Here is a 57,671-nt window from a genome sequence, read left to right as displayed (position 1 = left end):
TGGAGACGCCGCCAATTGAAGGGAATCCCGATGCCGTCTCACGACGGCGTGTCAGGGAGTCTCGGCCTCCTTTGACGGCGGCCAGGGGTCGATGGGCATCTCGTAGACGAGGCGGTATCGGTCGCCGGGGAAGACGATGTCGGCGGTCTCGACTGCGGTCGGCCCGGCGTAGTAGGTGCGCTCAATCGCGATTACCCACCTGCCGCTGCGCGGGTCGAGTTCGAGGGCGGTAATCTCCTCGGGCATCGCCGGTCGAGTGGTGACCTCTTCGACGAACCGGTCGATGGCTACGCCGATGAAGTCCATCCGGGCGACAACGCCGATGACCGGCCCCTGCTCGGGATACTCGACCTGCGTACCTCCGGTGACGGCGAGCGGCTCGTACGAGTCCGCAAGTTGGATGGGATCGCCGTCCGCGAGGTACCGGTACTTGGTGTGCATCACCGAGTCGCCGGGCCGGATGCCGAGTCGTCCCGCGACGTGTGGCGTCGCAGGGATCTTCTTGCTCTCCGACTCCCAGCTCGGTTGCCTCCCGGCCGCTTCGCTGTCTCGCGCGAATGGCGATGTGCTGCCGAGGCGCTTACGCATGTCTCGGGAGTGGGCGCGACGCACGAGTTGGGTCCGGTCGCGCACGTAGTTGCCGGAGCCGCGTCGGCCCTCGATGAGCCCTTCACTGCGCAGCAGGGTGAGGGCGTGCTTGACGATGGTCGTGGAGAAGCCCCATCGCTGCTGTAGCTCCTTTTCGGTGGGGAGCTTGTGACCCGGAGCCAGTTCACCAGAGAGGATCCGCGAGCGCAGGTCGTCCACGATGCGCTGGTAGTTCGGCGGTTCCTTGTTGGTCATGGACAGCCCTTCCGGGTTGGCGCAGGTATCCGGGTCAAGTCGACCATGCACCCAAGGGTGTAGCAAACAAGGGCGCCATCCGACATGAGCATAGCTCGCGCACTTACCTACTTCACGCCGCGGAGTTAGTGCGCTAACTTGCGATGAGCGGAGACAAAGAGAGCCCTCACTCACGGTCATCAGACCAAGACCCCCGGCGTGAGGGCTTGCCAGCGCCCCGAAGGGATCTGCGATGCGCGCTACTTCCTATGCACAACGCCGAACCGGCCCTGCCCTCGCTACGGGTCACCTCCCTCCGATGTGTCCATGGCTGCGGACACGGTTTCGGCTCTCGGTCTCGCAGGAAGGCGAGCGGCCGTGGGTGTCGAGGTGATGATGATGCTGCTCAGTGGCGTGCTGCTGGGGTTCCTGGCTGGGTTGTTCGCGTTTCGGGTGAAGTCGCGGTGGTGCCCACGCTGCGGCGAGCCCACCCACGCCATGCCGCCCGTGGAGGGGAACCGATGAATCGCCCGCACCGACGCGACCACAACTCGATACCCCTCGGCCGACGGGTAGCCGAACTACGCGCCAACCGGGGCATGAGCCAGCAGACCTTCGCCGACCGGCTCGGCAAATCCAAAAGCTGGGTCGACAAAATCGAACGCGGCGTGCGCAAACTCGACCGCTACTCCGTCATCCGCGACATCGCCGACGTCCTACGCCTCGACCCCGACATCCTCCTCGGCCCCCGCCAACCACCACCGACCGCCCCCAAACTCGACGGAGTCGACGCCGTCCGCGCCGCCCTCGCCCACTACCACGATCGACCCCAGCGAACCGTCACCGCAGACCAGGCGCGCCGGCAGGTCGCCCACGCCTGGATGACCTACCACCACGCCCGCTACCCCCAACTACTCGACGCCCTGCCCGCCCTGCTCGACACCACCCACGGCACCCGAAGCCTGCTCGCCGCCACCTACCGCATCACCGCCAACGTCCTGATCAAACTCGACCACCCCCACCTCGCCTGGCTCGCCGCCGACCGGGCCGTCACCACCGCCGCCGACATCCCCACCCTCACCACCACCGCCACCATCGCCGTCACCCAAGCCCTGCGCGCCCTCGGCCACCACCACCTCGCGCTCACCGCCGCCCTCACCGCCACCGGCACCGCAGACGACGACACCGTACGCGGAGCCCTCTTCCTCCAAGCCGGCCTCGCCGCCGCCGGCACCGGCGACCGCCGCAACACCCACGACCTGCTCGACCACGCCACCGGCCTGGCTGATCAGCGTGCCAACCACACCGACCCCCACCACACCGGCTTCGCACCGACCGCCGTCCAGTTGGCGCGCTCCCTCGCCGCCCACCACCTCGGCGACACCACCGAAGCCATCCACCACCACCAACACGCCATCCGCAGCGACGGCTTCCGACGCCTACCACCCGAACACCGCGCCGCCCACCTCATCGACGCCACCCGGATGCACCTCGACACCGGCAACCCCACCCAAGCTGGCCAAGCCCTGCTCCACGCCGACACCATCGCCCCCGCCGAAGTCCGCAGCCGACCGGCCGCCCGTACCCTCCTCGCCGAGATCATCCAACGCGGACCGGCACCGGCCGACGTGGCGCGACTGGCCGCCATCCTCGGCCTGACCCGACAACCCTGACCCGCACGTTCGGTCCGGTCGCGCCCTGAGGGGGCCGTCACCGCCGCCAGTTGTAGGGCGTTGTTGTCGAGACCTTGACCAGACCGGAGCGTTCGAGGATTGGGCGCGAGTACTCGGTGGAGTCGCTGTTGATGAGCGTCTTGCCCATACCGGGTGCTGAGCGGGCTCGCGCGGCCGTCAAGGCGCGGTAGATCCCGCGGCCACGCCACTCCGCACGGGTCGCGCCATCCCAGATCCCGGCGAAGTTGGTCCCGGGCACCGGTTCCAGCCGCCCGGCACTGACGATCCGCCCGTCGGCCTCGGCAACCCACAACTCCATTCCGTCATCGCAAGCCAGGCGGCGCAGAATGGCGTTCGCCATGTCATCGCCGCCAGCGTCACCGAAGGCCTCGTACTGCGTATTGGGCGAGCGCTGCGGGGACGAGTCGCCGAATCGCATCGGCGTCCGCGCCGCCGAGATCGCGATAGGCGACAATCCGCGACCACCCGCGAAGGTCACGAGCCGTGGTGGTCCGTGCCGGGTGACCGAGACCGCGCTCGGCGTCTCGGCATCGTGGGCCAATCACCTCGATCCGTTCACGCTCTCAGCTCGACAGGGCCCAGATCCAACACGACGAGCTCCGGGGCAACCGACCGCGTGTACTCCGCTCGTGGTCCCCGCAATGCCCGGATTCTTCAAAGCTCGATTCCGATGCAACCCCGGCGCAAGTTCGCTCCGTCGTGCGAGTGGAAGCGATGGGAAGGAGCAGCGTGAAGAAGTCCGAGGAGGACGACTTCCGGGCGTTCGTCGGTGCTCGCATGGACCGCTGGCGACGCGCGGCGTACCTGCTGTGTCATGACTGGCACGCCGCGGACGACCTGGTATCGATCGTTGTGGGCAAGCTCTACCGGCACTGGCGCAGGGTGATCTCGTCCGACAACCCTGACGCGTACGCCCAGCGGATGTTGACGAGGTCCTGGCTCGACGAGCGCCGCCGGCCCTGGCGGCGGGAACAGCCGGTGGAGGATCCACCGGAGACCGGCTGGACGCACCCGGACCGGGTCGACGACCGGAATCAGCTGACGGGGTTGCTGGCGCATCTGGCGCCACGGCAGCGCGCAGTCGTTGTGCTGCGCTTCTACCTCGACCACTCGGTCGAGGAAACCGCGGGACTGCTGGGAATCTCCGCGGGAACGGTCAAAAGCCAGTCGGCGCGAGGGCTCGAGACGTTGCGCACCCTGGCGTACTCATCTGGGAGCGTTTCATGAATCAGCAGATTTTCGACGAGCACATCGGCACTCCACCGCCGTCGACGGTCGACGTCGACCGGATCATTCAACGCGAGCGGCGCGGGAGCCTGCTGCGCAGCATGGCGGGGGGCGGTTTCGCTCTGGCGGCGACCGGCCTCGCAATCTCGGTCGGCGTCGCCTTGAGCGGTGGCGCCGGGCCTCAGCCTGGGCCGCCGGTGGCGGCGCCCGCCGTTGCGGCGGCGTCCCCCTCCGCGCCGGCCTCCGGTCTACGGCTGGACACCAGCGACCCGGAGGCGATCCAGCAGACCCTCGATCGGCTGCGGGTGGCACTCGAGACGGCAGTCGCCGGGGCGGCACCCGACCTCCGATGGATCTACATGCCCGACGTCCCAGGTGAGAAGCGCCTCCCGGACGGTCACCCGGCGATGTACGCCGAGCGTGATCCGGTGGGATGGGCCGCCCGCTCCGGTGTGGCCCGCCACGGCAAGAAAGCCGGCTTCTACATGTGGGTTCGACCGGACACCTGCGACTCGCAGGGCGGCGCCGGCCTTGATTCGGGCTCCGGACCGCACGTCTGTGCGCCGGTGATCGAGTGCGATGACGGCATGAAAGCCGGTACCTGCCGAACGTCGACGACCGCCGAGGGCCTCGAGGTGGTGGAGACCACCGAGACCAGCCCGGCCAAGAACGGCAAGCAGTACCGCTTCTACCGAGTGCAGGTCGAGCTTCCGCAGGGCTACCACCTGCATTTGTTGGCGGTGAACTATTTCGGAGGCGACGGCAGCGGGGTCACCAGCAAGACACCACTGCTGACCAAGGCCGAACTGCGCACGGCCGCGACGGCCATCGCCGCCCAAGTCGTCGGCTGACAGCCACACACATGATCCCGGATGGTGCCCTTCGCCCTCACAGGCGTGCGGGCACCATCCGGGACCGCCCCGATCCGGCGGCGAGCACTGGCTGTGACAGTGTGCTCATAACGTCTTTGCCCCTCGGGTCACACGGCCGTCCGGATCTGGCCGCAGACCGGGGAGAGCCTGCGCCGGCTAAACACCGACGGGATCGACTGCCGGCTCGGTGGGCCCCGACGTGAAGAAGCGGGTGATGTCGTCGGCCGCAGTGGGGGACAGCATCATCGCCTGGACTCGTGCGGACATTTCGGCGATCGGGTGGATCCTGGTGAACATCGCCTCCTCGTACCTGCAAATCGCCAGGTCGGGGTCGGCGGGATTGTTGGCGAGTTCGGCGGCGAGTTCGGCGGCGTCGAGCATGGCTTGGTTGGCGCCCTCGCCGACCGGCGGCATGAGGTGCGCGGCGTCACCGATGAGGGTGACGCCCGGCTGGTGGGTCCAGCGTGTACCGGTGGGCATCGCCTCGATCCTGCGCGGCGTGGGCGGGCTGTCGCCGGCTTCGATCAGTGCGGTGAGGCTGGGGTCCCAGCCGTCGAACATGTCCAGCACGGCGCGTTTGCTGCGGTAGGTGTCCAGGTGGCGATCGACCGCGGGTAGGGAGATCCCGACTCGAATGCTGCCGTCGCCGAGGCGTTGCGCTGCGAGGATCTGGTTCACGCCGACGCACCACAGGTTGCCGGGGCCGACCAGCTCCGCGAGATCCGGGTGGCGCCGGTCGGCGTCGCTGATGCTGAGCTCCACCAAGGTCGCCACGTGGGACAGCGCCGCGTCGGTCAGCAGCGATCGGACGACCGAACGTGCGCCGTCGGCGCCGATGAGGACGTCGCAGTCGGCGCTGTGACCACCATCGAACGCCAGCCCGAAGCCTCCGCCGCGTCGTGGCGTCGCCGCGACGAGCCGGTGCTGCCACGCCACCGCGTCGCCGGGGAGCGAGTCAAGCAGAAGATCACGTAGTGCGGTGCGGTCGATCTCAGGGCGTCCGGAGAATGCGCCGGGTTGCGGCTTGTGATGCACGAGGGTTCGTCCGGTCGGGTCGAGGATGCGATGTTCCTCGCCCTCCGGTCGTGCCTCGGACCGGAACCGGGCGGCGAGGCCCGCCTCGGCCAGGGCCTGCTGCCCGGACTCCGGGTGCAGGTCGAGCGAGCCGCCCTGTGATCGCGCAGATCGGCCTGCCTCGCGTTCGTACACCACCGCGTCGATGCCGTGCCGGTGCAGGATTCGGGCCAGCGTCAGGCCGCCGAGCCCACCACCGGCGATCGCGATTCTCGTCTTCATCCCCGTTACCGTACACTGTATTTCGTGGATACACTGCACGGTAGCGATGTGTTGTCCGTCTGGGAGCGGCCCGAGCCTCAGCCGCGGGCAGCGCCGGTGCCGCTGAGCCGCGCGAAGATCGCGGCTACGGCGATCCGCCTGGCGGACGCGCACGGCCTCGACGGAGTGTCGGTTCGCAAGATCGCAAAAGAGCTCGGTGTCGGTCCGATGCGGCTCTACGACTACGTGCTCAACAAATCTGAACTGCTCGATCTGATGGTCGACGCCGTCTATGCCCAGATCGCCGAGGCCGGCCAGCAGTCCGAGTGGCGCGCCACAGTGCTGGCCATCGTTCACCGGACCCGCGACGCCGCCCTTGAGCATGAATGGTTCGCCGACCTGCTCGGCGCACGGCCACACCTGGGACCTCACGCGCTCGCCGTGGGCGAGTCGACCGCCGCGGCGCTCAGCCAGGCCCCTGGCGTACGCGGTATCGACGACCTCCAGCGGGCCCTGGGCGCCCTCAACGCGTTCATCATCGGCGCGCTCCGCAGAGAGGTCACCGAGCGCCGCACCGCCCGTTCCACCGGCACCGACATGTCCACCTGGCAGGCCGCGCTCGGGCCCTACCTGACCCGCATGCTCGAAACAGGCCGCTACCCCACCGTCGCCCGGCTCGTCATCGACGGCACCCACCTCAACGCCGAGGAAACCTTCCACCACAACCTGACCACCGTCCTGGACGGCATCACCAGCTTTCCCGACACGTGACCTGCTGCTCGCAGGCCGGCCGTCGGCTGAACGCGTCGTGAACCGTCGGGGCGGTCCCGTCCTATATCGATCACCGCGATCCGTTCACGCTCTCAGCTCGACAGGACCCGAACCCGACACGACGACATCCGGGTCACCACCCTCCGCGTGGAGGCCGCCAGCGGCGTCTCGCTGCTCCGCGACCAGCAAGCCGCCACAAGTAACTCGGCCAGATCCGAAAACCGCCAATTGATCCTCTATAAGACCTACGTTGATTTGGGAGGGCATGACCGAAAATTGATCGTGCGGAGGACGTCGTGGCCAACAGTTCGACTCAGCACCGTGGCTCCATCGGGACAGTGTCACAGCGCGGCATTCCCGAGGAGGTGGAGGTAGCAATCGTCGGCTCCGGCGGGGCCGGGCTGATGGCGGCGCTCAGCGCCGCGAAGCAAGGGGCACAGGTCCTCGTTGTGGAGTCCCAGCCGATGCCGGCGGGACGATCTCGCTGGGGCTGGTGTTCGGCTACCTGGCGGGACAGGAGGCGGCCCGGCGGCAGAATGCTTCTTGAGCCATCAGTTGCAGCGGGCGGGCGCCGGCTCGGCCGTACGCTCGGGTTGTTCGGCCTGAAGGCGGTAGGCGCCGGCGGCCGACGCGCAGACCACGAGTTCCTCGCCAACAAGGCCGGCATATGACATCGCGGGAGATCTGGACGATCGGGCACTGGACGTGCCCGGAACCGGCGTTCCTCACCCCACTGCACGAGTACGACATCAACCTGCTCGCCGACGTACGCGCACAGCCCGGATCGCGGCGCAACCCGCAGTTCGGGCGTGACACGATGCCACACTGGCTCGCCCGGGCCGGTATCGACTACGTCCACCTGCCCGAGCTGGGCGGTCGCCGCCGCAAGCAGGACGTCGACCCGGACATCAACGCCGGGTGGCGACAGCCGAGTTTCAAAAACTACGCCGACTACACACTCGGGCCGCAGTACCGCGACGGCATCCAGCAACTGACCGACCTCGCCAGCGACCGTCGCACCGCCATCATGTGCGGCGAACCGATGCCATGGCGCTGCCACCGACTACTCATCGCCAACACGCTCACCGCGCAGGGCTGGACGGTATGGCACCTGATCAGCAACGCCAAGCCACGACGGCACGAGCCGGGCATGTGGGGCGCGGCGCCATCGATCAGCGCAGACGGACAGGTGACCTACCCGGCAATGTCGCCCTCGGTGCCTGGACGCAACTGATCGACTCCCGCGACTCACCAGTCATAGATGTGAACCTGCGGCACCACGTAGTGCCTCAGTCGAGCGCTTACGGCACAGCGCGCTACTGGTCGTTCGCGTTGGCGAGGTCTGCTTGCGCGGAGACGCCGCGAAGCATGATGCCCGCGAAGATCGATACCGCGAGCAGGATCAGGGCGGCGATTCCGCCGGTCGATGCGAGTGCGGTCGTGAACGAGTCGGTTGCGGCTGTGGCCAGTGCTACTCCGATCTCGCCGGGCAGTTCCTGGGCGTACAGTAGCGCAGCGGCGAGGGTTTCTTTCGCGGCTTCGAGCACGCTTCGGGGGAGCCCTGCGGGGGCGGCGTCGGCGAGTCCGGTGCGGTAGAAGCCGAGCAGCACCGAGCCGAGGATCGCGGTGCCGAATACGGTGCCGAGTTCGTAGGCGGTCTCGCTGATCGCAGCAGCCTGGCCCGACTGTTCGGGCCGCGCCGAGCTCATGATGAGATCGTTCGTGAGCGTCATGCCCACCCCGGCACCGAGCCCGACGAGGCACAGCGCGATGGCGATCTGCCACGGCTGAGTGTCCGGGGTGAGGGTGAGCAGCGTCACGAAGCCGCCCGCGGTGATGAGCACGCCGACGGAAACGATGAGCGAGGTGGGGATTCGTTTGACGAGTGCTGCGGCGATGAATCCGGCGGTGGCGGATACTGCGGCCTGGGGCAGCATCCACAGCGCGGACTGGATGACGCTGAGGCCCGCGACGAGCTGTAGGAACTGGGTGAGGGCGAACATCGCACCGACCAGGGAGAACACCGAAAGCAGATCGGTGACTACCGCGCCCGTGAACGCTCGCACGCGGAAGAGACGGACGTTGATCATCGGTACCGGCATACGCAGTTGCCGGATGACGAACAGCACGAGCAGCACGAGGCCCGCGAGGAACGTGAGGAACGCGACGCCCGGTTCCTCGCTCTCGGCAAAGGTCTTCACCCCGTAGACGAACGAGATCATGCCCGCGAGCGACAGCACGATGCTGGGGAGGTCAATGCGACCGGGGTCCGGGTTCTTGCTCTCGGGCACGAGGAACGGCGCCAGGACAAGCAACAGCACCATGACCGGAATGTTCATGAGGAACGCAGCGTGCCAACTGAACATCTCAATGATCCCACCGCCGACGATGGGGCCCGCGGCGGCACCGAGCGCCCCAGACGCAGACCAGACCGCCATAGCGGTACGGCGCTGATTGCGGTCGAGGAACATATTGCGGATGAGGGAGAGCGTTCCCGGCATGATCGCCGCGCCCGCAACGCCGAGCAGGGCGCGGGCCGCGATCAGCATCCACGGCTCCGTCGAGAGCGCCCCCATGACAGATGCGATCGCGAAGAACACCGCGCCGATGAGCAGCACCTTACGTCGCCCGAAGCGATCCCCGAGCGACGACATCGTGATGAGCAGGCCCGCGAGCATCAGGGCGTAGATGTCGAGCATCCACAGTTGCTGGACGCCCGACGGTTCCAGATCCGCCGTGATGTCGGCCAGCGCGAAGATCAGCACCATGCCGTCGATCGCGATGAGCAGCATGGGCAGCACGAGCACGGCCAAGCCGACCCAGGTCCGGGCTGTTGCCCGTGGAGCAGTGTCGTTCACGGGTTCGTCTCCTGTCGGATTACTTCACCAGGTAGGGTACTACACCGGAAGGTGTACTAATGATGCCGATGGGAGAACCGATGGCACGACCGAGCTCACGACCCAGGCTGATCGAGGCCGCCCTCACAGTGGTTGAGGAGGGCGGCATCACGGCGCTCACGCTCGACGCCGTCGCCGAGGAGGCCGGGGTGACCAAGCGCGGCCTCCTCTACCACTTCCCCACCAAGCACGCCCTGCTCACCGGGATCCACGAGGATCTCGCCGCTCGAATCGAGCAAGAGCTCCTCGACGCCACAGGAAAGGAACCCGAGGCGGCGAGCCTCGTGGAGCGCACACGCGGGTATGTGCGGGCTGCGCTCAAGGCTCCGAGCAACGTGGAGATGCGGCTCATCATGGAAGCCGCCAATGAACCCGAGTGGATTGCCCCCTGGGAGCGCGTCTACCGACGTTGGTTTCCCGAGGCAAGGCTGTCCATCGAAGAACTCGACGACCTCTCGCTCCGGTGCCTAGTCGCGCGGATGGCCGCAGACGGCTCCTGGGCGCACGAGAGCACCTTAGCTTCCCCGCTCAGCGAGGAGGCCCGCGAACGTCTGGCTGGGAAAATTCTCAACGTTCTCGACGGGGAGTGATCGGTGGCTCGCTGCCCACGCCGGGCATGCAGTGCCCTTTTCAAACCGGCCACCGCGAGACAGGTCGTTACACCAGCGACTGCGAGATGGTCCGGGCGACTTCGGCCGGATGGGCCAACTGGGATGGTGGGCCGGTCCGGATCGTCCCGGGCGAACCGGCGGCCGCAGTTGGCACGTCGTTATGTATGAGCGCCGGGAATCGTTCGAGATCGACGATCATCGTCTGGATATTGCCATCCGCAACGCCCCCCATCGATATCCATTGTGGCGTAACCTCATTGCCGAAGCTCGACGGCCGGCAAAGCCGCAGCCTCATCTAAGGCTGCCTTGATCACGGGAGTTGGACCTTGGGGGCCATCGTCTGGGCGTACGAGGGCAAGCGATACACGATGTATCGATTCTCGCCGGACATCGAACGAGAGATCAAAGAGCTGAACAAGAGCGACAACTGGCATGCGTTGCTGGCTTGGAGCACCGACATCATCCTGATCGTGGGATATGCGGCAGCCTGCCATCTGATCTCGTGGTGGCTCTACCCGGTGGCAGTGCTGGTGATTGGGGCACGCCAGCGAGGTCTCTCCACCATTCTGCACGACTGCGCGCACGGCGTCGGTGCGTCCGACAAGCGGCTGCAGATGGTCCTCGGCACGGTGCTGACGGCCTATCCCATCTTCCAGACGCACTACGCGTACAAGATCTCGCACGTCTTCACCCACCATCCCAAGCTCGGCAACCCCGACGGCGACCCGGACCTGCAGTTCTTCGTGGAGGAAAAGGTCTACACGCCCGCCTCCCGGGCCCGCTACATCGGCCGCGTCCTGGTCTGGCCCGCGCTCGGCCGGCAGACCGTCGCCTACCTGCGTTACCTGGTCCGGAACCGCTATCTGGTGCTCAAGGGCGAAGGCCCGAAGGAACGAGTGGCGTCGCCGGTGCAGCGCCGCAAGGAACGGCTGGACGTGGCCGCCTTCTGGATGTTCTGGGCCGCCGTCACCGGCTTCTGCTGGCACATCGGCGCCCTGGACGAACTGCTGCTGTTCTGGGTGATTCCGTTCCTGACCAGCTTCCAGATCCTCGGGTGGTACATCGAACTCTCCGAGCACACTCCGCTGGTACGGGACCACACGGTCGATCTCTACATGACCCGGAACCGGAAAAGCCGCGGCCTGGAGAAATGGCTGACCGGGATCCACAACGACAACTATCACCTCGAACATCACCTCGATCCGCGGACACCGTTCTGGAACCTGCACAAGGCCCGGGAGATCCGATTGCGCGATCCCAACTACGCGGCGCTCGACGCGATGACCGGCGGGCTGTTCACGAAGGGCCCGCAGGGGCAGCCCAGCGCCCTGGCCACCATCATCCGCATGATGAACGAGCCGGCGACGGCGGACCGCACGGCGGAGACCCACCGTGCCGCGGCCTGAGGAGGCGGGCCGGGCGTACGCCACACGGGAGAGCGCCGCAGTCCACGGTGGTTCCGACGTCCGGATGGGCTTGACCACGCCGGTCGTGACGCCCATCTTTCAGACCGCGGCGTACATGCTGCCCAGCATCGAGGGGGCGGCCGGCATCTTCGACCTGCATGAGGACGGCCACGCCTACACCCGGTTGAACAACCCGACCTGTGACGTGCTGGAAGAGCGGATGGCGCAGATCGACGGCGGGGTCGCAGCCCTCGCCGTGGCGTCCGGGCAGGCGGCCACCGCCCTGGCGGTGCTCAACCTGTGCCAGGCCGGTGACAACCTGGTCAGCTCACGGGAGCTGTACGGCGGAAGCTGGCTGCTGCTGGCCAAGACGCTGCGCCGATTCGGCATCGAGACCCGGTTCGTCAGCCCGGAGGACCCGAAGAACTTCGCCGCAGCCACCGACGAGCGCACCCGGTGCTGGTTCGGCGAGACGCTGCCCAACCCGCGGCTGCGGCTGTTCCCGATCGAGGAGGTCGCCGAGCTGGGCCACGCTCTGGGCGTGCCGCTCGTCCTGGACAACACGATGCTGCCGTACGCTTGCCGGCCGCTCGAGCACGGCGCCGATATCCTGGTCTACTCGGCCACCAAGTACATCGGCGGCCACGGCTCGACGCTGGGCGGCCTGGTGGTGGACGGCGGGCGCTTCGACTGGGACCAGCACGCCGCCCGGTTCCCGCTGTTGACCGAGCCTGACGACGCCCACGGCGGCGTGGTGTGGACCAGGGCGGGCCGGCAGCTCAGCGGTGCGCTCGGCCGCAGCGGCTACCTGCTGAAGATGCGCGAAACGCTGCTGCGCGACCTCGGGCCGTGCCTCAGCCCGTTCAACGCGTTCCTCCTGCTACAGGGCCTCGAGACACTGCCGCTACGGACCCGGGCGCACTCGGACAACGCGCTGGCCGTGGCCCGGTTCCTGGCCGGGCACCCGAAGGTGGCCGACGTGATCCACCCGAGCCTCGCCGCCGGGGCGGACGCCGACCGCGTCGCGCGCTACCTCAATGGCGGTTTCGGGCCGCTGATCTTCTTCGAGCTGGCCGGCGGCCGACCGATGGGCGTGCGGTTCATGGAGGCGCTCCGGCTGATCTCGCATGTGACGAACCTCGGTGACGTGCGCTCCTACGCCACCCATCCGGCCTCGACGACGCACGCGCAGCTTCCGGAGACCGAGCAGCTCGCGGCGGGGGTGACACCGGGCGGCGTACGGCTGGCTGTCGGCGTCGAGCACCCGGCGGATCTCATCGCCGACCTCACGCGGGCGCTGGCGAACGCATGACGTCCCGTCCGCTGGTGGGCCTGCTCGCGCACGGCGAGCATCTCGACGGGGTGGCGTACACCGCCGTGCGCGACGCCTACGTCGAGGCTCTCGCCGATGTCGCCGAGTGTCAGGTGGTGGTCCTGCCGACCCGCCATCTGGACCTCGCCCGATGTCCTGACTGGCTCGACGGCGTGGCCCTCGGCGGGCATCAGTCGAACGTTGCGCCGGAGCACTACGGCGGCCCGCGCACACCCGGCGAGGAGTACGACCCCGGCCGGGATGCCGCGGCCTTCACCCTGCTGCGCGCGGCGATCGCCGCCGGGCGGCCCGTGATCGGCATCTGCCGTGGTCTGCAGGAGCTGAACGTCGCCCTGGGTGGAACCCTGCGCACGTTGGCCGACGGCCGTCATCGGGAGGACCTCACGCTGCCGCGGGACGAGCAGTATCTCCCCGTTCACGATGTGCGGATCGCCTCCGGCGGCCTGCTGCACGATGTTCTGGGTGCCCCGGTCGTCGCGGTCAACTCGTTGCACGGTCAGGCGATCGACGTGCTCGCCAAGCCGCTGAGGGTGGAGGCGCGCGCCGCCGACGGCGTGGTGGAGGCGGCCTCGCGGCCCGGCCCGGCGTTCTGCCTGGGCGTGCAGTGGCACCCGGAGTGGTACGCGAGCACCGATGCGGTCTCCCGGCGGATCTTCGAGGCGTTCGGTGCCGCCTGCCGGGGGGAAGGAGCCGGCCGCCATGCTGGTTGAGGCGGTTCCCGACCGGGTGTTGGCCAGTTGCCTCTTCGACTCCGTCGGCTGGCTGCGGCAGTGGGCGAAGACGCCGATCGAGCAGTGCCGGCAACGGCGGTACGCGGTGGTCGAGCAAGGTCTGCCGGGCTCGTACGAGGTGCTGCCGGTCGCTCTCGTTCGGCATTCGCCGTTCTGGTTCGGCTACGAGCGGCAGACCGGGGTGGCGCCGCTGTCCGAGAGCGACATCACGTTCGCCGGCTCGACGTACTCGATGTACAGCAAGCGGGGAGCGGTGCCAGCCAGGCTGATCCGGGACGCCTACGACCAGGCGCGTATCTGGTCCGCGGCGGGCTGGACCGACCTGCTCGTGGTACCAAACATCACCTCGAGTGGGGTGGACAGCTGGATCGCCGAGGTGGGTGAGCCCGCCGGGCAGGTGCTGCTGGACCGCACCTACCACGCTGAGCTCACCGGCAGCTACGCCGACTATCTGCTCCGGCTCGACAACAAGGTGCGCCGCGACACGCAACGCCGGCTGCGCCGATCCGCCGAGCGCGGGTTGCGGATCCGGCTGTTGTCACCGGATGCCGCCCGGTTTCGGGTCCGGGCCGCGCTGCCGCTGACCGTCGGCACCACCGATGAGCACAGCTGGCCGCCGCTCTACGACGAGGAGACCCTGCACGGCCTGCTGAGCGTGCCGGGTGCCACGATGGCCGTCGCCGAGGTGGACGATCGCCTGATCGGCGTGTTCTTCGGCTTCGTGCACGGTGACGAGGTCACCTTCCTGTGCGGCGGGGTGGATTACCAGAGCCTGCGCGATTTCAGCACCTACGTGGCGCTCATGTACGGCTGTGTCGAGTGGGCGTACGCCAACGGCCTGAAACGGGTGGAGTGGGGCCGGGACAACTACCGCTTCAAGGAGCGGCACGGGCTGACCGGCGTCGACCTGTGGGCGTTGGTGTACGACTTCACGGCCGACCCGCAACGGCGCCGCAAGCTGGCCCGGATGCGGTCGGAGTTGATCGCCTACATCGACGGGCGCCCGGCGTGACAAGCCGCCTGCCCGGGCCGGCACGCTGGCGGATCTTCATGCTCCTCCTCGCCGTGAGCTCGGTGAACGCCGCCTACACGGTCCTCATCCCGCTGGTGCCACAGATCGAGCGCGACGCCGGGCTGGACAAGGCGGGCATCGCGCTGATGTTCGCCGTCTACGCCGGCGCGAAGGCGGTCGCCCAGCCCTTCGGCGGTCTCTGGGTCGATCGTTGGCGGACCGGGCAGGTGGCCCTGCTGTCGCTGCTGCTGATCGCGCTCTGCGTATACCTGCTGGCCATCGCGCGGACGCCGCTGGCCGTGCTGGCCGCGCGGACGGCCTGGGGTGTCGGCGCGGGGCTGCTCACGCCGACGCTTTACCAGGGCGTGACCGAGTTGTGCGTCCGCTACGCCGTTCCGACGAAGCGGGTGATGGCCTGGTTCGGCGGTGCGGCCGTCACCGGCCTGCTGCTGGGGCCGGCCTTCGCGGGCCTGGCCGTCGGCTTCGGACTGTACTGGTTGTGCCTGATCTGCGCGGTGGTGACGGTCGGCACCGGGTTCGGGGTGCACGCGGCGTTGCGGGAGCCGACCGCGGCGGCCGTTCCGGCCGAGGCTGGGACGGCACCGGCCGCCGAGCCGCTGCCCCGCCGGGTCTGGCTCGGCACGGTGGTGCTGTTCGGCGTGCTCGACCTGTTCACCAACCTCGCCTATTCAGCGCTGGAGCCGACCATTCCGCTGTACCTGCGGGACGCGGGCCAGATCTCACTGGTCTTCGTGCTCGGCATGGCCACCTTCGCGGTCGTTTCCTGGCAGCTGGGCCGGTCCCGGGGCGGCCCTCGGCCGGCTGGGCTGATTCTGTTGGGCTGCGCCATCGGCGCGGCCGGCTTCGCCGTGCTGTCGTTCGGCGACTCGGTCTGGGCCGTGGCGCCGGGCATGGTAGTGATCATGGTGAGTCAGCCGATGCTCTACCTCGCCGCCCGTTGGGGGACCGCCGAGTTGCGCGAGACAGGCCGGCCGATGGGGCTGGCATTCGGCATCTTCGGCGCCATCTCCGACTTCGGTTACATGCTCGGGCCGCTGCTCGGCGTCTTCCTGTTCGACCGGCTCGGCCCGCCGGGCTTCACGGTGGTCGGCCTGGTCGGTGCCCTCGGGCTGCTGTGCATCGGCCCGGTCCGCCGGTGGGAGCGCCGGGCCGCGGCAGCGGACGACCGCTGTCCGGCACCGCGCAGGGCAGAGGTACGGACGGCAGCTCTGGTCTCGCACGCTTCCCGCAGTGCGGGAACAATTGAACACGGACCGTAATCGAAGCGAGTGACTTGCTTCACATCAGTACCGCCGGGGGACGTCGCCGGGAGGCCGCACAGCGGCTCTCGCCAAAAGACCGCCCGGTGTCGTGGAAATGCGCCCTCCGGCAGATGGGCGCAATCATCACCGACCGCGCACGGGGTGGCCGGGGATCGATAGGAGTGCCTACCATGGGCCACAGGCACCTGACGCCGGGCGCTCGCAACACCGAGTGCTGATCAACGGCGTGGGACAGGGTCGGGCCGACGGGGGACGCAGGCCGACGAAGCTGCCGTTCTCCCTTCGCGCGTACCGCCACCGATGATGGCCGCAACGCTCATCCGAACCGGAGGAACCATGCAGACCACCGGCACCGAATTCCACTCGTCCGTCGCCCTACCCCGGGTGCAGGAGCTCGCCGAGAGCGTGTATCGGCACCCGGCGCTCAACAACGCGTTCTACGAGTTGTGGCGGTCGGAGGAGCTGCCCGCCGAGCAGGTGGAAATTGTGGCTCGGAACTTCTACGCCCAGGTGGCACCGACCGCGGACCGCATCGCGCTCGTCTTCCTGCGAATGGCCCCTGAGGACGTCGAGGCCCGCGCCGAGACCATCGAGAACCTGAACGACGAGCTCGGGCTCGGCGACCCCGGCAAGGTGCACACCGTCCTGCTGAAGAACTTCTTCAGTGCGCTCCTCTCCCACCTGCACGGCCGCACGGTGACGTTCGACGAGATCGACTCGACGGTCCTGCCGGCGACCCAGCGGCTGATCGAGGAAGGAGCGCGACTCTTCGGCAACGAGCGGGTCCAGGTCGGCTGCGGCGCGCTGCTGGCCCAGGAATGGCACGCCTATTCGCAGCTCGTCTACCTCTACGAGGGTGCCCGGAACTACATGCACCGCTTCAGCGGGCTCGAGGAGTTCCACGAGCACTGCGAGTACTTCTACCTCCACATCGGAGCGGCTGAGAAGGAGCACAAGTTGCACTCCGTCTCGACCGCAGCCTCGTTGTGCCGTACGCCCGAGGAACTCGAGGCGCTGACGCACGGCTTCACCGCCTACCTCGACCTGTTGGCCGACTTCTGGCAGGAGTTGCACGACGCGCTCCGGGTGCCGGCCACGGCCGGTGTGGCGTGACGGGTGAGCCCTATTCCTCGTGAGGTCGTCGTCATCGTCGATCCGGTACGGGCCGGCACCAGAATTCCCCAGCTGTTCAACGGCCAGGGGTACCGGTGCGTCAGCGTGCTGAGCGACGAGAGCGTCTCGGATTTCTGGCGCGCCTCCTTCCGCCCTCAGGATTTCCTGCACACGTTCCATGAGGCGGACGGGATCGAGAGCATCCTGGCCGGGCTCTCCGCGTACGAGGTGGCCTGTGTGCTGCCCGGCGGAGAGTCCGGCGTCAACCTCGCCAGCCGGTTGGGCGAGCGGCTGTCCGGCCAACCCAGCCTTGATCCCGCGACCGCGGCCGCCCGACGCGACAAGTACCACATGGCCGAAACCCTGCGCAGCCGCGGGTTGGCCGCGATACCGCACTGCCGTACCGCCGACATCGAGGTCGCGCTGGACTGGTTGCGTGCCCGTCCGGATCCGCACGTGGTGGTCAAGCCGCTGGCCGGCACGTCGGCCGAGGGCGTGCACTTCTGTGACTCCGCCGAGGCGGTGCGGCGGGCGTTCAGCGACCTGCAGGGCTCGGTCAGCCTGTTCGGTGAGGTCAACCAGGACGTCCTGGTGCAGCAGGACATCCTGCACGGCGGCGGCGTGGAGTACACAGTGAACTCGGCCAGCTCGCGCGGACGGCACCACATCACCGACATCTGGCGGATGCGGCGCGAGATGGTCGGCGCCACGGCGGTCTGTGTTTACTCCGATCTGGTGCACCCCGACGAGCCGGAACATCCGGCGCTGGTGGCGTACTGCGCCGACGTGCTGACCGCGCTCGGTGTCCGCGACGGCGTGGGGCACAGCGAGATCATGCTGACCCGCGACGGCCCGGTGCTCATCGAGACCGGCACCCGCATCGAGGGCGCCTGCGATCCGGCGATCGCGTTGCAGCTGACCGGCCACAGCCAGAACTCCCTGCTCGTGCCGGCGTACCTCGATCCGCAGGGTTTCGGGCATGCCATCACCCGGCCGTGGCCGCAACCGGCGCGGCAGGCACGGCACGTGTACCTGCTCTGCCCGGTCGCCGGTCCGGTGGTGAACCCGCCGGACTTCGGCCCGATTCGGCGGTTGCCGTCCTTCGCCGGCCTGGACACCACCCTGGATGCCGTGCCCGCCCTGCAGCCCACGGTCAACCTCGCCACCTGTCCCGGCAATCTGTATCTCGTCGCGGCTGACCGGGACCGCATCGAGGAGGACTACGCGGCCCTGCGCGATCTGGAGAAGGCGCTCTACGGCCGCATGCTGGGCGCGGCATGAGGCACTACCGGCAGGTGCTGGCCGTGCCCGGCCTCCGTCACACGCTGCTCTCCGGTTTCCTGGTCAAGCTGGCCGTGATCGCGATTCCGATCGTGTTCACGCTACAGGTGTCGGTGGGGCTGGGCCGGAGTCTGGCCGCGGCCGGCCTGGTGATCGGGGTCTGGCTGGCCGGCACCATGGCCGGATCGGTGGTGGCCGGTCGGGCCATCGACCGCTGGGGCCTGCGGCCCGTCGTGCTGGTGTCCGCGCTGGCGCAGGGCGCCTTCTGGAGCGTCGCCGCACTGCTGCCGTATCCGGTGCTGGTGGTCGCCGCCGTGCTCGACGGCCTGCTCCTGGTCACCGGGTCCACGGTGGTGCGACTGGCGATGGCGCGCGCGCCTGAGCCGTACCGACCGGCCGGCTTCGCGCTCGACACCCTGACCACGCAGGTGTCCTATCTGATCGGCCCGGCGTTGGCCGCGACCCTGGCCACCCAGATCTCGCCGGCGGCCGCCACCCGTGCGCTCGGCGCGTTGCTGCTCGCCGGCGGTCTCGTCCTGGCCGCGACTGCGCCCAACGCGATAATCGCAAAACCCCGGCACCGCCCGCCGCGCCTGCGCCCGAGCGCTCGCCTGTTGGCGATCCTGGCCTGCACCGTCGCCGCCGGAGTGGTGGCCTCCGGATTCGAGATATCGGTCGTAGCCACGCTGCGGGCGCAGGGCGCGATGGCCACCCTCGGCCTCCTGCTCGCCGCCTGCGGTGCCTACGCCATCGTGGGCAGTCTCCTCGCCGGTGGCACGGCTCGTCCGGTGCGTCCCTGGGCGGTCACCGCACTACTCGGGGCAGCCGCCATGCCGCTCGGTCTGGTCACCGACTGGCGCCTGCTCCTCCTCGCCGTCGCGCCCGCCGCGATGTTGTCGGCCGCCGCCTTCGCCACGACCGCAGCAGCGGCCAGCGCCGAAGCGCCCGCCGACGCAGAGGGGCAGACGCTCGGCCTGTACGGCGCCGCCCTCTCGGCTGGCAACAGCGCCGGTGCCCCGATCGCCGGGCTGGCGGGCAGCTCGCTCGGCCCCGGTTGGGGTTTCACGGCGGCCGGCTCGGTCGCGTTGGCCGTCGGACTGCTGGCGAGCCTGCCACTGCGATCTCGCGCGCCTCTCGCGCTCGCGAACGCCTCGAAAGGGATCACATGAACACGCCGTCGAACGTGGTCATCGTCGACTCGTACGCGCCGACCAGGCGGCTGGCCGAGGAGTTCGGCAGGTCCGGTGCCGGCCTGGTCCGGGTGCAGAGCACACCGGAGGTGCCGGCCGTCTATCGCGGCTCGTTCGACGTCAACGGCTACCTGGCGAACCTGGTGCACGACGGCGATCTCGCCGCCACCGCCCGAGCCGTCGCGGCCTACCACCCGGTGGCGGTCGTTCCCGGTGGGGAGGTGGGCGTCGAGCTGGCCGACGCGCTTGCCGAGCGGCTCGGCCTGCCCGGCAACGGCGTCGAGCTGAGCCCCGCCCGGCGCGACAAGTACCTGATGATCGAGACGGTCCGGCGGGCCGGCCTGGCCGCCGCCCGCCAGCGGCTCGTCACGGAGCCCGCCGAGGCCGCCGAATGGCACCGGTCGGTCGGCGGCCGGATCGTGATCAAGCCGCTGCGCAGCGCGGCCGGCAACGGCGTGCACTTCTGCGACCACCCAGACCAGTCGCGCCGCGCCGCCGAGCGCCTGCTCGGCGCCGACAACGTCTTCTCCCAGACCAACACGGCGCTGGTGGCGCAGGAGTACCTGCGAGGAACCGAGTACATGGTGAACACCGTCAGCCGCGACGGCCACCACCGGATCTGCGAGATCTGGCGGACCACCCGGATCGCCGCCAACGGGGTCCTCGACCTGTCCGACACGGTGTACCTCATGCCGCAGGCTGGCCCGGTGCAGGAGACCCTCGGCGAGTACGCGGGCCGCGTCCTGGACGCGCTCGGCATCCGGCACGGCCCGGCCCACATCGAGATCAAGCTGACCGGCGACGGGCCGGTGCTGGTAGAGGTGGGCGCCCGCATCTGCGGGGCCAACCTGCCGTACTACGCCCAGATCGCGCAGGGCGGATCGCAGCTGGACTGGACGGTGGCGGCGTACCTGCGGCCGTCCTGGTTCCTGGAGAATTACGCGAAGCCGCGGCCGCCGGGCCTCTCGTGTGCCTACGTCGGGCTGGTCAGCCCGGTCTCCGGCGTGCTGCGCGGATACCGGCACCTCGACCGGATCCGTGAGCTGGAAAGCTTCTTCGAGATGTCGGTTGTGGTGCAGCCAGGGCAGCCGATTCGGCCCACCGTCGACGACGTCTCCTATCCGGCCCTGGTCGTCCTCATGCACGAGGCCGAGGAGACCGTCCTGCGCGACGCGAACACCATCAGATATCTCGACGGGGCCGACATGTACGACGTACCCCCCGAACAGGCCGACGGATCGGAGAACTGACGATGCCGGCAGTGCACATCCACCAGGACCGGGCCTCCAGCGCACGCCGCTGGATCGAACGCTGGGACCATCAGCAGGAGGCCTTCCGGCCTGAGCGGCAGTCCCAGTTCACCGCGATGATCGACGTGGTCGAGGAGGTGGCCGGGCGGCCCGACCCGCTCGTCGTCGACCTGGGCAGCGGTCCCGGCCCGATCGGCGTACGGCTGCTCGAGCGGCTGCCGCGGGCGACCGTCGTCTCGGTGGACGCCGATCCGCTGCTGATCGACCTGGGCCGCTCGGCGTACGGCACCCTGCCGGGGCTGCGCTTCGTCGACACCGACCTGCGCGACCCGATCTGGCCGGAACGGCTGGAGCTGAGCCGTCCGGCGGATGCGATCGTCAGCGCGACCGCGCTGCACTGGCTGGATCCGGCGGTGCTCGTCGAGGTATACGCGGCCGCGGCGCGGTTGCTGCGCCCGGGCGGCATCCTGCTCAACGGAGACGAGCTGCCGCGGGACCGCAGCGCCGAGCCGGTCCTGGCCGGCATCGAGCGGGCCCTGCACGTACGCCAGCGCGCCCGGCTGTCCATGCCCGACGGCGCCGGAGCCTGGCACGAGTGGTGGGACGAGGTGAGCCGGGATCCGCTGTTCGCGACCGCCGTGGCCGACGCCCGGCGCCGCGGATACGACAGTCGCAACCACGCCGACCTGTCCGCCGACGTCGCCACCAACCTGGCGGCGTTGCGCACAGCCGGCTTCACCGAGATCGGCACCATCTGGCAGCGCGGCGAGGATCGGCTTCTCTGTGCCGTCGCCGCGCCACGTACCTCATGAGGCTGCTCGGCCCGACCCCGCAGAACAGCTGGCGGGTCACCCGGACCGAGGTCGACCTGCGCCGACCGGTGCCGCCCAGCCGGCCGGTCACCATCGCGGCCGAACCGCAGCGGCTGACTCTGGACCTGTCCCGCACCGTGTTGCTGGTCGTCGACATGCAGAACGACTTCTGTCACCCGGACGGCTGGCTCGCCACCCGGGCCGGCCTGGACGTCTCCGGCGCGCCCGCGCTCATCTCGGTCATCGCCGAGCTTCTTCCCGAGGTGCGGGCGGCGGGCGTGCCGGTGGTGTGGCTGACCTGGGCGAGCCGGCCCGACCGGATGAATCTGGCGCCGGGCGTTCTGCACGCGTACGACATCGACGCCACCGGCACGGGCATCGGCGAGCCGGCACCAGGATCCGGCCGCCCCGCACTGCAGGAGGGCGCCTGGGGCACGCAGATCGTGACCGGGCTGGTGCCGGACGCGGCGGACATTCACGTCGCCAAACACCGGATGAGTGGGTTCTTCGACACCCCGCTGGACTCGATCCTGCGGAACCTGCGTACGGACACGGTCCTGTTCGCCGGGGTCAACGCCGACCAGTGCGTCATGGCGACGCTGACCGACGCGGCCTGCCTCGGCTACGACGCGGTGCTGCTTGAGGACGCGGTCGGGACGACGTCGCCGGAGTACTGCATGCAGGCGACGCTCTACAACGTACGCCGCTGTTACGGCTTCACGGCGACGGCCGCCGGGCTCGTCACAGCGTTGCGGTCCGGTCGGCGGCCGTGAGCGTGGTGTTCATGGTGAGTGCCGTGCCCTCGGCGTCCAGGTCGAGAGTCACGGTCACCGCACCGAGCTGCCCCGTGCTGGTGACGTGTGTGCCACCGCACGGCACGGTCACCGTGCCGTCCGGCAGCGCACAGTTCCAGGTGCGCCGCGCGGACAGCTCCTCGGCGGGGGCGTCGACCCAGACCGGGAGGTCGGCCTCGGCCCAGCTCGTCATCAGGTTGTTGATCCGCTCGGTCACCTCGGGCAGACGGGCCGCCAGGTCGTCGGTGACGAAGCCCTTCTTGCGCAGCGACTTGCCGAGGCGGTAATCGTCGCGGCTGCCGTACGGGTGGATCCGCGACACCGTGAGGGCCGCCCCGTCGAAATTCGGACGGCCTCGCACGTCGGCCGGCACGGTCTTGCGCCAGCTGTCCGCGAACGCCTCGTTGATCGCCAGGGTGACCAGTTCGCACGCGGTGTGGCCGGCGGACAGGCCCCGCCGGCGCTCCTCGTCGACGGCCAGCTCGGCCGGGTCGCCGGGGCTCACGCCGTCGAGGTCGCCGGTCACCACGTGCACCACGTGCCAGTCCCAGTCCTCAGCGCCCCGGCGCACCGGGATGTCGTCGCCGAGCAGCAGCGACCCGGCGTCGTGGGCCACGGCACCGATCACGCAGTCCACCACCGGCACCGGCACCCCGCCGACGGTCAGCACGCCCAGGTCGGCGGGGTGGTCGGGCCAGGTGTGGTCCACCGGGTGGAACGGCGTCCGGTCGCAGATCACGCCCCACCGGTGGTCCGGCAGGGGCACGATCGCGCGTACCGTCGCCGTGCCGTGCACGGCCCCCTGGGGGAAGGTGATCCGAGTATCTACCACGCCGATTCCCTTTCCGATCACCTCGCCCCAGGCCGGCCGGTCTCACCCCACGTCGAGGGCGAGCAGATCGGCCACCGTCTCCCGTCGAATCAGCTCGCGCGCGACGCCGTTGGCGATGCCGATGACCGGAGGGCGAGGGGTGTGGTTGAAATTGCTCGACAAGCTGCGACAGTATGCACCGGTGGCCGCGACAACCAGCAGGTCACCCACGCGGACGTCACCGGGCAGATACGCATCGCGCACGACGATATCACCGGCGTCGCAATGCCGGCCGACGACGCGCACCAGCACCTGCTCCGCAGTGGACACCCGATTACCGACGGTGACCGTGTAGTCCGCGCCGAACAGCGCCGGACGGATGTTGTCGCTCATGCCGCCGTCGACCGCGACGTACGTCCGCAGCCCCTGTCGTGGTTTCACGGTGCCGACGCGGTAGAGCGTGCAGCCGGCCTGCCCGGTGATCGCCCGGCCCGGTTCGATCGCCAAGCGCGGCGGAGTCAGCCCGAGTCGGCTGCTCTCCTCCTGCACGGCGGCGCGGATGGCCGCCGCCAGCGCGGCCGGACCCAGCGGGTGATCCTTGCTGGTGTACGCGATACCGAAGCCACCGCCCAGGTTGAGCTCGGGGAGTTCCCGGTTGTGCTCGGCGGCGAGCTCGGCCAGCACCCCGATCGCCCGCCGGGCGGAGATCTCGAACCCGGACGAGTCGAGGATCTGCGAGCCGATGTGGCTGTGCAGGCCGCGCAGGTCGAGGACGTCGGCAGCGAGCACCCGCCGCACCGCCTCGTGCACCTCGCCTGCGCTCACCGAGAACCCGAACTTCTGGTCCTCGTGCGCGGTCGCGTTGTGGTCGTGCGCGTCCGACCGCACGCCCACGGTCGCGCGCAGGAGCACCCCCGGCCGCTTGCCGAGACGTCGGGCGAGGGCGGTGAGTCGCTCGATCTCGTCGAAGGAGTCCACGACAACGCGGCGGATGTCCAGCGTGAGCGCCAGCTCCAGCTCGCGATCGGACTTGTTGTTGCCGTGCAGCAGCATGCGTCCGGGCGGGAAGCCCGCCGCGAGCGCCACCTCCACCTCGCCCTCGGTGCAGACGTCGAGGAAGAGCCCGGTGTCGGCCACGTGCCGGACGACCGCTTTGCACAGGAAGGCTTTGGCGGCGTAGTGCACGTCGACGTCCTGGAACGCGTCCCGGAACAGCTCGCACTGCTGCCGGAACGCCTCCTCGTCGAACAGGTAGGCCGGTGTGCCGAACCGGTCGGCCAGCGCCACCACGTCGACCCCGCCGATCCGGACGACCCCGTCGTCGTCGCGGTGCACCGACGGCGCCCACAGCGAGGTCGGCAGTGCGCGGTGGTCCGGCGGGCTCAGCCATCCCGGTGCCTGCACAGTCGGTCCGGACGGGCTCGTGCGGGTGTCGATCAAATCGGGCTGTGTGGTCACGTGTCACTTCTTTCTAGCTCGTCCGAGAGGTGCTTGTCATGCGGTGGCGGCGCGGCCGCCGTGCCGGACGGACCGGCCTCCGCCCGGCTCAGCGGCCGGATCTGGGCGAGGGCGATGCCGGACAGGACGATCAGGCCGCCGACGATCTGCGGTGGCGCCAGCACCTCGTTGACCAGCAGCCAGGCGAGGACCGCGCCGATCAGGACCTCCGCGGTGCCCAGTACGCTGGCCGTGGGCGAGGCCAGATAGCGCAGTGCTGCCACCTCGGAGACCGCGGGCATCGCGGTGGAGAGCACTCCGATGACCAGCACGAGTAGCCACACCACCTGCGGGAAGCGGGGTATCCCGCCGGCCTCGGTGAGCCGCTCGAACGGAAACGTCCACACCGGTCGGATGATGGCGAACATCACAGCGGCCGAGACCGCACCCCAGGTCACCAGGCCGATCGGGTCGAACTCGTTCAGCCCGCGCTCGGCAAAAAGGTAGAAGCAGGTCAGGCACAATGCGGTGGCGGCCGCGGCGGCGAGACCGACCGGGTCGAGGCCGCTGCCGCGGGAGTCCCACACCTGACCGACGAACGCGGAACCGATCAGCACCAGGGCGGCTCCCGCCCACGTCAACCCGGGCAGGCGGGTCCCTCGGACCAGACGGACCCAGAGGGCCACCCAGACCGGCGCGGTGAACTGGATCAGCAGCGCGATGCCAATCGGAATCCGGGAGATCGCCTCGAAGTAGAACGTCTGCAGCAGCAGGTAGGACGTCACGCCGTACAGCATCAGCATCGGCAATTGCCGCAACCGGATGCGCAGCTTCTGCGGTGCCCACAACAGAACGATCAAAAGCAGCAGCGCCGCCGACACGGTCTGCCGCATCTGGGACAGCTGCATCGGCGTGAAACCGGCGGCCAGGACCGACTGCGACAGCGGTCCGCTGGTGGCGAATCCGGTCGCGCCGAGAAGTGCCAGGCCGATGCCGATGTGCCGGCCCCGGTTGGTCGCCGGGCCATTCCGCGGAATGGTCGGCGCCAACTTTTGCTCAGTCAAGTTTCTATCCTCCAGAAAAGAATTCCTGACACCGGACTCGTCTCACCAACGACGTGCCTCGCCGAAGAAGTCGGGGATCCGGTGCAGGCGGCCCTCCCGCAGGGCCAAACGGTGGACCATGTGGCCGACCGCGAGATCGAGAACGCCCAGGCCGAACGGGGAGAAAATCGTCGGCCGGTCCGTGTCGAGGATCGCCTCGCCGCGCAGCACGTCGGCGAGCACTCCGGACACGAAGTTCCGGTGCCCCAACTGCTGCTCCAGCAGGTGCGGCGACGTGTCGGCCTTGAGGCAGTGCTCGACGTCGTCCAGCACGTTGTTGCTGTCCTCAAGCACCTCGGGCGCCAGGTCCCGCAGGGAGACGTTGAGGACCACCTGACCCGGCCGGAAGGGGGTGTCGATGTACGGGCGGGCCGCAGTGGTCGCCAGCACCACCAGGTCGCTGCCGAGCGCCTCGGGCAGATCGGTCACCCGGGCTCCGCCGTCAAGCCGGTCGGTGACGTGTGCCGCGAGCGCCGACGCGGAGACGTCGTCCAGGTCGTGGCAGCGGACGTCGCCCAGTCCGATACCGACGGTGGCCAGGTAGTGGCAGATGGTCCGGGCGATGATCCCGGCACCCACCACGCCGACCGTGGCCGGTGTGGTGGTGGCGAGGGTCCGGGCCGCCAACGCGGCCGACGCCGCAGTGCGGGCCGCGCTGATCGCCGCCGACTCCAGTACCGCTATCGGGTAGCCGGTGCGGTAGTCGTTGAGCACCAGCACCGCCGAAGCCCGCGGCAGCTGACTGGTGATGTTGCCCGGGAAGCTGGCGATCCACTTCAGGCCGGCGACACCCACCTCACCGCCGAGGTAGGCGGGCAGCGCGATGATCCGCGCCTCCGGCTTGTCCGGGAAGCGGAGGAAGTAGCTGTCCGGGTTCACGCTGTCTCCCGCGGCGTGCACCAGATAGGCGGCGCGCACCTGCTCGACCACGTCCTTCTCCCGGCCGTCGAGCAGGTCGGCCACATCCCGGCCGCTGATCACGGCGAACTCCGGTGCGGTCAACCGCTCATTCTGTTCAGGCACGAGCCACTCCCAGGGTCAGGTAGTCGGTGAGGAAACGCGGTGCCAGCGGCACACTCGGATCGAGCGCCTGCTCGCCGAGGTGGGAGATCACCCACGCGTCGTTGTAGATCGTGTCGAGGTATCGCTCACCGAGGTCCGGGCTGATGGCCAGCACCCGGCTGCCGATGTCGATCCGGTCTGCCATCCCGGCCACGGCGGCCAGCACCGTACCGGTGGAGCCGCCGATGAGCAGGCCCCGCTCCGCGGCGATCCGGCGGCACATCCGTACCGTGTCGGTCTCGGGGATGAGCACCTTCATCAGCGAGTCGTGGTCGACGAAGATCTCCGGCCGGCGGCTGGTACCCAGTCCCGGGATGTACCGCCGCTGCGGAGGCGTGTCGAAAGTGACCGAGCCCACCGAGTCGACTGCGACGACCTGGGTGTGTGCCTCGCGCGCTCGCAGCCCCTCCACACACCCCATCAGCGTGCCGGTGGTGCCGGCACCGACGAACAGCCAGTCCGGCGTGCCGCACTCGTCGAGAATCTCGTTGATCGTGTGCTTGCGGTGGGCATCGACGTTCGCCGGGTTGGCGTACTGGTTGAGCCATACCAGGTTCTCGTCCTGAGCGATTCGATTCTGGATGTATTCGATGCGCCGCTGCAGATAGCCGCCGTTGGCGTCGCGCTCCTTGACCACGACGATCCGGGCACCCAGTGCGCGCATGTGGTGGATCGTACGGTCGGCGGTGTTCGGATCGGTCACCAGAGTGAGAGGGTAACCCCGTGCGGCACTGATGATCGCCAGAGCGATCCCCAGGCTGCCCGAAGTGGACTCGATCAGCTCGCTACCGCGTCGGATCCGTCCGCTCGCTTCCGCAGCGCAGATCATCTCCCGCGCCGTCTTCAGCTTGATCGACCCAGCCGGATTGAGCCCTTCAAGCTTGAGAATGATGTCGACGCCGGGCGCAAGACCTCCCAAGGACACGAACGAGGCGCCGTTTGTCAGGTCCCACAGCTCTTCCGCGATCACAGTTCGATTCCTTCCCCCATGCCTCGACGTATGGATGCCCGCGTCGTTCAGTCGCCGAGCCGCTCGGCGATGCGATCGGCCAGCTCACGTGGCCGGGTGGTGTTCAGGTAATGGCCGCCGCCGTTCAGCACGCTGACCTCGATCCGCGGTGCCAGAACACGCCAACCTGCGTCCGGGGCCGGCGTGCCGGTGACCACCGGATCGTCCGAGCCGAACAGCAGAGTGGCCGGCCCGTCGAGCACGGTTCCGGTGCGTACCAACTCCGCACCGAGCGCCCGGGAGCAGCCGGCGTCGTAGCGGAAGGCCGCGGCCAGGTCGGCCCAGCCGTCCTCGGGCAGGCCGGCCAGACCGTCGAGCCGGGTGATCCGGGCGAGGAAATCCCGAATGTCGGCGTCCGACGGCGAGTCGGCGGCGGTCGCCCGCTGCGGCTCCGTGCTGTGCAGCACCGAACCGACCAGGAACAGATGCCGGACCGGTGTGCCCGCCCGGTCCAACCGCGCGGCCGTGGCCAGCGCGAGCGTCGCACCGGCCGAGTGGCCGAGCAGGGCGACCGGGCCGCGTACCCGCCCGACGATCTCACCGGCCAGGTCGGCGACGAGCTGACCGGCCGGCACCTGGGCGCGGCGGTCGCCGCGGTCCCGAGCCGGCAGGTCGACACCGAGAACGCGAATCGCCGGATCGCGCTCCCGCAGGGCCCGGGCCAGCGGCAGGTAACTGACCGCTCCCCCACCGGCGAACGGCACGCAGACCAGGGTCACCGCGTCGTCTTCGGCCCGGCCGCCCGAGCCGAGTTCCAGCAGCAGATCTCGCCCGGCCGCCCGAAGGTCGCCGCCGGGTGGCTCGAGCAGCTCGGCCAGCAGAGACGCGGTCGGCCGGCTCAGCAGATCCCGAACGCCGACGCCGAGCAGGGTCGCGACCCGCATCGCGGCCAGGGAGTGACCGCCCAGATCGAAGAAGTTGTCCTGCACGCCGATCGAGTCGGTCGGTACGCCGAGCACGGCCGCGAATGCCTCGACGGCGGCGCGCTCCCGATCGTCGGCGGGTGGCTGAACCACCGTTCGAGCCTGGTCCTCGACGGTCTCGGCGACCAGCGCGGCACGGTCCACTTTGCCGTTGCGGGTCAGCGGGAACTCATCGCGATGCACCACGGCGTCGGGGAGCATCTGCGGCGGCAGCAGCTCCGCGAGACCGGAGCGGACGGTGTCCAGCCGGTTCGGACCCGGACCGGTCAGGTGCGCGACCAACCGGGCCCTGGTGCCGCTGCCGGCGAGTACCACGACGGCCTGGTCGACCCCGGGGAGCCGGGTCAGCGCCACCTCGATCTCGCTCAACTCGATCCGATGGCCGCGCACCTTGACCTGTTGGTCGTCCCGGCCGGCGCAGTCCAGGAAGCCGGCCGGCAACCACCGGCCGACGTCGCCGGTCCGATACATCCAGCGGGAGCGCTCGTCGATGGTGTTCTCCCGGAACGCCGCGGCGGTACGGTCCGGGTCGTTGACGTAGCCCAGACCCACACCGGTGCCGGTCACCCAGATCTCGCCGTACGTGCCGAGCGGCGCGAAACCACCACGAGCGCGCAGCACGTAGACACCGGTGTTGGCGATGGCCCGACCGACCGGGGTCCGGTCACCGACCACCGGCTCGGTCATGACGTGATGCGTGACGTCGTCCGAGGCCTCCGTCGGGCCGTACGCATTGATCAGCGGCACGTCGGAGCGCGCGAACCACCGCTGGGTCAGCCGAGGCGGCAGCGCCTCACCGGTCACCATGGTCCAGCGCAGGTCCGTGAGCTCGACCGGCCGGGCGTCCAACTCGGTGAGCAGGGCGTCGAGGTACGACGGCACCACCTCGAGAATGGTGATCCGCTCCTCGGCGATCTGTCCGAGGAAGGTCCGCGGGTCGGCGACGGCGTCGTTGCCGATCACCACCGTGCGGCCGCCGACGAGCCAGGCGGACAGCAGCTGCCAGACCGAGATGTCGAAGGTCTGGCCGGCCACCTGGGCGACCCGGTCCGCCGCTGACAGTTCCAGATCGTCCACCTTGGCGATCAGGTGGTTGAGCATGCCACGGTGGTGGATGAGGGCACCCTTGGGCGTACCGGTCGACCCCGACGTGAAGATCACATACGCCGGGTCGTCCGGGCCCACGACCTCGTCCGGGCCGGCGGGTTCGCCATCCGCCAGGTCGGCGGCACCGACCCGGATGATCTGCGCCGGCAGTCCGGACAGCGTCGATTCGGCCGGTTCGTCGGTGGTCAGCACGTACCGGCTGCCGCTGGTCTCGACCATGCCGGCGACGCGGGCGGACGGACCAGAGACGTCCAGCGGCAGGTAAACGGCGCCACGGCGGAGCACCGCCAGCACACTTACCGCCCAGATCAGCCCGCGGTCCATGGCCAGCGCGACGACATCCCCGCGGCCCACGCCGGCGCGGTGCAGGATGCCGGCCACCGCCCTGGACGCCCGGTCCAGTTCGCGGTAGGTCAGCTGCGCCGAGCCGTCCCGCACCGCCACCGTGTCGGGCCAGCGCTCCACGGTCTGGGCTACCGCGTCCAGGACGGTCCCGGCCGGCAGTTCCCGGTTGCGTCCCTGCAGTTCCTCGGTCAAGCGGTGCAGCTCCGCCGGGCTCAGCAGGGACACCGCGCGGTGGTCGGCGTCCTCGTTCCCCACCAGGGCCTCCAGGGCGCGGCCGTAGTAGCCTGCGATCCGGGCCACCTGGTCGGGATGAAACCGCCTCGGGTCGTAGTGCAGGGCGAGGCCGACTTCGTCGCTCAGCGCGTCCTGCCAGAACTCCGCGCGGAACGGGAACTCGGTGCGCGAGGTGATCCGGGAGCGGACCAGGTCGAAGCCCCGCCCCTCGCTGAGGTCCTTCAGCACATGGAAATGGGTGAAGTTGAAGACCGCGTCGAAGGGGGTCTGCCGGCCCTCCCGGAGCCGGATGATGTCGGCGATCGGGTAGCGACGGTACGGCAGCAGGCCCAGCTCGGTCCGGTAGACCGACCGGATGATGTCGGCCCAGCTCCCGGCAAGATCCGGCAACCGGAACGGGATGGTGTTGAGGAACTGGGCCACCACGTTCTCGCCGCCGAGTTCCTCGGGCCGTCCGCTGTGCTCGTATCCGGTGATGACGTCATCCGTGCCGCTCACCAGTCCCAGCACGACGAGGTGTGCGGCCATGAGCACGGACTTGACCGGTACGCGCAGCCGCTCGGCCAGGCGCCGGATGCCGTCCGACACCTCCGCGGACACGGGCACGTCGTGGAAGACCACGCCCGGGCCGGTGGCCGGCGGCGTCTCGGCCGTCGAGATCCGGCACACCTCGGCCCCGTCCAGGTGCTCGAGCCAGAACTGGCGCTGCTCGGATGACTGCTGCGCGGCCTGCTCCAGCCGCAGGAAGTCCGGGTAGGAGACGGACCCGGACGCCAGCTCCGGCCGGCCGCCGTCGCGCACCGTCAGATAGGCGTCGAACAGATCGCGGTTGAGGGTACCGACGCTCCAACCGTCGAGCAGCGCAGCGTGGTAGCTGAGGGTGTACCAGGAGCCGCGCTCGCCGAGGAGGTACACGTGCACCCGGACCAGATCGGTCGCTCCGGGCTCGAAGCCGCGGGCGAGTTCCTCCTCGTGCAGCCGGTCGAGCGCCGCGTCCTGCTCCGCCGTCCCAGCGCCGGTCAGGTCCACCACGGTGAGCGGCAGCGGCACCTCCCGGTGGACCAGTTGCAGCGGGCGGGAGTATCCCGCGACGTGGAAGGAGGTGCGCAATGCCGGGTGCCGGGCGACGACCGCCTCAAGGGCCACCCGGAAGGCGGTCACGTCGATCGTCTCCGCGACGTGGTAGGTGGCGACGTCGTGGTAGAGGCCGGATTCGGCCCGCCCCAACGTCTCGAACATCAGCCCTTCCTGCAAGGCGCTCAACGGGTACGCGTCGACGACTCCGGCCGGTAGCCGCTCCCGGTCGGCGGCGTCGAGAAGCGCGAACGGCTGCTCGCCGGTCCGGTCGGAGCCGGCCTCCGCCGTCGTCACCACACCCGCCAGCTCGGCGATCACCGGGTGTGCGAACAGATCCTGGAAGGAGAAGGACAGGCCCGCCGCCCGGGCACCCGCGAGCACCCGGATGAATTTGATGGAATCCCCGCCGAGGCTGAAAAAGTCGTCGGTGACGCCCACCCCGCCGACGCCGAGCGCCTCCTCCCAGATCGCGACCAGCGTCTTCTCAATCTCGGTGCGGGCGGCCACGTGCTCCTGGCCGGCGCGGGTGCGCTCCGGTTGCGGCAGCCGCCGCAGGTCGCGCTTACCGTTGTGGCTGGTGGGGATCTCCGGCACGAGCATCAGGAACTGCGGCACCATGTACGGCGGCAACTGCTCCCGGAGCAGGTTCAGCAGCCGGCTCTCCTGGTAGTCGCCGCCCACCACGAGGTACGCGCACAGGACCCGGTCCCCGCTGCCATCCTCGACCGCCGCCACGGCGCACTCCATGACACTGGCATCGCGCTGGGCGACGTGCTCGATCTCGCCCAGCTCGATCCGATAGCCGCGGATCTTCACCTGGTTGTCGATCCGCCCGAGATATTCGATGGTGCCGTCCGGCAGCCAGCGTGCCAGGTCACCGGTGCGGTAGACGCGCTCACCGGCCAGCTCGGGGTGCGGCACGAACCGGTCGGCGGTGAGCTCCGGCGCGTTGAGGTAGCCGCGGGCCAGGCCGACGCCCGCGATGCACAGCTCACCTGGCGTACCGATCGCGGCGGTCGCACCGGTGCGAGTGAGAACGTGCAGCCGGATGTTGTCGATCGGGCTGCCGATGGGCACCGATCGGCGAGGGTCGGCCTCGGCGCAGTCGAACCAGGAGACGTCGACCGCGGCCTCCGTCGGGCCGTAAAGGTTGTGCAGCTCGGCGTTGGGGAGCACCTGCTTGAAGAGGGACACCTGGAGCGGGGTCAGTGCCTCGCCGCTCGCGATGACGAGGCGGAGCGTGTCCAGGCCGGCCCGGGTTCCGGCGGCGGACCGATACTGCAGGAACGCCTCGAGCATGGACGGCACGAAGTGCATGGTGGTCGCGCCGGAGGCGGCGACCCGCTCGGCGACCAGTTCCGGGTTCTTCTCCTGCCCGGACGGCAGCACAGCGACCGCACATCCGGCGATCGACCACCAGAAGATCTCCCAGACCGACACGTCGAAGCTGATCGGTGTCTTGTGCAGGATGACGTCGTCGGTGCCGAGCGGGAACCGGCGCTGCATCCAGAGCAGTCGGTTGACGATGGCCCGGTGCTCGATCATCACGCCCTTGGGGCGGCCGGTGGAACCGGAGGTGTAGATGACGTACGCCAGGTCGTCCGGGCCGACCTCGACGTCCGGGTTCTCCTCCGGCTGGTCCGCCGTCTCCGGGCCGGCCACGTGCAGGAAGTTCACCTCGGGGCCGACCAGGGGACGCGAGGCGTCGTCGCCGATCACCGTGGTCGCGCCGCTGTGCTCGATGAGATAGGCGATCCGGGCCGGCGGCAGGGTCGGATCGATGGGGAGGTACGCCCCGCCTGCCTTGAGCACGCCGTACATGGCGGTCAACGACTCGACCGAGCGCGGCAGGCAGACACCGATCACCGTGCGGGGCGGCACCGACAGCTCGGCCAGCCGATGGGCGATGCGGTTGGCGCGCCGGTTCAGCCGATCGAAGCTGGTGCCGTCGTCGACGATCGCGACCCGGTCGGGCACGAGTGCCGCCTGCCGCTCCAGGAACCGGTGCAGCGGCACCGGAGCCGGGTAGTCGTAGTCGGTGTCGTTGAAGCCGCGCAGCAGGGCCCTCTCCGCGTCGTCTGCCGCGAGCAGCGGAGCCAGCGGGCGTTCGACGTCGGCGACCAGTGCGGCGTGGATCCGGATGTAGGCCGCCAGGAGGCGGGACGCGGTCACCTCGGCGAACAGATCCGAGCGGTAGCGGATCTCGACGTCGCCGCCGACCGGGTCGATTCGCAGGCGCAGGGCCCGCTCCGGCCGGTCCTCTTCCGTGCCGACACCGACCAGCAGGTCGCTGGGCGCGAGCCCGGCCTCGTCGAACAGCGCCTGGACGGGCACGTCGGCGGACTGCAGGGCCGCCAGGTAGCTGGCCCGAACCTGGGACAGCAGCCCGCGGGCCGTGGCGGCGCCGTCGACGGTCACCGAGAGGGGCAGCACACCCCGGGCACCGTCGGCCAAGACCCAGACGGACTCGCAGTCGGTGGCCCGGGCCGCCACCACGGCGAGCACCGCGAGGTGCAGGACGGTCTCCAGGTCGGCATCGCCGCGGGTGATCCGGCCGGCGGCGTGCCGGGCCGACTCGTCCAGCCGGCCCCGGAGGCGGCCCTCCGGTCGTTCCGAAAGCTGGCCCAGCCAGTCCCGGGTGAGCACGGTGGATTCGGGGTTCCGGGCAATCTCGGCCCGCCAGAAGTCCGCCTGCTCGGGGTGCTGGTTCAGGGCATGGTGCACCTGCACCATCGTGGTCACGGCGCTCTCCTCAGAAGTCGAAGTCGCTCATCGAGCGGGTGCCGGCGGCGACGGCCGTGGGGCGTACCGCTCCGGAGGGGTCGTTCAGCAGTTCGGTGGCGACGGCCTCATAGACGTCGAGGATGTGCTCGGCGGACCGCCGTTCGAAGATGTCGGTGGCGTACTCGAGATCGAGCACCACACGGTCCGGCCGGCGGTAGATTTGCAGGTTCAGATCGAAGCGGGTGGTGCCGGGGTTGAGCACCTCGACCGACACATCGAGACCGCCCCGGCGGAACGCGTAGAAGTCGATGTTCTGCAACGCTATGAAGACGTCGAACAGCGGGTTGCGTCCGGCTTCGACGGGCGCGCCGACCAGCTCCACCACCCGCTGGAAGGGCAGTTCCTGGTGGTCGAGGGCACCCCGGATCCGGCGGTCCAGCCGGGCGACCAGGTCGGCCAGCCGCATGTCCGGGTCCACCTGCACGTCCAGGCAGACGGTGCTGACGAACATCCCGATGACGTCTTCGAGGTCCGGATGGGTCCGGCCGCTGACCGGTGCGCCGATTCCGAAGGTGGCCTGACCGGTCATCCGGTGCAGCGCCGCCGCGTAGGCAGCCACCACGACCGCGAACTCGGTGGTGTCCTGCTCCCGAGCCCGCCGGGCCAGGCGATCGAGCCACTCCCGTCCCATCTCGCGTCGCACGACCGCACCCCGGCGAGCCCGCACCGGGCCGCGTGGGTGGTCGGTGGCGAGCGCCAGCGGCGGCAGCGGTGCGTCGAGTTGCTGCCGCCAGTACTGCTCGTCCAACTGTCGTGCGCCGCCGTGCAGCCGGTCGTGTGCCCATCGCGCGGCGTCGGCGTAGCGCACGGGGGCGTCCGGCCGTGTGATGCCGGCGTAGTGGTCCAGCAGCGCCTCGACGAAGACCCGCAGGGACACCCCGTCGAACACCAGATGGTGAATGTCCACGTGCAGCTCGTGCCGGTCCGGCGCAATCCGCACCAGGCAGGCCCTCGGCACGACGGGTCGGTCCGGGTCGAACGGCCGGGTGAACTCGGCCGGCGACGGCGATCGGCCGTCCGGCCGGTATGCGAACTCGGGGACCATGTGGTCCACCGGCCGCTGCCGGACCGCGTCCGGCGCGGTGCCGCCGCCCGCGAGATCGAACCGCATGCGCAGTGCGTCGTGCCGGGCCACCACCTCGACGAGCGCCGCCTGCAGGCGCTGCCGGTCGATCGGCCCGCGGATGTCGAGCCGGAAAGGAATGTTGTACGCCACCGAGTCCGGAGCGGTGCGCCAGAGCGCGTACAGCGACTGCTGGTTGGGGTGCAGCGGCACCGCCGCCCCGTCGGCCACCGTGGGGATCGGCTCGGCCCCGGCCGTACCGCCGGTAGCGGCCTCGATCGCCTTCCACAGCCCATCAAGGGTCACAGCGGTTTTGATCTCGGCCAGCGGCACCCGCACCCCGAACTGCTGCTGGATCCGACCGAGCAGCACGCCGAGGCGCAGGGAGTCACCGCCCAGGTCGGCGAACTGGTGATCCGGCCCGATCGCCGCCGGAGGCAGCCTGAGCACCTGCGCCCAGATCTCCGCCAGGGGCACCAGCTCCGGCGACACCTCGGGCCCGTCGTTGCGCGCAGCGGGGGCCGGGGCCGGCAACGCCCGCCAGTCCACCTTGCCCGAGCTGCTCAGCGGCAGGCGGTCGACCAGGACGACGTGCTCGGGGCACATGTATCCGGGCAGGCGGTCGCGCAGCTGCGCCCGGATGGCGGCGGCGGTCAGGCCGGGAGCCACCACCCAGGAGACCAGGTAGCGTCCACCGGCCGATCCGTCGAGGGCACGCGTGCAGGAATCGAGCACGCCGGCCAGGTTCAGCACGGCGGCATTCACCTCGTCCGTCACGACGAGGTTGCCCCTGATCTTGACCTGGTTGTCCCGGCGACCGTGGAAGTGCAGCACGCCGTCAGCGTCTTGGTGTACGAGGTCGCCGGTCCGGTAGTAGCGCTTCCCGTCCCGGAGCACGAAGCGCTCGGCGGTGAGCTCCGGCAGGTTCAGGTAGCCGCGGGCCACGCCGCGGCCGCCTGTGTACAGTTCGCCGATCTCGCCGGCCGGCACGGGTGTGCCGTCCGGCCCACAGACCAGAACCGTGGTCCCCGTGATGGCCCGCCCGATCGGGATCGGGCCCTCCGGATCCTCATCGATCGGATAGGTGGTGGTGAAGGTCGTGTTCTCGGTCGGCCCGTAGCCGTTGATGATCCGCAGCCCGGGATTGGCCTGCCGGGCACGCCGCACGTGCACCGGCGACACGACGTCACCACCGGTGAGCACCGTGCGCACGGTGGCCAGCACCCTGGGATCTTCGTCCACCACCTGATGGAACAGGGGGGCGGTGAGCCAGCAGGTGTCCACCGCGTACTCGCGCAGCGCCATTCCGAGCCGACTCGGCACGACTGCGGTTTCGTCGTCCACGACACAGATCGCGCCACCGTTGAGCAGCGCACCCCAGATCTCGAAGGTGGCCGCGTCGAACCGGAGGGCCGCAGCGTGCAGAATGCGTCGCGCCTGCGTGAAATCCAGGTAGTTGGTGTCCCGCACCAGCCGGACGATCCCGGCGTGCTCCACCATGACCCCCTTGGGGGTGCCCGTGCTTCCCGAAGTGAACATCACGTACGCCAGCGGAGAGCGCCCCGCCGGGACGGGCGGGGACCGGTAGGCCCACGGGTCGTCATCCGCGGCCGCGACGTCGTCCATCGCCAGCACCTCGACGCCAGCCGGTGCCGCGACGCCGCCGCCGGACGGAACGAGCACGATGCGCACGCCGGCAGCGGACAGCACCCGGACGAGGCGTTCCGGCGGATCGGCCGGGTCGAGCGGGACATAAGCGCCGCCGGCCAGGACGATGCCGAGGAAGGCGACGACGGCCTCGGTCGACCGTGGAGCAACAACCCCGACGAGACTCTCGCGCTCCACTCCCCGCGCCGTCAATTCCTTCGCCAGCGCCACGGCTCGCGAAAAGATTTCCGCGTAGGTCAACGTGGATGTAGCATCAACTATCGCCGTTTTCAACGGTGTCAGTTCGGCCTGTTCTCGAAACATGACGTCCAAGCAGGCGTCATCGGCCCAGCTGTCGAACATTGGCCAATCCCCCATGTAGATAACACCGAAACGCGGGTGAGCTCAGCTGCCACGCTCCATCTGAGAAACGATCAAACTAGTGGCCACTCGACCCGCGACCCTCCACGAGAGTAGCCAGATCACCTCACTGTGTCCAGGCTGTCAATCGACCGTTAGACCTAGCGAAATGCTGACGACGGACGATTACCAGGTCACATACGCCTGCGACCGCAGTCGATCTCTTGAAAGATCCAAGTAGCCACTCGTCAATGGTGAACTTCGCACGGGTCCGGAGTGGATCACTTCGATACAGCCGCTGCGACGTTCCTGAGCAGCAACGCCTCGGCGAGGCAAACACGCTCGAACTCCGCCAAGTGCAGGCTCTCGTTCGGGCCGTGCGCACCGGTGTACGGGTCCTCAACACCGGTGACCAGGATCGAGGCATGCGGGAAGAGTTCCTGGAACAGCGCGACGATCGGGATGGATCCGCCGACGCCGATCTCCACCGGCACCATCCCGTCCCATGCGGTGGTGAACGCAGCCCGGGCCGCCTCGTACGCCGGCCCGGTCGCGTCGATGACGCAGGGGAAGCTGCCGCTCTCCTGAACGACCTCGACGTCGGCACCCCGCGGTGCGAACCTCTCCAGGTGCGCACGGACCGCGTCGAACACCGAGGCGGGCTCGTCACCGGGCGCCACCCGCACGCCGATCTTCGCGGTGGCGGCGCCTCCCGACGCATCGATACCCAGCACCGAGATCGCCGGCATGCTCCAGATCCGGTCCGCGATCGAGCCGCGACCGATCAGCCGGACCCCGTCAAGAATGCCGCTCTCCTGCCGGAACCGATCCTCCGGGTAGTCGACGCCGCCGACGCCCTCCCGACCGACGAGCCCGTGGACAGCCGGCGCCCCGTCGTCATCGTGCAGGGTGGCGAGGAGGCGGACCAGGGCCGTCAGCGCGTCCGGTCCCCGTACCTCGACGGTGAGGTTGACCAGCCCGCGCAGCGAGGTGGTCAGCGCGGGCCGCCCGATGTCCCAGTTTGTGGAGTCGGCGATCACCACCACGTCGGACCGCATCGTGTCGGCATGGGCAGCGACGATCTTGGCGAGTGAGACCGAGCGGCATTCCTCCTCGCCCTCGACGAAGACGACCACCCCGACCGGCAGCGCGTCGCCGAACGCCCGCAGCGCGGCGACGTGCGCCATCACGCCGGCCTTGTCGTCGGCGGCGCCCCGGCCGTAGAGCCGTCCGTCCCGCTCGACCGGCTCGAACGGGTCGGTGGTCCAGAGCGCCGGGTCGCCGATCGGGTGTACGTCGTGATGGGCGTAGAGCAGCACCGTCTGCGCGCCGGGCGGGGCGGCCCGGTGCCCGATCACAGCAGGCTGACCACCTTGCCGGACGATCTGCGTGTCCAGGCCGCAGCCGCGCAGCAACTCGGCAACGACCGCCGCGGACTCGTCGACGTATGCGTGATCGAAGCCGTCGAACGCGATGCTGGGAATGCGGACGAGCCGCTCCAGATCGGCACGGACGCCGGGCATCTCACGCGCGATCGCGGCGCGCAGGTCGGTGTCGCTCAATGTCATGAGTCGATCCTAAAGGGACGCAGCGGATCGGGTGGTACCGTACTGCATTCGACTGGGCACGAGAATCCGTACGACTGCAGCCAGGAATACCCTCGACCCCCCTTCGCGTGACTCAAAACTGTTCGGGTGAACATTCCAGGAAGTTTTCATGGACGCAAAGGATCTCGGTCTGCACGGAATAGCACGGACATCTCAGACCGTGAGGTGCGTCGGAGGACCAGAGCGGCTGAGGTTCCGGACGGACGCCCTTCGGCAGCAACGGGACGCCCCGCCATCGCACGGTCGGCTTACCGACGGTGAGACCATCCTCGCCGTGGGCACGGCCGGCTCCTGCCACCGCTTGGCGACTGGGGCAACCACTGCCCCCCACCGTCATCGGCCCTCCCCACCGGCTACCCTGCGCCGGACGAGGGCACGACCGAGGTCGCGGTCGATTGGCGGGACATCCGACAAGTCGGCCAGCTTTCACCCCATCATTCATCTCGGGATGGTTAAATGTCACCCGGTGGTCGGAGCCCCATCGGCGGACCAACCACACCCGGCTGATCAATGATCTTTTGCATGGTCCCTGACCAACGCGCGTCTGGAGGCTGGAAGTGGGCACCATGGAAGGCCTGTACCTGCCGCTCGTAACACCGTTCCATGACGGTCACGTCGACCTTGATTCCCTGAAAGGGTTGGCCAAGCACTACAGCTCTACCGGCGTGAGCGGATTTATCATGCTGGGCACGACCGGCGAAAGCCCCACGGTCGAACCCGACGAGCAGCGGGCGATCATTGAGACGACCCTCGATGCGGTCGGCGGTGCCCTGCCGGTGTATGTCGGGGTGAGCGGCAACGCCACCCGACAGGTGGCCCGGGGCATCGCCGCATTCGAGCCCCTGGGCGTTGCCGGGTACCTCGTCGCGACGCCCTATTACAACCGACCGTCGGCTTCGGGCATGGTCGCCCACTACCAGGCGCTGACCGAGGAGACTGAGCGAACGGTCATCGTCTACAACGTCCCTTACCGGACCGGGGTCAACCTGCCAAATGACGCGCTCTTCGAGATCGTCGCGACGACCCGCAATGTGCGGGCCGTCAAGGACTCCACCGGCAACATCGTTCAGTCACTCGACCTGCTGGAGCGCGCGCCCGCCGAGTTGTCGGTGCTCACCGGCGAGGATCCGCTCTACTTCACCAGCCTCGCCAACGGCGCGGCCGGTGGCATCCTGGCCGCCTCACACCTGGCCGTCGAGACCTTCGTCGCCGTCACCCGAGCCATGGCTCAGCAGGAGCTCGTCCGGGCGCGGGAAGCATGGCGCAGGGTCAGCCCCATGATCCCCAAGCTCTTCGGCGAGGCGAACCCGATGCCGCTCAAGTACGCCCTCTGGCGGCAGGGCCTGCTGCGTTCTCCCGAGTGCCGGCTGCCGCTGACGCAGGTGTCAGACGGCCTCGCGGCGACGCTGGACGAGATCGTGGCGTCCTTGCCGCACGTCTGACCCCAGGCCAGGCACCTTCGACCCCTGCCCGACCGCGAGCCTCTCCCGCTGGCGGCAGGCCCGAGAAACTCGGCGTAGACCGGCTGGCGCCGCACCAGCAATTTTGATCATTGATGATGATCAAAGCCTGGGACACTTTATCGGCTTGCGGCAATTTATCCAATTTAGAGGGTAGCCGGAGTCTGGAAGACGACTCGAGTAGCTCTCCCTCACGCTCGATGCGGGCTGACAGTCAGCGACTGATTTCGATACCCTTTTCAGGCGGTGTGAATCCACAGCGATCGTCTTTCCTGACCTGTGATAGGAGACATCCGTGGCAATAACGATCAAGCCACTCCATCCGATCTTCGTTGCAGAGGTGATCGGCGTCGACCTGACCTCGCCCGTGCCAGAGGACGTCTTCGCCGAGATCCACGCGGCCTTCGACCGCTACGCGGTCCTGGTCTTTCACGACCAGCCGGTCACCGACGAGCAGCAAGCCAGCTTCAGCAAGCTGTTCGGGCCGCTCGAAACAGCCCCCAACTTCGCCGGGAAAGCGCTGCGGCTGAGCAACGAATTTACGGACATCTCCAACCTCGATCATGAGGGCAAGATTCTCGACCCGGAGGACCGGCTCACCCGGTACAACCTCGGGAACCAGCTATGGCACACCGACAGCTCGTTCAAGGCCGTGCGGGCGAAGTGCTCGCTCCTGTCCGCCCGGGAGGTCCCGCCAGTCGGGGGTGAGACCCAGTACGCGGACATGCGCGCGGCCCACGACGCGCTGCCGGATGAGCGCAAGCGCCAGATCGAAGGCCTCGTGGTCGAGCACAGCATCGCCCACTCTCGCGCGAAGTCCGGGTTCGACAGCTTCAACTCAGACATCGCCACGATGCTGCCACCGGTGCCGCAGCGGCTCGTCGACCACTACCCGGACACCGGTCGAAGCAGCCTCTTTCTCGCATCCCACGCATCACACGTGATTGGTTGGCCGGTCGAGAAGGGGCGAGCTCTGCTCGAAGAGCTGATCGAGTTCGCGACCCAGGACCGCTTCGTCTACACGCATCACTGGGCTGTTGGCGATCTTGTCATCTGGGACAACCGCTGCACCATGCACCGCGGACGGCCGTACGACCTCAGGCAGCGTCGAGTCCTGCACCGCACGACCGTGTCCGACGTCGTCACGCCGTACCAGGCGGCCGCGGCGCAAGCGGAGTCGCCCGTATGATCGCCGCCACGCGCGTGGTCATCGTCGGTGGTGGTCACATGGGGCTCGCGATCATACGAGGGCTTCTCGGCCGGCGACCCGGCCGAGAGGTCGTCGTGGTCGAGTGCAGTGCCGCCCGGCGAAAGCTGCTCGCCGACCTGGACGGGCTCACGGTGGCCCCCCATCTGGAGGTGGCCGATGGCGACTTCGTCGTCCTGGCCATCCCGCCGCAGGTCTTCGGCGACTTCGCCAAGGCTGAGCGCCACCTGTTCACCCCACAGACGCCGGTGCTGTCGGTGATGGCCGGTCTCACCGCCGACTCCATCGCCAGGGCGCTAGGCACCTCGCAGGTCGTACGCTCGATCCCGAACACGCCGTCCGAGGTCTTCGAGGGAATGTCGGTCTACTACGCCGGCCCGCAGGTGTCACAGGAGACTACGGAACAGGCAGAGGCCCTACTGAAGGTGATCGGCAGATCGCTGCGTGTCGACGACGAGGAGCTTGTCGACGACGCGACGGCGATCTGTGGCGGTGGACCGGCGTTCGTGAGTTACATCGTGGACGCTTTCTGCCAGTTCGCCACGACGTGCGGTTTCAGCGAGGCAGCCGGTCGCGAGATGGCGGTGCAGGTGTTCGGCGGGACCGCCGCCCTCATCGAACAGAGCGGGAAGCCACCGATGCAGCTGTGCCGTGAGGTGATGACGCCGAACGGCACGACCGAACGCGGCATCACCGCGTTCGACGCAGCCGAGCTGAAAAGCTCCATCCTGGCCGCACTTGTCGCCTCTGCGCAGCGCTCGCGCGAGCTTGCCCGCCACCACCAGCGCGAATGCACGGTGGGGTGACGGCCATGTCCAAAGGCTTCCCGGCCTCCGGCCGGACCTAGCCCGCTGGTCGGCGCAGTCATGGACACGACCGCACGGGCTTTACGCCCGACCTACGACGTCGTGGTCGTCGGGCTCGGGATCATGGGAGCGTCAGCCCTTTTCCATCTCAGTCGGCGGGGAGCGAAGGTCCTGGGCGTCGAGGCCCACGGCCCGTTGCACTGTCTGGGCTCCTCGCACGGCCAGACTCGCATCTTCCGTCGCGCCTACTGGGAGGGCGAGCATTATGCCCCGCTGCTGGGCAGGTCGTACGAGGGTTGGTTGGATCTCGACGCAGCGACCGACGAGACGATCGCGCTGAGGACCGGTGGGCTGTTCGTCGGCTCCCCCGCTTCGAAGCTGGTGCAGGGCTCTCGTGACACGGCAACGCGGTGCGAGATCAACCACGAATATCTGGACGCGGGCGAACTCACCAGACGGTTCCCCGCTTTCCACGTCCAGGGCGACATGGTTGCCGTCTACGAGCCGGACGCGCTGATGCTTTTCGCCGATACCGCACGGCTCACCTACCTGACGCGGGCGACCGCCGCCGGCGCTCACCTGGCCTACGGTCAAGCCGTCCGCGAGCTCAAGCCCGCATCCGGTGAGGCCGTCACGGTCATCGGCGACGGGTGGCAGGTGAGCTGCGGCGCGGTGGTGCTGACGGTCGGCGGCTGGGTCGGCGACTTCCTGCCCGGCGAGATCGCGCCTGCCGTCGCACCGATGCGCATCCCCGTCTTCGAATTCGACCTGGCCGAGTCGAGCGAGCGTGAGCACCTGCCCGGACGCTTTCCGGTCTTTCTCTACGAGGACGCCGCGGGTGCCCTCGTCTACGGGCTCCCGAAATGGCGGTCGGTCGACGGCGGACTGAGAGTTGGCTTCCACAACCGGCAGCTGTCACCGCAGAACGTCGATGGCGACCGACGCCCACCCAGCGACGCGGAGCGGCTTGAACTGTGGCAGGCAATCAAGACGTTGCTTCCCGCTGTCCAGCCCACGGGCCGCGGCAGGTCCTGCGTCTACACGATGTCGGCGGACGAGAGCTTCTTCATCGGGCAGTCCCGTGAGCTGCACGGCGTTTCCTACGCCAGCGCCTGCTCCGGGCACGGCTTCAAGTTCGCTCCCGGCATCGGGGAGGTCCTGGCGCAGCTCGCGCTCGACGGGCGCTCGACGGTGGATGTCTCCGCGTTCAGTCCGGCGCGACTTTGAGCACCGCCTCGCGGCCCCGAATGACCCATGCCGATCGCCGCAGGAGGGCGGCGGTGCCGGTTGACGGTTCGTTGAGGCCAGGCAGGCCGGCCGGTGAGGTGGTGTTGGTGGCCTCCCCCGGCCGGATCCGCGCCGAGCCTGTCAGACCGCGGCAATGAGGCGTTCGAGCGCGAGCTCCAAGCGCTTCGGGTCCTGGGCGAAACAGATCCGAAAATAGCCGTCGAACCCATCACCGAACGCGGAGCCGGGCGCAATGCCGACCCCGGCGCGCGCGACGAGTTCCTTGGCGAAAGCCAGGCTATTGTCGACGCCGTCAATGCGGAAGAACGAGTAGAAGGAGGCGGGGACGTCTGGCGCCAGGATACGCTCATGGCCCCGAAATGCGTCCGCGACGGCTGCGCGGCCCCGCGCGCTGCGCTCCAGCATCTCGGCCACGAACGGCTCGCCCTCCCGGATCGCCGCGACCCCGGCGTGCTGCACGAAGGTAGCCGAACCGGTGCTGTTGATCGCGCTGAGGTTGCCCACCTGGTGTGCCAGACCAGCCGGGTGCACCAGCCAGCCGAGCCGCCAGCCGGTCATGGACCAGGTCTTGGAAAAGCTCTGCACGACGAAAACCGCGTCATTCTCGTCGGCAACCTCCAGCATGGATGGCGTCGCGATGGAGTCGTCGAAGACCAGGCGGTGGTACACCTCGTCGGATATGATCCAGATGCCCTTGCGTCGGGTTAATTCCAGCAGCTCACGCTGCTGCGCCGACGTCATCGTCCAGCCCGTCGGATTGCCGGGTGAGGCCAGGAAGACCGCACGCGTCCGATCGTCACAGGTCGCCTCGACCCGACCGAGATCAAGCGACCAACCATCCGGGCTGGCGTGGAGGTCGACGAAGCGTACGCTCGCCCCCATCGCCTCGATGGCGATGACGATGTTCGGCCACACCGGCGCCACGACAACGACGTTGTCGCCCGGCTCCACCAGGCATTGGAGCGAGATCATGATCGAGGTCATGCCGGACGAGGTGGCGGACAGCCGCTCCAGGTCGACTTCCACACCGTTGGTACGGCGGTGGTAGTCCTGGATCGCCTTCCGGAGTGGTGCGATGCCCCGCCGATCCGCATAGCGGGTCTTGCCTTGGGCCATGGCGAGTTCAGCAGCCTGTCGCACCACCAGCGGCGTGGGCAGGTCTGACTCTCCGAAGCAAAGGCTGATGGCGTCGGGATATTCCTGGCACAGACGGGCGACGGCCACAATTTCTTGAGTCCGCATGTGGGCGAGAGCAGCGCGAATCGGTGGGACGTCCTTACCGGGGGCGGTCAGCATGAGGGGTGTCTCCTTGGCGGCTGGGGCGCACGTCCGGCGCGAGGGATTGGCAACGCATCGAAGTCTGATGTTGTCAACGAACTCGCGGCAAGCGGATCCACGACCACGGGTTTGCCATATCGCCGACCGGAACCTCGATGACCGTCGGAATCTGGCTGCGGGCGAAGCCCTTCTCGATTTCGGTCCGCAGCTCTTCGGGACTGTTGGCGCGGACGCCGACCGCGCCGAATGCCTCCGCAAGCTTGACGAAGTCGGGGTTGTGCAGTTCGGTGGCGATCGTCGACGGCATGAACCTGCGCTGGGCACGCTTGACGTTGGCATAGGAGCCGTCGTCGAAGATGACGGCGACGACACCGATCCCGTGCTGGACCGCGGTCGCCAGCTCCGCCGCGGTGAAGAGAAAACCGCCGTCACCTGAGATGGACAGGACCGCCCGGTCCGGGTGGGCGATCTTGACGCCGAGCGAGGCCGCGAAGCCGAAGCCGAGCGCTCCGACGTACGTCGGCAGCACGTAGGTCGATGGCCGCAGCACCGGGAACGCCAGCCGGGCAACGTAACCGACCTGGGTCATCTCGTCGACGAAGAAGCCGTCTTCCGGGAGAGCGGCGCGCATCGCCCGAATGAAGTCGACCTGGGGGGTGAGCTTGCTGATCTCGGCGTCGACATCGCGGCGTGCCTCCGCGACCGCGGCCAGCCATTCCTGCCGCTCCTGCGCCGGCAGCAGCCCGTCCAGCAGGGTGCGAACCACCTCTGCCGCATCTCCCACCAGGGGCACGGCCGGCGAGGACACCCGATGGATCTCCTCCTCGTCGAGGTCGACGCGAATGATCTGCAGGCCCTCGGTGCCCCACTCGACCTGCGGGCGCAACAGCCGCGTCCCCACGGCCACGACGACATCGGCCTGCCGCCACAACCGGTGCGCGACGGGCAACGAGATCGACAGCTGATGCTCGTCGCTCACCACCCCGCGACCACCGAGCTCGGTGGTAACGGGCGCCTTGAGCAGCTTTGCCAGCTGTGCGATCTCCGCCGTCGCCCCGCGCGCCCCACTGCCGACGAAGATGATGGGAGCGCGTGCGGTGGCGAGGGCCGCGCGGGCCGCTTCGACCGCGCGCGGATCCGGCGACGCGGGGGGCGGCGGCGCAGCCCATGGCCGAGGCGAGGTGACCTGCGCGGCCAGCACGTCGGTCGGGATCTCGATCGCGACGGGCCGAGGGCGGTGGTGATTCAGCCGGTGGAACGCCTCATCGAGCACGCTGGTGATCGCGTCGGGCTCCTCGACCCGGGCTGCCCATCCCGTGAGCGACCGGAGCGTACCCAACTGGTCGGGAATCTCGTGCGGAATGCCGAGGTTGCGCCCGAGCACCGGCGTGGGGATCTGGGTGGCGATGCACAGGACCCGGGCGTCTCCGGCGTAGGCGGTGGCCAGCCCGGTCGCGGAGTTGAGCACGCCCGGCCCGGAGATGACGAGGTACGCGCCGACCCGTTGGCTGGAGCGGGCATACCCGTAGGCCATCAGCGCCGCCGCCTGCTCGTGTCGGGTGTGCACCACACGAATCCCGGTGCCGGCGAGCGCTCCGAAGATGGCGTCATGCTGCTCGCCAGGCACGGTGAAGACGACGTTCACGCCTTCCTCGATGAGCTTGGCGACGAGGTGCTCTCCGACGTTCATGGCGGCCTCACAACTCGGTTTCGGATCCCTCAGCGGGACGGTGCACGTCGGGGGCTGTCCCTGATTTCGAAAAGATGCACGCCAGATCGGCAATGTTCTCGATGTCAGATTCACGACCGCCGGTAGACGGCGACGGAAGGATGACTTGGATCGAGCCGGCACATTCCGCATTGCGGACATCTGGCATTCAGCGGGGAGGACCTGGCCGGTGGGAAGGGTGTCGGCAGTTCCAGTGGAGCGGCCTTCCATGGGGTTCATCGCTCAGATGTGGCGCTCGATGATGTTCGGGAGCACCACGAGCAAATGCTAGAGGTCAATGACACATGCCGCAACCGCGAAGGTGTCGTTCAATGTCGCCCTCACCGTGTATGTTACCGAAATGATGCCCGCGCCCCAGGCTGATTCCGCTCCCCTGGTCCCCCTTCCTCGAAGCTTCCAGCGAGTGATGGTGATCGCCGCTCATCCGGACGACGCCGAGTTCAGTTTCGGAGCAACCGTTGCGCGCCTCACCGGTGAGGGCGCGCAGGTGACCTACCTGATCGTCACCGATGGTGCGCAGGGCGGCGAGGATCCCACCGTGCCGGCCCGCGAACTGACCGCGACACGGTACGCCGAGCAGCGGCAGGCCGCGCGGATGCTCGGTGTCACCGACGTGGTGTTCCTGGGATTGCCCGACGGGCTGCTCAACGACACACCCGAGCTCAGACTCGCCCTGACCCGGGAGATCCGTCGGCACCGGCCGGAGCTCGTCCTCACCCACCAACCGCTGCGGTCGCTGCAGTTCCCGATCGGCGCGTCGCACCCCGACCACCTCGCCGTCGGGCAGGCGGCGTTGAATGCCGTCTACCCCGATGCCCGCAACCCTCGCGCCTTCCCCGAGCTACTCGGCGAGGGCCTGCCCGCGCACCGCGTGGCCGAAGTCTGGGTGCCAGGGCACGAACACACCGACCTGCTGATCGATGTCGGTCGCACCGCCGAGCTCAAGATGGCGGCCATTCTCGCCCATCGCAGCCAGTTCCGCGGCTCCCAGGATCCCGCCGCCGACATCCAGTGGGTCATGGAGCGGATGCGCGGCAACGGTCCGGTCATCGGATGCGAATATGCCGAAGCATACAAACGCATCATCACGGACGCGGCCGCTGCCGCCGGCCCGAGGCCACCTGCGGCCCGGCAGGGCGCCGAGGTCCCGGCCGTCGCACCGTGAACGGACATCTCCCCCGACGCCGCAGCATCGCGACGAGAACCGCCCCGCCGGGGGTACGCCGACAGAGGACACCCGCTGCGATCCGGAGGGCGTCAGTGGGCACCCGGATGACGCGGTTCCGGCCGCCATCCGGGTGCTGCCCGTTTGCGCCTACGACGTGCCCTGACGGAGTGCCTTCAGCGGCGGCCCGGTCGGTCACGGCGCCGGTCGTGCCGGGTTGGTCAGCTCATACAGCCGGGAGGCAAGATCGAACTCGGCCTGAGTATCGATGTCGACCGTCAGGTTCGTGGCCTCGTGCCACATCGGACGCGCACCGACCAGGCCGATGTTTGTCGCCACGTGCCGAGTCATGATCGAGCACGAGAAGCCGAGCTGATAGTAGGTCGGTAGCTCCTGTGACGGACGGTGCCAGGGCCCGAATCCGAAGCCCATGGGATTGAAGTCCGAGTCGAGAAGATACTCCTTCATCGGGTAGACGACCACGATCGAGTCCGATGCGTCGGGATCGCGGGCTCGCCAGATTCGCATGACCGTCTCGTGATCGTCGAAGAATGGGTCGGTTGCGTGGCACCACATCACGTCGTCGTCGTCGGGCAGTTGCCTGCAGACCTCGTTGACCACGGACTGGAACGGGTACGAGTTCTCCGTGAGGTGCCGGGGCCTTGGCAGATAAGTGGCGCCGTACCTGTCGGCCAGATCCTTGGTCGACGCGTCCTCGGAGGACAGATACACCTCGCTCGGCTCGTCAGCCACCCGCGAGAGCTTCTCGACCAGAATGTCTAGGAGCGACTTGCCGTGGGCGAAAGGGCGATAGTTCTTGTCGGGAACTCTCGTCGACGTGCGCTTGGAGGGAATGACGAACTTCATGATCTACTCCTGTCTCCAGCCATGAGTTGGGCCGCCGGTCGTCTCCGGCCAGGCCGATCGCGTCCGAGGGCGCCTGGATGATCGTGGTTCGCTGGCCTCGGGCCGCCCGGTGCAGCCGAAGCTGCAATCCGTATCGGCCAGTCCCGGGCCACTTTGGTTAGAGATGTCATCGGACTGGCGGCCCGGCTGACGCCCACCCGGTCAGCTGACAGCCGAGTGGCACGTGGTCTCGACGAGCTCACCGAAGAGCGCGAGTTCCTCCGCGGTCAGCACGGAAAAATACGGCACCAGGATCGCTGCGGTCAGCCTCTCGGCCTCCATACGTTGCTCCCGCACCTCATCCGGATTCCGGAACGGCCCCTTGTAGCCCATACGCTCGGCGTAGCCGGGCCCGGTGCGTGGCGGCGGATGGGGCGCGGCGAGAATCGCGTCGAGTGGCGTGAGGCCGCATGCCATGACGGCAACGATGTGGGCGGCGCCTCGGAGCTCGCGGATCAGATGCATGGTCAGCGCTGCACGTCCCGGCAGCGCGTCTGGGGCCGGAAGCCGCCGCCAGCCGGTGAAGAGGGTGCCGAGCGCCGCCGGCGCCGCGTCGATGATCCGACGGCCGAGGGTGTCGATGGCGCTGAGCGTGTCGCGGTCGACGTTCGCGAAGACGCGATCGCCCCATTCCGTGATGCGATCACGATAGTGAAGTGCGACGTCGTAATGCGTCAAGCCCGCCGGTACCGCGAGCCACGCCTTGCGCACCTCCTCGAGCGGCTCGAACGCGATCGCCGCCGCTGCCACCTCGACCGGGCAGCTGCCGAGCACGCCGGCACGACCGACGACCCAGAACTGCGCCCCGGTCGCGAATCCCAACTTCACACCGTACGCGTCGGTCGACTTTGCCAGCATCCAGCTGCGGTCGAACTGCTGGATCGGCTCGAACACACGATCAATCGTTTCCGCGACCGTGGCTGTCGTCATCCATTCCTCCTTCCTGGCCACCCGCCTGTCCAGGGCGAGGATGCCGTGCCGCGTTGGCTCTGCTCTGCTGCTCCGGCAGATATCCGCCGGTGCCCCTTTCGATGCGGCAGCGCGGAGTCGCGGTGCCGGGAAAGCTTCGTCGATTCGCCGAGCCTGGTCAGCTTGGCGCGAGCCAGGACGTGAGGACGTCGGCGAGCCTTCGCAAGTCCGGTATGTCGATCCGCTCGGTGGCCTGATGAGCATGTTCGATCGAACCAGGGCCGAAGACTACCAATTCTTCGGCCAGTCCGGAGTACCTCAAGGCGTTGGTTCCGAAGGGCGCGACGGTTGGTTCGGTGCCGCAGGTCCGTGCCAGGAACTGGACCAACCTGCTGTCGGGGCGCTGATAGAAAGCGGGCGATGCAGGCTTGCCGTCGGGCGTCGTCGGCAGGAGCGAGACGACGTCGCACGGAATGGGACAGGCGGCACAGGCGATCGCCGCCAACTCATTCAACACCTCGCCCGGGTCCTCGCCTGGCACGATACGGCGGCCCACGGTTATGGAACAGCGGTCGGGAATCACATTGCCGCCGGAGCCACCCGAGATCCGGGTGACCGACAGGGTTCCGCTTCCCAGCTCGGTGGCCCCAGGAACCGCTTGCAGCCGCTCGTGCTCGGCGGCGAAGGCGGCGAGCACCGGTGTCATGGCATCGATGGCGTTGACACCCAGATCGGGCCGCGCCGAGTGGGCAGCCACCCCCCGCGTCGTCACCTCGATGAGGACGAGCCCTTTCAGGCCATGTACGGGGCGGAACTCGGTCGGTTCCGCCACGAGGAGCTGATCGATCCGCAGGCCCTGCTGTTCGACCCATGGTCTGAACCGGGTCGCCCCGAGCAGACCGCCCGCTTCCTCGCTGATCGAGCCGACCAGCAGGAGAGTCGGGTCGGGCCGTAGACCGTCCCGGTGCATCGCGTCGAGCAGGGCGAGCATCACTCCCATGGTGGCCTTGGAGTCCAGGGCGCCACGGCCCCAGACGCTGCCGTGCTCGATGCGCCCGTCGAAGGGTGGGTCCGTCATGTGTTCGACCGCGACGGTGTCGGTGTGCACGTCCAGTACGACGAGTTGGTCGGACCGGCCCGGAAATCGGCCGTAGACATTGGGTCTGCCCGGCAGAACCTCGTCCAGGACGACCTCGACGGCCCCGCACCTGTCGAAGCGCTCCGCGAGGTGATGCGCGACAGCACCCTCACCAGGCGGGCCGTGTTCCTCGGCTTTCGGCCCGGTGTGCAGCGGATTGACGCTGGGGATGCGGACCAGTTCGGCGACCGCCTCCGCCAGTGCCAGACCGTCCAAATCCATTCCTGAATTATCGATATGCCGCACAGTGATGGCAATCCTCCCATGGATGCGTAGGGCCTGTGGGGACGGCCTGCGGCAGGCCTTCGAGCTCGACCGGCGGGATGCGCTGCGGCCATCCGGAGCCGTGCCCCATCATGGCGGCCTGACAAGGCCATAAGCACACCACGCTAAGCGTCTTGAATGCGACGCAGAACCTCGATGTCGGAATTCGGATACTTGTGATCTTGAATGGAGCGTGGCACCTTCTGCGCCATGACTTGGGGCGTGATCTATCGCGATCGGCCACTCGGGGACGAGCCGGTCCGGCTACGTCACCTGCCCAGATCGGCATCCCGCGACCTGCGTCGTCGCTGCCAGTCGTACGCTTTTGCACGCTTTTGACCAGGACCCGATGGACCACCCTGGCGAAGGGCAGACGTCCGGCCACGAGTGTGGGCAAATGTGCGCGCTCGCGCGCAATGTCGACGCTGACTCTGGACACGGTCAGCCACTATCGAGGCCGGGGCTTTGCCCACACTCACGACACGCCCCTGCTCATCCGACACCACTCACAGAAAGAGTGCCGATACGTGGTTATCGCTCCATGGCTTGACTTCATGACGCGTTGGAACGAGGGAAAGGTGACCGCGGCAGAACTCACCGACTGGCAGACGACGGCTCTGCGGGCGGTGCTCGGTCACGTCCACAGCAAGTCGCCCTTCTACCGTCGACGTCTGGCAGGCGTGAACCTTGACATCAAGGATCTCGCCGACCTGGCCCACATCCCTTACACCACCAAAGACGATCTTCGTGATGCCATGCACGGCATGCTCAGCGGGACCGTGGCTGACGCGCAGTTCTACTTCGAGACGACGGGGACGACCGGCCGTCCCACCCCGTGTCCCAGATCCGCCATGGATTTCGACCTCAACGTGGCACCGTTGGCTCACGCTCTCGACCTCATCGTGCGCAAGCACTTCACCGACGACGGTGAGCGTCCGATCCTCGCCGTCGTGGCCCCCAACGACGTCCACGCGGCGTGCCTGAGCCTGTCCTTCGCCGCGAAGCAGATCGGCATCGCGAAGCTGGACCTGTTCCCGATCACGCCAACCCTCGGGTTCGCCCGATTCTTCGAAGTCCTCGTCGAACTGCGGATCAACATGATCCTCTGCTCGCCCGGCCTGCTGATGGCGCTGGCCGAAATGAGCTCGTCCTACGGCGTGGAGGTGCCGGACGACCTGGCGGTCAAGGTTCTCCTCACCACCGGCGAGATGTGCTCGGACGGTATGGGAAGGCTGCTCGCCCAGACATGGAACGCCGACGTGTACAACTTCATGTACGGGTCCCAGGAGGCCGGCTGCCCTGCGGTGACGCGACCTGACGGCACGGTGGTGGCGATCGAACCCACCTACCTGTTGGAGGTCCTCGACCTGGAGACCGAGACGACCCTGGGGATCGAGGGCTACGGCGAACTCTGCCTCACCACCCTGGTGCCCGGGCTCAAGCCACTCATCAGATACCGGACCGGTGACCTGGTCTCGATCGCCCCGGACTCCACGGGTCGTCGGACCGTCAAGGTGCTCGGGCGAGTCAAGGACATGACCGACCTCGGCGGCCGGAAGCGCAGTGCCGCGGAGATCGACAACACCATCCTGGCCGATCCGGAGCTCATCTACGGTTACGAACTCGAGGTGCATGCGGTCGGCGGTCAGGACCGGGTGCATGTTCGGGTCAAGGCCAAGGAGGGTGCCGACCACGATCAGCTGAAGGCGCTCGTCGCGGGCCGAGTCACGGCCGCGTTCGGCGTCCCCGCCGAAGTCACGATTCACCCTCTGCTGGACCTGAAAAGCGCCACCGGTGGCTGGGTGAGCTGGAAGACGGCCCGCATCAAGGACCGTAGAGCCCAGGAGACGGACGACATCGAGACCCGATCCGCCGCCGACCTGGCCCGCGCAGTCGAACAGGCGATCTGACATGACCGACCACATCTTGACCGGTACGACCGGATTCGTCGGCCGCCACCTGCTGGCCGACCTTCTCCTGGATGGCACGGCCGGCAGCGTGTACGCGCTGGCTCGCGGCGATTCGCGGCGCCCCGCCGCCGAACGGGTCCATGCGGCGCTGGATGAAGCGGGCAACGACCTCCCGCACGGCCGGCGGCGCATGACCGTGGTGGAGTCGGAACTCACCCAGCCGCTGTGCGGGGTCACGCCCGACTCCATCGAGCTCGGCGACGGACCGCTCGTCTTCTGGCACCTCGCGGCGTCGTTGCAATGGCGGCGGGGACAGCGGGAACAGGTGTTCCGAACGAACGTCGAGGGCACCCGACATGCTCTGGAACTGGCGACGAGCATGGGTGCGGACCTCTTCGTGTACGTGTCCACGGCGTTCACCTGCGGCGCGCTGCACAATGACGTTCCCGAGGTGCTGCACCAACCGCCGAAGTTCAGCAACGTCTACGAAGAGAGCAAGTGCGCGGCGGAGCACCTCGTGGCCGAGTTAGACGGGCCGAGGAGGCTGATCCTGCGTCCCTCGATCATCGTAGGCACCTCTCACGACTACCGGCCCAGCGGCAGCTACACGGGCCTCTACGGTTTCCTCAGCGAATTACGGAAATTCAAGGAGATGCTCGGCGACTCCGACGAGTCCGTCCGCTTCACCGCGGATCGAGGCACTCGCCTCTCCTTCATTCCGGTGGATCACGTCGTAGAGGACTTCCGCGCGATCGTGGCGGCCGAACTGGCGGCGCCGAGACAGAGCATCTACCACGTCAGCGGGCGCTCCGAAGCCGCAGTCGGCGACATCACCGACTACATGCTGAAACTGCTCGGGCTGGAGGATCGCCTCTTCATCATCAACGAAACGTTCGACGATCCTTCCACGCTGGAGCGCTTTTTCGCGAAGCGGATCGACTTTTTCTCGGAATACCTGCGGCGCGAGAAGCGGTTCATCCGTACAGCAGGACCGGAACGCTCCGTCACGCTGCCCGAGATCATGAGGTTCATCGACGCCGAAAACAGGCTGTGAATTGACAACGAAGGACTTGCCAAGCCGTCCGAAACCACGCAGTCCACGCTGGTGCCCGGCACTCCACGACGCCGTCCGAACCTCTGGCCGGTCGGCGCGGCCACGGCGTCGCCCGCTGCAGCACCGCAAGACGTCGAGAAACGCTCGACACGGCCGGCGCAAAACAAATCGGGGACGTACTCATGACCAATGCCGCACATCTGATCATCGTTGGCTGCAGCCGCTCTTTCATCAGCGCCGACGCACGCCCTGGCGCGTCCGATGGTTGAAGTACCGGACGGTAGAGACGTCGCAGTCCCTGGATCCACACGGGAAACCTATGACGCATGCTTCGAGCGCGGGCATCACTTTCGCCTGTTCGACCGGCCAGGGATCTTCCGGGTCAGCCAGGCCGGGCTCGCGCTCGGGGACTATTTGGTCCGCAGCCTCTGCAAGAGCGACCTCGCCGGACACATTCTCGAGATCGGCACCGGAAGTGGCGCGATCGCGCTGCTGCTACGCGGCATGGGAGCCACCTCGGTCACCGCAACCGACATCTCTGCCTCGGCGGTGTCCACGGCACGACAGAACGAACTCGCCAACTTTGGTGACTCGACCATCGACTTCTGGCACAGCGACCTCTATCCAACCTCGGAGAACGGGGAACAGAGGCTCTTCGACCTGATCGTCTTCAACCCGCCGGGGTGGCGCACACCGTCCGAGCCCTTCATCGCGGAGCTGAAGCAGAAACACCGCTCCCTCGACCTTGACGCGATGTTCTACGGGGACAGCGTCCTTCTACGCTTCCTTCAGCAACTGCCGCAGCACCTGACAGCGAACGGCCGCGCGATCGTCGGCCTGAACTCGCTGATCGGCATCGCCGACATCTTCGCACGCTCGCGATTGGCGCATCCGCCCCCCGGTGGAAAGATCATCCAGTCTCGGCTGCTCGAACGTATCGAGATTCCCCTGTTGTTCTACACGAGTGAGTGGTTGGAGGTCCGCAGCCACCTGCTGGAGCAGTTCGAAAAAGGACGCCAAGAGTACGCAGCGACCTACGTGACCAAGGGTGACACCATCCATTGGTTCTACGAGATCACCGAGGTCACCGTGGAGGAGAAGGCGACTGGCTCGCTCCTGCCACGGGTCAACGAGCAGCCTTCTACCAGCGCTCGCCTGCGTCCGTTCGCGGGCGAGACGGCGGAATTGACCTCGGCCGCACTGCGAGTGTCAGAGGCATGAGCTCCTGGATGGCTGGATGATTCGGGTATTGCACGGCCCGACACGCATCATCGGGTCCGCGTACTCAAAGGTCTGGGACTCCGGTGTGTGGGAGCCTTCAGGAGTTGACAGCCAAAGGTGGTGGCTCACATGGACCATGATCAGGTAAGCGGGCAGCATGTCCAATCGGACGTCGGCGTCACCGGCAGTTCGACAATTGGACGGCGGTCCCGCCCGGCACCTGATGCCGCGGCGACCGCCCAAGCGGTGGCCGCGCCGGACAGCCTGCCGGGGTTGCCCTCCGGCTATCGTCCCTGGCCTGCGCTGTGGGCACTGCTAGCGGGCATCTTCATGATCCTGGTGGACTCCACCATCGTCTCGGTGGCCGCCGACGCCATCTGGGTGGATCTGAAGACCGACCTCAACGCGGTCGTCTGGGTCACCAGCGGCTACCTGCTGGCCTACGTGGTGCCGCTGCTGCTGGCCGGTCAGCTTGGCGACATGTTCGGACCCAAGCGCCTGTACCTGCTCGGTCTGGTGCTCTTCACCGTGGCCTCGGCCTGGTGCGGTCTGTCGCGCACAGCGGAGATGCTGATCGCCGCGCGAGTGGTCCAAGGTCTCGGCGCGGCACTGATGGCACCGCAGACAATGGCCGTGATCACTCGAACCTTCCCCAGGGACGAGCGTGGTACCGCTATGGCCCTGTGGGGTTCGATGGCCGGGGTGGCGATCCTCGTGGGACCGCTGGCGGGCGGCGTCCTCGTGGACGAACTCGGCTGGCAGTGGGTGTTCTTCATCAACGTTCCAATGGGCGTGATCGCATTCATCGCCGCGGTGATGCTGGTGCCGAAACTGCCCGTCAACCGGCAGCGGATCGATTACCCAGGAATCCTGCTGAGCGGGGTCGGGCTGTTCCTGGTGGCATTCGGGCTGCAGCAGGGGCAGCGATACGAGTGGGGGCACATCCGCAACGTCGGGCCGGTGCCGATCACGGTGTGGGGGGTGATCATCGCCGGCCTTCTCACCGTGCTGGTGTTCGTGTGGTGGCAGACGCGGGCGGCGGCGCCACTGATGAGGCTGGCCCTGTTTCGCGATCGCAATTTCACCCTGTCCAACATGGCCGTCGCCTGTATGGGCTTCTCCATCACCGGCATGGCCATCCCTTTCATGTTGTTCGCGCAGAAGTCAATGGGACTGAGTCCCACGGAGTCGGCCTCACTCCTGATCCCCCTGGCCGTACTCGCCGGGGCGCTGGCGGTACCGGCAGGCAAGCTCGCCGACCGGGTACACCCCCGCTATCTGACCGGCTTCGGCTTCGCCACCAACGCAGGCGGCCTCTTCTGGCTCGGTTTCGTGATGCACGACAACACCCCGGTGATCGCACTCTTGGCGCCGATCGCGTTGATAGGCGTCGGCAACGCCTTCATCTGGGGGCCGCTCTCAGCGGCGGCCAACCGCAACCTTCCGCTGCGACTCGCCGGCGCCGGCGCCGGCGTGTACAACACCACCCGGCAGGTGGGCGCGGTCTTGGGCAGTGCCGCGGTCGGGGTACTCATGCAGCACCAGGTCGAGAACAAATTCGACCGGTTCACCTCCGCGGTGCCGGCCGGAGCGGCCACCCAGTCCACCGGACCACTGCCCGAACTGCTACGCGGATCCTTCGCCGAGGCGATGGGAACGAGCATCCTGCTGCCAGCCGTCGCGTTGGTGATCGGCTTCGTGGTGGTGCAGTTCTTCGCCGCGCCGAGCCCTGTGCAACCCGATTGACCAACCGGTTCCGGCCGCGTGTTTGATCGGCTCCGTTTCGTCGATACGGCGGTGTCCAAGCGGCCGAGACCCCGCCATTACGGCGAAATGGCGATCGGCTAATCGAAGTCGGGGCGAGGAACCCCCGGATTCCAGGTGTCAGTGAAGCCTCCGACGTCGCGGAACCCGCTGAGGACCAGGTCGGCAATCTGGTACGCACACAACGAGAACGCCAGGAAGATCAGGCCGAACACCAGTGTGATGATCAGCCCCGCGCCGCCCGCGCGTACCGGCGCCGCCTCGGTGGGCTTCTGCGGGTCGTAGCGCACGTCGATCTCGGTGCCGATCAAGTGGGACCGGAACCCGCCCAGATCAGCGAGGACCGTCGTCACCTGCTGACCCGAACTTGTACGGAAAGTGACCACGGGGCGGAATGTCGTTCTCCCGCCGGACCACGAGTCCAACTGGTTGTCCACGACCTGCGCGGTCGCTCGATGGCCCGAGGCGGCGAGCGCGCGCAGCTTTCTCCACCACCACGCCGCCGTGTGCCGGCCTACCGCCGACGGCACTGTGGGCCCGACACAGCACACGCGAAATTCGCGCTGACGGTAGCCGGTGACCCGCTGCCGGTGCGAATAGCCAGGCCACGGGTACGTCCACGATCACGCGGCCGGGCGGTTGGTCCAGCGACGAGCAGGTACATGCACC

General features: G+C 68.4%; 46 protein-coding genes. 27 read left to right on the top strand and 19 right to left on the bottom strand.

Annotated elements, in window-relative coordinates:
- Nucleotides 1-51 precede the first annotated feature (51 nt).
- A complete protein-coding gene (locus Vqi01_RS19725; RefSeq protein WP_204036293.1) occupies nt 52-843 on the bottom strand; it encodes a GntR family transcriptional regulator in 792 nt (263 codons plus the stop codon).
- Nucleotides 844-1,343: 500 nt separating this feature from the next.
- Here Vqi01_RS19725 and Vqi01_RS19720 point away from each other — a divergent pair, with 500 nt between their 5' ends.
- Nucleotides 1,344-2,495, top strand: a complete 1,152-nt coding sequence (locus tag Vqi01_RS19720) for a helix-turn-helix domain-containing protein (RefSeq protein WP_204036292.1) — start codon at nt 1,344-1,346, stop codon at nt 2,493-2,495.
- 37 nt (nt 2,496-2,532) lie between these two features.
- Here the strand turns inward: Vqi01_RS19720 and Vqi01_RS19715 are convergent, their stop codons facing one another.
- Nucleotides 2,533-3,057, bottom strand: a complete 525-nt coding sequence (locus Vqi01_RS19715; protein ID WP_204036291.1) for a GNAT family N-acetyltransferase — start codon at nt 3,055-3,057, stop codon at nt 2,533-2,535.
- A gap of 188 nt (nt 3,058-3,245) precedes the next feature.
- Here Vqi01_RS19715 and Vqi01_RS19710 point away from each other — a divergent pair, with 188 nt between their 5' ends.
- Nucleotides 3,246-3,743: a SigE family RNA polymerase sigma factor gene (locus Vqi01_RS19710; RefSeq protein ID WP_239098510.1), complete on the top strand. Its 498-nt coding sequence runs from the start codon at nt 3,246-3,248 to the stop codon at nt 3,741-3,743.
- Nucleotides 3,740-4,594 carry a hypothetical protein gene (locus Vqi01_RS19705; RefSeq protein ID WP_204036289.1) on the top strand — a complete coding sequence of 285 codons (855 nt, stop codon included), beginning with the start codon at nt 3,740-3,742 and terminating at the stop codon, nt 4,592-4,594. The genes Vqi01_RS19710 and Vqi01_RS19705 overlap by 4 nt, the downstream gene beginning before the upstream one ends.
- A 177-nt stretch (nt 4,595-4,771) precedes the next feature.
- Here the strand turns inward: Vqi01_RS19705 and Vqi01_RS19700 are convergent, their stop codons facing one another.
- A complete protein-coding gene (locus tag Vqi01_RS19700) occupies nt 4,772-5,911 on the bottom strand; it encodes an FAD-dependent oxidoreductase (protein ID WP_204036288.1) in 1,140 nt (379 codons plus the stop codon).
- A 24-nt stretch (nt 5,912-5,935) separates the two neighbouring features.
- Between Vqi01_RS19700 and Vqi01_RS19695 the strand changes: the two genes are divergently transcribed.
- The 3 genes from Vqi01_RS19695 to Vqi01_RS19685 all read left to right on the top strand — a co-directional run bounded on the left by Vqi01_RS19695 (nt 5,936) and on the right by Vqi01_RS19685 (nt 7,895).
- Nucleotides 5,936-6,661, top strand: a complete 726-nt coding sequence (locus tag Vqi01_RS19695) for a TetR/AcrR family transcriptional regulator (protein WP_239098509.1) — start codon at nt 5,936-5,938, stop codon at nt 6,659-6,661.
- 296 nt (nt 6,662-6,957) lie between these two features.
- Nucleotides 6,958-7,332, top strand: a complete 375-nt coding sequence (locus tag Vqi01_RS19690; protein ID WP_307825142.1) for an FAD-dependent oxidoreductase — start codon at nt 6,958-6,960, stop codon at nt 7,330-7,332.
- Nucleotides 7,329-7,895, top strand: coding sequence for a DUF488 domain-containing protein (locus Vqi01_RS19685; RefSeq protein WP_204036287.1), 567 nt, complete (start codon nt 7,329-7,331; stop codon nt 7,893-7,895). The genes Vqi01_RS19690 and Vqi01_RS19685 overlap by 4 nt, the downstream gene beginning before the upstream one ends.
- Nucleotides 7,896-7,977: 82 nt before the next feature.
- Here the strand turns inward: Vqi01_RS19685 and Vqi01_RS19680 are convergent, their stop codons facing one another.
- Entirely contained in the window at nt 7,978-9,519 is a 1,542-nt protein-coding gene (locus Vqi01_RS19680; RefSeq protein WP_204036286.1) for an MFS transporter, read from the bottom strand.
- Nucleotides 9,520-9,599: 80 nt separating this feature from the next.
- Between Vqi01_RS19680 and Vqi01_RS31345 the strand changes: the two genes are divergently transcribed.
- Nucleotides 9,600-10,148, top strand: a complete 549-nt coding sequence (locus Vqi01_RS31345) for a TetR/AcrR family transcriptional regulator (RefSeq protein WP_204036285.1) — start codon at nt 9,600-9,602, stop codon at nt 10,146-10,148.
- A 67-nt stretch (nt 10,149-10,215) separates the two neighbouring features.
- Here the strand turns inward: Vqi01_RS31345 and Vqi01_RS19670 are convergent, their stop codons facing one another.
- Nucleotides 10,216-10,464, bottom strand: a complete 249-nt coding sequence (locus Vqi01_RS19670) for a hypothetical protein (RefSeq protein WP_204036284.1) — start codon at nt 10,462-10,464, stop codon at nt 10,216-10,218.
- A 31-nt stretch (nt 10,465-10,495) separates the two neighbouring features.
- Between Vqi01_RS19670 and Vqi01_RS19665 the strand changes: the two genes are divergently transcribed.
- The 11 genes from Vqi01_RS19665 to Vqi01_RS19615 all read left to right on the top strand — a co-directional run bounded on the left by Vqi01_RS19665 (nt 10,496) and on the right by Vqi01_RS19615 (nt 22,353).
- A complete protein-coding gene (locus Vqi01_RS19665; RefSeq protein ID WP_204036283.1) occupies nt 10,496-11,575 on the top strand; it encodes a fatty acid desaturase family protein in 1,080 nt (359 codons plus the stop codon).
- Entirely contained in the window at nt 11,562-12,887 is a 1,326-nt protein-coding gene (locus Vqi01_RS19660; protein WP_239098508.1) for an O-acetylhomoserine aminocarboxypropyltransferase/cysteine synthase family protein, read from the top strand. The genes Vqi01_RS19665 and Vqi01_RS19660 overlap by 14 nt, the downstream gene beginning before the upstream one ends.
- Entirely contained in the window at nt 12,884-13,618 is a 735-nt protein-coding gene (locus Vqi01_RS19655) for a gamma-glutamyl-gamma-aminobutyrate hydrolase family protein (RefSeq protein WP_204036282.1), read from the top strand. The genes Vqi01_RS19660 and Vqi01_RS19655 overlap by 4 nt, the downstream gene beginning before the upstream one ends.
- Nucleotides 13,608-14,651 carry a GNAT family N-acetyltransferase gene (locus tag Vqi01_RS19650; RefSeq protein ID WP_204036281.1) on the top strand — a complete coding sequence of 348 codons (1,044 nt, stop codon included), beginning with the start codon at nt 13,608-13,610 and terminating at the stop codon, nt 14,649-14,651. The genes Vqi01_RS19655 and Vqi01_RS19650 overlap by 11 nt, the downstream gene beginning before the upstream one ends.
- Nucleotides 14,648-15,931: an MFS transporter gene (locus Vqi01_RS19645; RefSeq protein WP_204036280.1), complete on the top strand. Its 1,284-nt coding sequence runs from the start codon at nt 14,648-14,650 to the stop codon at nt 15,929-15,931. The genes Vqi01_RS19650 and Vqi01_RS19645 overlap by 4 nt, the downstream gene beginning before the upstream one ends.
- A gap of 339 nt (nt 15,932-16,270) precedes the next feature.
- A complete protein-coding gene (locus Vqi01_RS19640; protein ID WP_204036279.1) occupies nt 16,271-17,047 on the top strand; it encodes an iron-containing redox enzyme family protein in 777 nt (258 codons plus the stop codon).
- A 3-nt stretch (nt 17,048-17,050) separates the two neighbouring features.
- On the top strand, nt 17,051-18,328 hold the full coding sequence (locus Vqi01_RS19635) for an ATP-grasp domain-containing protein (RefSeq protein WP_204036278.1): 1,278 nt from the start codon (nt 17,051-17,053) through the stop codon (nt 18,326-18,328).
- Complete coding sequence (locus Vqi01_RS19630; protein WP_204036277.1) at nt 18,325-19,497, top strand: MFS transporter; 1,173 nt, start codon at nt 18,325-18,327, stop codon at nt 19,495-19,497. Before Vqi01_RS19635 ends, Vqi01_RS19630 begins: the two co-directional genes overlap by 4 nt.
- The gene (locus Vqi01_RS19625; protein ID WP_204036276.1) at nt 19,494-20,768 is read left to right on the top strand and encodes an ATP-grasp domain-containing protein; all 1,275 of its coding nucleotides are present in this window, start codon (nt 19,494-19,496) and stop codon (nt 20,766-20,768) included. Before Vqi01_RS19630 ends, Vqi01_RS19625 begins: the two co-directional genes overlap by 4 nt.
- A 2-nt stretch (nt 20,769-20,770) precedes the next feature.
- A complete protein-coding gene (locus tag Vqi01_RS19620) occupies nt 20,771-21,580 on the top strand; it encodes a class I SAM-dependent methyltransferase (RefSeq protein ID WP_204036275.1) in 810 nt (269 codons plus the stop codon).
- Nucleotides 21,577-22,353 carry a cysteine hydrolase family protein gene (locus Vqi01_RS19615; protein WP_204036274.1) on the top strand — a complete coding sequence of 259 codons (777 nt, stop codon included), beginning with the start codon at nt 21,577-21,579 and terminating at the stop codon, nt 22,351-22,353. Before Vqi01_RS19620 ends, Vqi01_RS19615 begins: the two co-directional genes overlap by 4 nt.
- On the opposite strand, the gene Vqi01_RS19610 is transcribed toward Vqi01_RS19615, so the two are convergent.
- The 8 genes from Vqi01_RS19610 to Vqi01_RS19575 form a co-directional block, all read right to left on the bottom strand.
- Nucleotides 22,322-23,206: an alanyl-tRNA editing protein gene (locus tag Vqi01_RS19610; protein WP_204036273.1), complete on the bottom strand. Its 885-nt coding sequence runs from the start codon at nt 23,204-23,206 to the stop codon at nt 22,322-22,324. The two genes, Vqi01_RS19615 and Vqi01_RS19610, sit on opposite strands and share 32 nt — an antisense overlap.
- Nucleotides 23,207-23,248: 42 nt before the next feature.
- Nucleotides 23,249-24,643, bottom strand: coding sequence for a diaminopimelate decarboxylase (gene lysA, locus Vqi01_RS19605; protein WP_239098507.1), 1,395 nt, complete (start codon nt 24,641-24,643; stop codon nt 23,249-23,251).
- Nucleotides 24,640-25,686 (bottom strand): EamA family transporter, encoded by a 1,047-nt coding sequence (locus tag Vqi01_RS19600; RefSeq protein WP_204036272.1) that lies wholly within the window; start codon nt 25,684-25,686, stop codon nt 24,640-24,642. Before Vqi01_RS19600 ends, lysA begins: the two co-directional genes overlap by 4 nt.
- A 42-nt stretch (nt 25,687-25,728) precedes the next feature.
- Complete coding sequence (gene sbnB, locus Vqi01_RS19595; RefSeq protein ID WP_239098506.1) at nt 25,729-26,748, bottom strand: 2,3-diaminopropionate biosynthesis protein SbnB; 1,020 nt, start codon at nt 26,746-26,748, stop codon at nt 25,729-25,731.
- Complete coding sequence (gene sbnA, locus Vqi01_RS19590) at nt 26,741-27,757, bottom strand: 2,3-diaminopropionate biosynthesis protein SbnA (RefSeq protein WP_204036271.1); 1,017 nt, start codon at nt 27,755-27,757, stop codon at nt 26,741-26,743. Before sbnA ends, sbnB begins: the two co-directional genes overlap by 8 nt.
- A gap of 47 nt (nt 27,758-27,804) precedes the next feature.
- Complete coding sequence (locus Vqi01_RS19585) at nt 27,805-34,215, bottom strand: non-ribosomal peptide synthetase (RefSeq protein WP_239098515.1); 6,411 nt, start codon at nt 34,213-34,215, stop codon at nt 27,805-27,807.
- A gap of 19 nt (nt 34,216-34,234) precedes the next feature.
- The gene (locus Vqi01_RS19580; RefSeq protein WP_275408828.1) at nt 34,235-37,300 is read right to left on the bottom strand and encodes a non-ribosomal peptide synthetase; all 3,066 of its coding nucleotides are present in this window, start codon (nt 37,298-37,300) and stop codon (nt 34,235-34,237) included.
- A gap of 317 nt (nt 37,301-37,617) precedes the next feature.
- Nucleotides 37,618-38,904 (bottom strand): M20/M25/M40 family metallo-hydrolase, encoded by a 1,287-nt coding sequence (locus tag Vqi01_RS19575; protein ID WP_204036268.1) that lies wholly within the window; start codon nt 38,902-38,904, stop codon nt 37,618-37,620.
- A gap of 605 nt (nt 38,905-39,509) precedes the next feature.
- Here Vqi01_RS19575 and dapA point away from each other — a divergent pair.
- From dapA to solA, 4 genes are all read left to right on the top strand, one after another.
- On the top strand, nt 39,510-40,385 hold the full coding sequence (dapA, locus tag Vqi01_RS19570; RefSeq protein WP_239098514.1) for a 4-hydroxy-tetrahydrodipicolinate synthase: 876 nt from the start codon (nt 39,510-39,512) through the stop codon (nt 40,383-40,385).
- A gap of 313 nt (nt 40,386-40,698) precedes the next feature.
- Nucleotides 40,699-41,592 carry a TauD/TfdA dioxygenase family protein gene (locus Vqi01_RS19565; protein WP_204036266.1) on the top strand — a complete coding sequence of 298 codons (894 nt, stop codon included), beginning with the start codon at nt 40,699-40,701 and terminating at the stop codon, nt 41,590-41,592.
- The gene (proC, locus tag Vqi01_RS19560; protein WP_204036265.1) at nt 41,589-42,416 is read left to right on the top strand and encodes a pyrroline-5-carboxylate reductase; all 828 of its coding nucleotides are present in this window, start codon (nt 41,589-41,591) and stop codon (nt 42,414-42,416) included. The genes Vqi01_RS19565 and proC overlap by 4 nt, the downstream gene beginning before the upstream one ends.
- A 60-nt stretch (nt 42,417-42,476) precedes the next feature.
- The gene (solA, locus tag Vqi01_RS19555) at nt 42,477-43,643 is read left to right on the top strand and encodes an N-methyl-L-tryptophan oxidase (protein WP_204036264.1); all 1,167 of its coding nucleotides are present in this window, start codon (nt 42,477-42,479) and stop codon (nt 43,641-43,643) included.
- A 141-nt stretch (nt 43,644-43,784) separates the two neighbouring features.
- Here solA and Vqi01_RS19550 read toward each other — a convergent pair whose 3' ends face one another.
- Both Vqi01_RS19550 and Vqi01_RS19545 read right to left on the bottom strand, forming a co-directional pair.
- Complete coding sequence (locus Vqi01_RS19550; protein WP_204036263.1) at nt 43,785-44,960, bottom strand: pyridoxal phosphate-dependent aminotransferase; 1,176 nt, start codon at nt 44,958-44,960, stop codon at nt 43,785-43,787.
- A gap of 73 nt (nt 44,961-45,033) precedes the next feature.
- Entirely contained in the window at nt 45,034-46,632 is a 1,599-nt protein-coding gene (locus Vqi01_RS19545; RefSeq protein WP_204036262.1) for a thiamine pyrophosphate-dependent enzyme, read from the bottom strand.
- A gap of 445 nt (nt 46,633-47,077) precedes the next feature.
- Between Vqi01_RS19545 and Vqi01_RS19540 the strand changes: the two genes are divergently transcribed.
- The gene (locus Vqi01_RS19540; protein WP_239098512.1) at nt 47,078-47,836 is read left to right on the top strand and encodes a PIG-L deacetylase family protein; all 759 of its coding nucleotides are present in this window, start codon (nt 47,078-47,080) and stop codon (nt 47,834-47,836) included.
- Between the two features lie 195 nt (nt 47,837-48,031).
- On the opposite strand, the gene Vqi01_RS19535 is transcribed toward Vqi01_RS19540, so the two are convergent.
- From Vqi01_RS19535 to Vqi01_RS19525, 3 genes are all read right to left on the bottom strand, one after another.
- The gene (locus Vqi01_RS19535; RefSeq protein ID WP_204036260.1) at nt 48,032-48,703 is read right to left on the bottom strand and encodes a cytidylyltransferase domain-containing protein; all 672 of its coding nucleotides are present in this window, start codon (nt 48,701-48,703) and stop codon (nt 48,032-48,034) included.
- Between the two features lie 201 nt (nt 48,704-48,904).
- Nucleotides 48,905-49,672 (bottom strand): helix-turn-helix domain-containing protein, encoded by a 768-nt coding sequence (locus tag Vqi01_RS19530; RefSeq protein WP_204036259.1) that lies wholly within the window; start codon nt 49,670-49,672, stop codon nt 48,905-48,907.
- A gap of 157 nt (nt 49,673-49,829) precedes the next feature.
- On the bottom strand, nt 49,830-51,035 hold the full coding sequence (locus Vqi01_RS19525) for a M20 family metallopeptidase (protein ID WP_204036258.1): 1,206 nt from the start codon (nt 51,033-51,035) through the stop codon (nt 49,830-49,832).
- Between the two features lie 152 nt (nt 51,036-51,187).
- Between Vqi01_RS19525 and Vqi01_RS19520 the strand changes: the two genes are divergently transcribed.
- The 4 genes from Vqi01_RS19520 (at nt 51,188) to Vqi01_RS19505 (ending at nt 56,984) form a co-directional block, all read left to right on the top strand.
- Nucleotides 51,188-52,963, top strand: coding sequence for a phenylacetate--CoA ligase family protein (locus Vqi01_RS19520; protein ID WP_204036257.1), 1,776 nt, complete (start codon nt 51,188-51,190; stop codon nt 52,961-52,963).
- 1 nt (nt 52,964) lies between these two features.
- Nucleotides 52,965-54,017, top strand: coding sequence for an SDR family oxidoreductase (locus tag Vqi01_RS19515; RefSeq protein WP_204036256.1), 1,053 nt, complete (start codon nt 52,965-52,967; stop codon nt 54,015-54,017).
- Nucleotides 54,018-54,278: 261 nt separating this feature from the next.
- Entirely contained in the window at nt 54,279-55,238 is a 960-nt protein-coding gene (locus Vqi01_RS19510) for a methyltransferase (protein ID WP_204036255.1), read from the top strand.
- Between the two features lie 129 nt (nt 55,239-55,367).
- The gene (locus Vqi01_RS19505) at nt 55,368-56,984 is read left to right on the top strand and encodes an MFS transporter (RefSeq protein ID WP_204036254.1); all 1,617 of its coding nucleotides are present in this window, start codon (nt 55,368-55,370) and stop codon (nt 56,982-56,984) included.
- A gap of 98 nt (nt 56,985-57,082) precedes the next feature.
- Here Vqi01_RS19505 and Vqi01_RS19500 read toward each other — a convergent pair whose 3' ends face one another.
- Nucleotides 57,083-57,439 (bottom strand): DUF3592 domain-containing protein, encoded by a 357-nt coding sequence (locus tag Vqi01_RS19500; protein ID WP_443673855.1) that lies wholly within the window; start codon nt 57,437-57,439, stop codon nt 57,083-57,085.
- Nucleotides 57,440-57,671: the final 232 nt, after the last annotated feature.

The sequence above is a fragment of the Micromonospora qiuiae genome, from assembly GCF_016863555.1.
Lineage (GTDB): Bacteria > Actinomycetota > Actinomycetes > Mycobacteriales > Micromonosporaceae > Micromonospora > Micromonospora qiuiae.
Note: the sequence above shows the minus strand (reverse complement) of the source record. Positions and strands in the feature narration are given on the sequence as shown.

What these genes read in the sequence shown, in the direction of transcription:
- Vqi01_RS19725 (WP_204036293.1), bottom strand. Translation starts at nt 843, where the DNA reads ATGACCAACAAGGAACCGCCGAACTACCAGCGCATCGTGGACGACCTG.
- Vqi01_RS19720 (WP_204036292.1), top strand. Translation starts at nt 1,344, where the DNA reads ATGAATCGCCCGCACCGACGCGACCACAACTCGATACCCCTCGGCCGA.
- Vqi01_RS19705 (WP_204036289.1), top strand. Translation starts at nt 3,740, where the DNA reads ATGAATCAGCAGATTTTCGACGAGCACATCGGCACTCCACCGCCGTCG.
- Vqi01_RS19700 (WP_204036288.1), bottom strand. Translation starts at nt 5,911, where the DNA reads ATGAAGACGAGAATCGCGATCGCCGGTGGTGGGCTCGGCGGCCTGACG.
- Vqi01_RS19685 (WP_204036287.1), top strand. Translation starts at nt 7,329, where the DNA reads ATGACATCGCGGGAGATCTGGACGATCGGGCACTGGACGTGCCCGGAA.
- Vqi01_RS31345 (WP_204036285.1), top strand. Translation starts at nt 9,600, where the DNA reads ATGGCACGACCGAGCTCACGACCCAGGCTGATCGAGGCCGCCCTCACA.
- Vqi01_RS19670 (WP_204036284.1), bottom strand. Translation starts at nt 10,464, where the DNA reads ATGAGGCTGCGGCTTTGCCGGCCGTCGAGCTTCGGCAATGAGGTTACG.
- Vqi01_RS19655 (WP_204036282.1), top strand. Translation starts at nt 12,884, where the DNA reads ATGACGTCCCGTCCGCTGGTGGGCCTGCTCGCGCACGGCGAGCATCTC.
- Vqi01_RS19650 (WP_204036281.1), top strand. Translation starts at nt 13,608, where the DNA reads ATGCTGGTTGAGGCGGTTCCCGACCGGGTGTTGGCCAGTTGCCTCTTC.
- Vqi01_RS19640 (WP_204036279.1), top strand. Translation starts at nt 16,271, where the DNA reads ATGCAGACCACCGGCACCGAATTCCACTCGTCCGTCGCCCTACCCCGG.
- Vqi01_RS19630 (WP_204036277.1), top strand. Translation starts at nt 18,325, where the DNA reads ATGAGGCACTACCGGCAGGTGCTGGCCGTGCCCGGCCTCCGTCACACG.
- Vqi01_RS19625 (WP_204036276.1), top strand. Translation starts at nt 19,494, where the DNA reads ATGAACACGCCGTCGAACGTGGTCATCGTCGACTCGTACGCGCCGACC.
- Vqi01_RS19620 (WP_204036275.1), top strand. Translation starts at nt 20,771, where the DNA reads ATGCCGGCAGTGCACATCCACCAGGACCGGGCCTCCAGCGCACGCCGC.
- Vqi01_RS19615 (WP_204036274.1), top strand. Translation starts at nt 21,577, where the DNA reads ATGAGGCTGCTCGGCCCGACCCCGCAGAACAGCTGGCGGGTCACCCGG.
- Vqi01_RS19585 (WP_239098515.1), bottom strand. Translation starts at nt 34,215, where the DNA reads ATGGTGCAGGTGCACCATGCCCTGAACCAGCACCCCGAGCAGGCGGAC.
- Vqi01_RS19580 (WP_275408828.1), bottom strand. Translation starts at nt 37,300, where the DNA reads ATGTTTCGAGAACAGGCCGAACTGACACCGTTGAAAACGGCGATAGTT.
- Vqi01_RS19575 (WP_204036268.1), bottom strand. Translation starts at nt 38,904, where the DNA reads ATGACATTGAGCGACACCGACCTGCGCGCCGCGATCGCGCGTGAGATG.
- dapA (WP_239098514.1), top strand. Translation starts at nt 39,510, where the DNA reads ATGGAAGGCCTGTACCTGCCGCTCGTAACACCGTTCCATGACGGTCAC.
- proC (WP_204036265.1), top strand. Translation starts at nt 41,589, where the DNA reads ATGATCGCCGCCACGCGCGTGGTCATCGTCGGTGGTGGTCACATGGGG.
- solA (WP_204036264.1), top strand. Translation starts at nt 42,477, where the DNA reads ATGGACACGACCGCACGGGCTTTACGCCCGACCTACGACGTCGTGGTC.
- Vqi01_RS19550 (WP_204036263.1), bottom strand. Translation starts at nt 44,960, where the DNA reads ATGCTGACCGCCCCCGGTAAGGACGTCCCACCGATTCGCGCTGCTCTC.
- Vqi01_RS19545 (WP_204036262.1), bottom strand. Translation starts at nt 46,632, where the DNA reads ATGAACGTCGGAGAGCACCTCGTCGCCAAGCTCATCGAGGAAGGCGTG.
- Vqi01_RS19540 (WP_239098512.1), top strand. Translation starts at nt 47,078, where the DNA reads ATGGTGATCGCCGCTCATCCGGACGACGCCGAGTTCAGTTTCGGAGCA.
- Vqi01_RS19535 (WP_204036260.1), bottom strand. Translation starts at nt 48,703, where the DNA reads ATGAAGTTCGTCATTCCCTCCAAGCGCACGTCGACGAGAGTTCCCGAC.
- Vqi01_RS19530 (WP_204036259.1), bottom strand. Translation starts at nt 49,672, where the DNA reads ATGACGACAGCCACGGTCGCGGAAACGATTGATCGTGTGTTCGAGCCG.
- Vqi01_RS19515 (WP_204036256.1), top strand. Translation starts at nt 52,965, where the DNA reads ATGACCGACCACATCTTGACCGGTACGACCGGATTCGTCGGCCGCCAC.
- Vqi01_RS19510 (WP_204036255.1), top strand. Translation starts at nt 54,279, where the DNA reads ATGGTTGAAGTACCGGACGGTAGAGACGTCGCAGTCCCTGGATCCACA.
- Vqi01_RS19505 (WP_204036254.1), top strand. Translation starts at nt 55,368, where the DNA reads ATGGACCATGATCAGGTAAGCGGGCAGCATGTCCAATCGGACGTCGGC.